This window comes from Poseidonibacter parvus, from assembly GCF_001956695.1.
Classification (GTDB): Bacteria; Campylobacterota; Campylobacteria; order Campylobacterales; family Arcobacteraceae; genus Poseidonibacter; species Poseidonibacter parvus.
On record NZ_CP019070.1, the window covers coordinates 2,710,558 to 2,768,228 of the forward strand.

54 protein-coding genes (2 of these 54 only partly in view) are annotated in these 57,671 nt (G+C 28.5%); 14 read left to right on the plus strand and 40 right to left on the minus strand.

The window, feature by feature from the left end:
• The 3 genes from dnaK to LPB137_RS13205 all read right to left on the minus strand — a co-directional run.
• A protein-coding gene (gene dnaK, locus LPB137_RS13195; protein WP_076088837.1) for a molecular chaperone DnaK crosses the window boundary here: on the minus strand, positions 1–867 show its 5' portion. The gene continues 1,029 nt to the left of window position 1, outside the view; only the first 867 of its 1,896 coding nucleotides appear in the window; its start codon is at positions 865–867; its stop codon lies off the left edge, out of view.
• 88 nt (positions 868–955) lie between these two features.
• On the minus strand, positions 956–1,522 hold the full coding sequence (grpE, locus tag LPB137_RS13200) for a nucleotide exchange factor GrpE (RefSeq protein ID WP_076088839.1): 567 nt from the start codon (positions 1,520–1,522) through the stop codon (positions 956–958).
• A gap of 9 nt (positions 1,523–1,531) precedes the next feature.
• Positions 1,532–2,323 (minus strand): heat-shock protein, encoded by a 792-nt coding sequence (locus LPB137_RS13205; protein WP_076088841.1) that lies wholly within the window; start codon positions 2,321–2,323, stop codon positions 1,532–1,534.
• 342 nt (positions 2,324–2,665) lie between these two features.
• On the opposite strand from LPB137_RS13205, the gene LPB137_RS13210 reads away from it, so the two are divergent.
• Complete coding sequence (locus LPB137_RS13210; protein ID WP_076088843.1) at positions 2,666–3,610, plus strand: TAXI family TRAP transporter solute-binding subunit; 945 nt, start codon at positions 2,666–2,668, stop codon at positions 3,608–3,610.
• 111 nt (positions 3,611–3,721) lie between these two features.
• Positions 3,722–5,845 (plus strand): TRAP transporter permease, encoded by a 2,124-nt coding sequence (locus LPB137_RS13215; protein WP_076088845.1) that lies wholly within the window; start codon positions 3,722–3,724, stop codon positions 5,843–5,845.
• Positions 5,846–5,907: 62 nt separating this feature from the next.
• Here the strand turns inward: LPB137_RS13215 and LPB137_RS13220 are convergent, their stop codons facing one another.
• The 10 genes from LPB137_RS13220 to LPB137_RS13265 form a co-directional block, all read right to left on the minus strand.
• Positions 5,908–6,627 carry a response regulator transcription factor gene (locus LPB137_RS13220; protein WP_076088847.1) on the minus strand — a complete coding sequence of 240 codons (720 nt, stop codon included), beginning with the start codon at positions 6,625–6,627 and terminating at the stop codon, positions 5,908–5,910.
• 48 nt (positions 6,628–6,675) lie between these two features.
• Positions 6,676–9,213, minus strand: a complete 2,538-nt coding sequence (locus LPB137_RS13225) for a PAS domain-containing protein (protein WP_076088849.1) — start codon at positions 9,211–9,213, stop codon at positions 6,676–6,678.
• Position 9,214: 1 nt separating this feature from the next.
• Positions 9,215–9,937, minus strand: coding sequence for a tRNA pseudouridine(38-40) synthase TruA (gene truA, locus LPB137_RS13230; RefSeq protein ID WP_076088851.1), 723 nt, complete (start codon positions 9,935–9,937; stop codon positions 9,215–9,217).
• A 9-nt stretch (positions 9,938–9,946) separates the two neighbouring features.
• A complete protein-coding gene (locus tag LPB137_RS13235) occupies positions 9,947–10,963 on the minus strand; it encodes an LptF/LptG family permease (RefSeq protein ID WP_076088853.1) in 1,017 nt (338 codons plus the stop codon).
• The gene (locus LPB137_RS13240) at positions 10,960–11,757 is read right to left on the minus strand and encodes a prepilin peptidase (RefSeq protein WP_228144674.1); all 798 of its coding nucleotides are present in this window, start codon (positions 11,755–11,757) and stop codon (positions 10,960–10,962) included. The genes LPB137_RS13235 and LPB137_RS13240 overlap by 4 nt, the downstream gene beginning before the upstream one ends.
• Positions 11,717–12,403 carry a di-trans,poly-cis-decaprenylcistransferase gene (locus LPB137_RS13245; RefSeq protein WP_172802487.1) on the minus strand — a complete coding sequence of 229 codons (687 nt, stop codon included), beginning with the start codon at positions 12,401–12,403 and terminating at the stop codon, positions 11,717–11,719. Before LPB137_RS13245 ends, LPB137_RS13240 begins: the two co-directional genes overlap by 41 nt.
• Positions 12,396–13,667, minus strand: a complete 1,272-nt coding sequence (gene coaBC, locus LPB137_RS13250; RefSeq protein WP_076088859.1) for a bifunctional phosphopantothenoylcysteine decarboxylase/phosphopantothenate--cysteine ligase CoaBC — start codon at positions 13,665–13,667, stop codon at positions 12,396–12,398. The genes LPB137_RS13245 and coaBC overlap by 8 nt, the downstream gene beginning before the upstream one ends.
• Before the next feature lie 24 nt (positions 13,668–13,691).
• On the minus strand, positions 13,692–14,990 hold the full coding sequence (gene glmU, locus LPB137_RS13255; protein ID WP_076088861.1) for a bifunctional UDP-N-acetylglucosamine diphosphorylase/glucosamine-1-phosphate N-acetyltransferase GlmU: 1,299 nt from the start codon (positions 14,988–14,990) through the stop codon (positions 13,692–13,694).
• A gap of 2 nt (positions 14,991–14,992) precedes the next feature.
• On the minus strand, positions 14,993–16,942 hold the full coding sequence (locus LPB137_RS13260; protein WP_076088863.1) for an ankyrin repeat domain-containing protein: 1,950 nt from the start codon (positions 16,940–16,942) through the stop codon (positions 14,993–14,995).
• Positions 16,943–17,022: 80 nt separating this feature from the next.
• Positions 17,023–18,633 (minus strand): helicase-related protein, encoded by a 1,611-nt coding sequence (locus LPB137_RS13265; protein ID WP_076088865.1) that lies wholly within the window; start codon positions 18,631–18,633, stop codon positions 17,023–17,025.
• A gap of 55 nt (positions 18,634–18,688) precedes the next feature.
• On the opposite strand from LPB137_RS13265, the gene trmA reads away from it, so the two are divergent.
• The 8 genes from trmA to LPB137_RS13305 all read left to right on the plus strand — a co-directional run bounded on the left by trmA (position 18,689) and on the right by LPB137_RS13305 (position 26,628).
• Complete coding sequence (gene trmA / locus LPB137_RS13270) at positions 18,689–19,825, plus strand: tRNA (uridine(54)-C5)-methyltransferase TrmA (RefSeq protein ID WP_076088867.1); 1,137 nt, start codon at positions 18,689–18,691, stop codon at positions 19,823–19,825.
• 61 nt (positions 19,826–19,886) lie between these two features.
• A complete protein-coding gene (locus tag LPB137_RS13275; RefSeq protein ID WP_076088869.1) occupies positions 19,887–21,209 on the plus strand; it encodes an ATP-binding protein in 1,323 nt (440 codons plus the stop codon).
• Positions 21,210–21,364: 155 nt separating this feature from the next.
• Positions 21,365–22,699, plus strand: coding sequence for a flagellin N-terminal helical domain-containing protein (locus LPB137_RS14685; RefSeq protein WP_076088871.1), 1,335 nt, complete (start codon positions 21,365–21,367; stop codon positions 22,697–22,699).
• 117 nt (positions 22,700–22,816) lie between these two features.
• A complete protein-coding gene (locus tag LPB137_RS13285) occupies positions 22,817–23,017 on the plus strand; it encodes a hypothetical protein (protein ID WP_076088873.1) in 201 nt (66 codons plus the stop codon).
• Positions 23,018–23,128: 111 nt separating this feature from the next.
• Positions 23,129–24,172: a recombinase RecA gene (gene recA, locus LPB137_RS13290; protein WP_076088875.1), complete on the plus strand. Its 1,044-nt coding sequence runs from the start codon at positions 23,129–23,131 to the stop codon at positions 24,170–24,172.
• Positions 24,173–24,333: 161 nt separating this feature from the next.
• A complete protein-coding gene (gene eno / locus LPB137_RS13295; RefSeq protein WP_076088877.1) occupies positions 24,334–25,608 on the plus strand; it encodes a phosphopyruvate hydratase in 1,275 nt (424 codons plus the stop codon).
• Between the two features lie 10 nt (positions 25,609–25,618).
• A complete protein-coding gene (locus LPB137_RS13300; RefSeq protein WP_076088879.1) occupies positions 25,619–25,861 on the plus strand; it encodes a septum formation initiator in 243 nt (80 codons plus the stop codon).
• Complete coding sequence (locus tag LPB137_RS13305; protein ID WP_076088881.1) at positions 25,858–26,628, plus strand: AMIN domain-containing protein; 771 nt, start codon at positions 25,858–25,860, stop codon at positions 26,626–26,628. Before LPB137_RS13300 ends, LPB137_RS13305 begins: the two co-directional genes overlap by 4 nt.
• Here LPB137_RS13305 and LPB137_RS13310 read toward each other — a convergent pair.
• The 23 genes from LPB137_RS13310 to LPB137_RS13420 form a co-directional block, all read right to left on the minus strand.
• Positions 26,599–27,762, minus strand: a complete 1,164-nt coding sequence (locus LPB137_RS13310) for a cation:proton antiporter (protein ID WP_076088883.1) — start codon at positions 27,760–27,762, stop codon at positions 26,599–26,601. The two genes, LPB137_RS13305 and LPB137_RS13310, sit on opposite strands and share 30 nt — an antisense overlap.
• Positions 27,763–27,769: 7 nt before the next feature.
• Positions 27,770–28,651 carry a biotin synthase gene (locus LPB137_RS13315; RefSeq protein WP_076088885.1) on the minus strand — a complete coding sequence of 294 codons (882 nt, stop codon included), beginning with the start codon at positions 28,649–28,651 and terminating at the stop codon, positions 27,770–27,772.
• Positions 28,641–29,153, minus strand: coding sequence for a metallophosphoesterase family protein (locus LPB137_RS13320; protein WP_076088887.1), 513 nt, complete (start codon positions 29,151–29,153; stop codon positions 28,641–28,643). Before LPB137_RS13320 ends, LPB137_RS13315 begins: the two co-directional genes overlap by 11 nt.
• Positions 29,153–31,564: a type I DNA topoisomerase gene (gene topA, locus LPB137_RS13325; RefSeq protein ID WP_076088889.1), complete on the minus strand. Its 2,412-nt coding sequence runs from the start codon at positions 31,562–31,564 to the stop codon at positions 29,153–29,155. The genes LPB137_RS13320 and topA overlap by 1 nt, the downstream gene beginning before the upstream one ends.
• Positions 31,565–31,623: 59 nt before the next feature.
• Positions 31,624–32,403: a UDP-N-acetylmuramate dehydrogenase gene (locus tag LPB137_RS13330; RefSeq protein WP_076088891.1), complete on the minus strand. Its 780-nt coding sequence runs from the start codon at positions 32,401–32,403 to the stop codon at positions 31,624–31,626.
• 6 nt (positions 32,404–32,409) lie between these two features.
• Positions 32,410–33,276 (minus strand): menaquinone biosynthesis family protein, encoded by an 867-nt coding sequence (locus LPB137_RS13335; protein ID WP_076088893.1) that lies wholly within the window; start codon positions 33,274–33,276, stop codon positions 32,410–32,412.
• 66 nt (positions 33,277–33,342) lie between these two features.
• Positions 33,343–33,831 carry a transglycosylase SLT domain-containing protein gene (locus LPB137_RS13340; protein WP_076088895.1) on the minus strand — a complete coding sequence of 163 codons (489 nt, stop codon included), beginning with the start codon at positions 33,829–33,831 and terminating at the stop codon, positions 33,343–33,345.
• Positions 33,832–33,884: 53 nt separating this feature from the next.
• Positions 33,885–35,387 (minus strand): NADH-quinone oxidoreductase subunit NuoN, encoded by a 1,503-nt coding sequence (gene nuoN / locus LPB137_RS13345; protein ID WP_076088897.1) that lies wholly within the window; start codon positions 35,385–35,387, stop codon positions 33,885–33,887.
• Positions 35,384–36,910: an NADH-quinone oxidoreductase subunit M gene (locus tag LPB137_RS13350; protein ID WP_076088899.1), complete on the minus strand. Its 1,527-nt coding sequence runs from the start codon at positions 36,908–36,910 to the stop codon at positions 35,384–35,386. The genes nuoN and LPB137_RS13350 overlap by 4 nt, the downstream gene beginning before the upstream one ends.
• Positions 36,911–38,782: an NADH-quinone oxidoreductase subunit L gene (gene nuoL / locus LPB137_RS13355; protein WP_076088901.1), complete on the minus strand. Its 1,872-nt coding sequence runs from the start codon at positions 38,780–38,782 to the stop codon at positions 36,911–36,913.
• Between the two features lie 2 nt (positions 38,783–38,784).
• Positions 38,785–39,084: an NADH-quinone oxidoreductase subunit NuoK gene (gene nuoK, locus LPB137_RS13360; protein WP_076088903.1), complete on the minus strand. Its 300-nt coding sequence runs from the start codon at positions 39,082–39,084 to the stop codon at positions 38,785–38,787.
• Positions 39,081–39,671, minus strand: coding sequence for an NADH-quinone oxidoreductase subunit J (locus LPB137_RS13365; RefSeq protein WP_076088905.1), 591 nt, complete (start codon positions 39,669–39,671; stop codon positions 39,081–39,083). The genes nuoK and LPB137_RS13365 overlap by 4 nt, the downstream gene beginning before the upstream one ends.
• 9 nt (positions 39,672–39,680) lie before the next feature.
• A complete protein-coding gene (gene nuoI, locus LPB137_RS13370) occupies positions 39,681–40,301 on the minus strand; it encodes an NADH-quinone oxidoreductase subunit NuoI (protein ID WP_076088907.1) in 621 nt (206 codons plus the stop codon).
• Between the two features lie 10 nt (positions 40,302–40,311).
• Positions 40,312–41,304: an NADH-quinone oxidoreductase subunit NuoH gene (gene nuoH / locus LPB137_RS13375; RefSeq protein ID WP_076088909.1), complete on the minus strand. Its 993-nt coding sequence runs from the start codon at positions 41,302–41,304 to the stop codon at positions 40,312–40,314.
• 1 nt (position 41,305) lies between these two features.
• Complete coding sequence (locus LPB137_RS13380; protein ID WP_076088911.1) at positions 41,306–43,780, minus strand: NADH-quinone oxidoreductase subunit G; 2,475 nt, start codon at positions 43,778–43,780, stop codon at positions 41,306–41,308.
• Positions 43,780–44,589, minus strand: a complete 810-nt coding sequence (locus LPB137_RS13385) for a hypothetical protein (RefSeq protein WP_076088913.1) — start codon at positions 44,587–44,589, stop codon at positions 43,780–43,782. Before LPB137_RS13385 ends, LPB137_RS13380 begins: the two co-directional genes overlap by 1 nt.
• Positions 44,589–44,870, minus strand: a complete 282-nt coding sequence (locus LPB137_RS13390; protein ID WP_076088915.1) for an NADH-ubiquinone oxidoreductase subunit E family protein — start codon at positions 44,868–44,870, stop codon at positions 44,589–44,591. The genes LPB137_RS13385 and LPB137_RS13390 overlap by 1 nt, the downstream gene beginning before the upstream one ends.
• Positions 44,871–44,881: 11 nt before the next feature.
• Positions 44,882–46,108 (minus strand): NADH dehydrogenase (quinone) subunit D, encoded by a 1,227-nt coding sequence (gene nuoD, locus LPB137_RS13395; RefSeq protein WP_076088917.1) that lies wholly within the window; start codon positions 46,106–46,108, stop codon positions 44,882–44,884.
• Positions 46,109–46,112: 4 nt separating this feature from the next.
• Positions 46,113–46,916: an NADH-quinone oxidoreductase subunit C gene (locus LPB137_RS13400; protein WP_076088919.1), complete on the minus strand. Its 804-nt coding sequence runs from the start codon at positions 46,914–46,916 to the stop codon at positions 46,113–46,115.
• On the minus strand, positions 46,916–47,425 hold the full coding sequence (locus LPB137_RS13405) for a NuoB/complex I 20 kDa subunit family protein (protein WP_076088921.1): 510 nt from the start codon (positions 47,423–47,425) through the stop codon (positions 46,916–46,918). The genes LPB137_RS13400 and LPB137_RS13405 overlap by 1 nt, the downstream gene beginning before the upstream one ends.
• Positions 47,407–47,796 carry an NAD(P)H-quinone oxidoreductase subunit 3 gene (locus LPB137_RS13410; protein WP_076088923.1) on the minus strand — a complete coding sequence of 130 codons (390 nt, stop codon included), beginning with the start codon at positions 47,794–47,796 and terminating at the stop codon, positions 47,407–47,409. Before LPB137_RS13410 ends, LPB137_RS13405 begins: the two co-directional genes overlap by 19 nt.
• Positions 47,797–48,014: 218 nt before the next feature.
• Positions 48,015–49,748, minus strand: coding sequence for an ATP-binding protein (locus LPB137_RS13415; RefSeq protein WP_076088925.1), 1,734 nt, complete (start codon positions 49,746–49,748; stop codon positions 48,015–48,017).
• 14 nt (positions 49,749–49,762) lie between these two features.
• Positions 49,763–50,116, minus strand: coding sequence for a hypothetical protein (locus LPB137_RS13420; protein ID WP_083657276.1), 354 nt, complete (start codon positions 50,114–50,116; stop codon positions 49,763–49,765).
• A 119-nt stretch (positions 50,117–50,235) separates the two neighbouring features.
• Here LPB137_RS13420 and LPB137_RS13425 point away from each other — a divergent pair, with 119 nt between their 5' ends.
• Positions 50,236–50,853: a tetratricopeptide repeat protein gene (locus LPB137_RS13425; RefSeq protein WP_083657278.1), complete on the plus strand. Its 618-nt coding sequence runs from the start codon at positions 50,236–50,238 to the stop codon at positions 50,851–50,853.
• 1 nt (position 50,854) lies between these two features.
• Positions 50,855–51,475, plus strand: a complete 621-nt coding sequence (locus LPB137_RS13430) for a tetratricopeptide repeat protein (protein WP_076088929.1) — start codon at positions 50,855–50,857, stop codon at positions 51,473–51,475.
• A gap of 24 nt (positions 51,476–51,499) precedes the next feature.
• Here the strand turns inward: LPB137_RS13430 and nfo are convergent, their stop codons facing one another.
• On the minus strand, positions 51,500–52,345 hold the full coding sequence (gene nfo / locus LPB137_RS13435) for a deoxyribonuclease IV (RefSeq protein WP_076088931.1): 846 nt from the start codon (positions 52,343–52,345) through the stop codon (positions 51,500–51,502).
• Between the two features lie 221 nt (positions 52,346–52,566).
• Here nfo and LPB137_RS13440 point away from each other — a divergent pair, with 221 nt between their 5' ends.
• Both LPB137_RS13440 and LPB137_RS13445 read left to right on the plus strand, forming a co-directional pair.
• Positions 52,567–53,766 (plus strand): NAD(P)/FAD-dependent oxidoreductase, encoded by a 1,200-nt coding sequence (locus LPB137_RS13440; RefSeq protein ID WP_076088933.1) that lies wholly within the window; start codon positions 52,567–52,569, stop codon positions 53,764–53,766.
• Between the two features lie 100 nt (positions 53,767–53,866).
• Positions 53,867–55,048 carry a hypothetical protein gene (locus LPB137_RS13445; RefSeq protein WP_076088935.1) on the plus strand — a complete coding sequence of 394 codons (1,182 nt, stop codon included), beginning with the start codon at positions 53,867–53,869 and terminating at the stop codon, positions 55,046–55,048.
• Between the two features lie 26 nt (positions 55,049–55,074).
• Here LPB137_RS13445 and LPB137_RS13450 read toward each other — a convergent pair whose 3' ends face one another.
• The 3 genes in view from LPB137_RS13450 to LPB137_RS13460 are tightly spaced (at most 56 nt apart) and all read right to left on the minus strand, a layout consistent with a single transcriptional unit that may run on beyond the window.
• Positions 55,075–56,043: a tetratricopeptide repeat protein gene (locus LPB137_RS13450; protein WP_076088937.1), complete on the minus strand. Its 969-nt coding sequence runs from the start codon at positions 56,041–56,043 to the stop codon at positions 55,075–55,077.
• The gene (locus LPB137_RS13455; protein WP_076088939.1) at positions 56,043–56,972 is read right to left on the minus strand and encodes a hypothetical protein; all 930 of its coding nucleotides are present in this window, start codon (positions 56,970–56,972) and stop codon (positions 56,043–56,045) included. Before LPB137_RS13455 ends, LPB137_RS13450 begins: the two co-directional genes overlap by 1 nt.
• 56 nt (positions 56,973–57,028) lie before the next feature.
• Positions 57,029–57,671 carry the 3' portion of a helix-turn-helix transcriptional regulator gene (locus LPB137_RS13460; RefSeq protein ID WP_076088941.1) on the minus strand. 308 nt of this gene lie beyond the right edge of the window, so only the last 643 of its 951 coding nucleotides appear in the window; its start codon lies off the right edge, out of view; its stop codon occupies positions 57,029–57,031.

The following is a 57,671-nucleotide window of genomic DNA, read 5'->3' on the forward strand; positions in this document are numbered from 1 at the left end:
GTGAACAGGACCAGCTGAACCCATAGAGATAAATGGTAAGTTAATTTCTGTTGATTCAGCTGAAGATAATTCTTTCTTAGCATTTTCAGCAGCATCTTTTAATCTTTGTAATGCCATTTTGTCATTTTTAACATCGAAACCATTTTCAGATTCAAATTCTTTTGCTAACCAATCAATAATTGCATTATCAAAATCATCTCCACCTAAGAATGCATTACCATCTGTTGATAAAACTTCAAAAGTACCATCACCAATTTCAAGCGCAGTAACATCAAAAGTACCACCACCTAAATCATATACTAATACTTTTTCTTCACCTTTTTTGTCTAAACCATAAGCTAATGATGCAGCTGTTGGCTCATTAATAATTCTTAATACATTAAGTCCAGCAATTGTTCCAGCTTCTTGAGTTGCTTTTCTTTGTGCATCATTAAAATAAGCTGGTACTGTAATAACAGCATCAGTTACAGGAGCACCAAGATATTCTTCTGCATCTGTTTTTAATTTTCCTAAAATTTTTGCAGAAATTTCTTGAGGAGTATATACTTTATCTCCAATTTCAACTGCTGCTGCACCGTTTCTATCAACGATTTTATATCCAACTTTAGATTGTGCTTCTTTAGCATTTTCTTCGTCCATCATTAAACCCATAATTCTTTTTACAGAATAAATAGTTTTTTCAGGATTTGTAATAGCTTGTCTTTTTGCAGGATCACCTACTAAAACTTCACCTTTATCTGTGAATGCTACGATTGAAGGAGTTGTATTTTTCCCTTCTTTATTAGGTATAACTTTCGCTTCACCACCTTCATAAACTGCCATACAAGAGTTTGTAGTTCCTAAGTCAATTCCAATTACTTTACTCATTTTTCTTCCTTATCAAGTTTTATTTTTTAATTTAATTTTTGTCTAATTCATTCTAGTTTTTTGACATTACGGTCAACGCTTATTAAATCTATTTCTTACAAATAGAAACCATTGCTGGTCTCAATAATCTTTCTTTTAATTTATAACCTTTTTGAAGTCTTTGAACAATTTGTCCATCTTCATGATCTGGGCTATCAATTTGCATTACAGCATCGTGGAAGTTTGGATCAAAATCTCCATCTGTTTCTACTGTTGAAATATCATGTTTTTCAAAAGCTGTATAGAAGTTTTTAATTGTTAACTCAACACCTTCTTTTAATTTTGCTAATAATTCATCAGCTGGCATATCTTTTGCTGCTTCTTCTGCTGCTAGTGCCATTTCCAAAGAATCAATTGGTGCTAATAAATCTTTTGCAAATTTTTCACTTGCATAATCAATTGCATTATATTTTTCTTTTTCTAATCTTTTTTTAATATTTTCAAAATCAGCATGTACTCTTAAATACTTATCTTCTGCCTCTTTTAATTTTTCTTCTAATTCAGCTTTAACGCTTTCAACTGTTTCTTCTTTTGCTGGTACTTCATCTGTTATAACTTCCGTTTCAGTCTCTTGTACTTCTTCTGTTTGTAATTCTTCTTTTTTTTCTTCGCTCAAGTTTTTCTCCTAAAAAGTTGTAATTTTTTTATAAAAATATTCATAATTTTTTGGAAGTTGCCCAATTACTAGCATCTTCACATCTTCGTTATTAATTTTGCAATAATGACAAATACCTATATATCCAATAGGTAAGAAACCTTCAAAATATAAACCTTCATCCAATTCATCTAAAATTTGACCTTTTAAAAACTTATTTATAGTCAATTCATCAAAATCATATGTTAAGGCAAGATTTAAAAACTCTTTATAATTAAAGATTTCAAAATCTGAATTTTGTAAAGTTTGGTTAATAGCTTCACAAATGTCATAAGCTCCAACATCTTTAGATATTTTTAAAATATCTTTTAACGTAAGACCTCTCATATCTTGTAAAAATCTATATAATGCATCTGAAAACTTAACAGATATGGCAAATGAAGAAAATTCTAATATCATATATTTATCTTCTACATTTAAAACATCTTTTAAAATATCAGACTTTTCTTTTTTAATAAATACTGATACTTCTACTTCAGAAGCATAATATTGTAATGCTTTTAAATTTATATCTGTAACATCAAAATTAAGTTTTGTTTTCCAATACTCTTTTAAAGCTTCAGTTGTTGGAGTTCTTCCACTACTTATATGCTCTTGAGCTAGATAACCTTCATCACCTAATTTTTTAAAATAACCTCTAATTGTTGCAGGAGAATAAGTGATATCATACATAGATTTTAACTGCGTAGAACCAATTGGTTCTAAGTGTTCTATATATGCTTTAATAATAGACTGTAATAAAAACTCTTTTTTATCAATCATTTTACAACCATTTTAATTTATTAGCACTCATTGTCTTAAACTGCTAAAGAATTATAACCTATTGAGTGTATATTTGTCAAGTAGTTTTATAAATAAATTCATAATTACTAAAAAAATCCCTTATTTAGGCATTTTAAAAAGGTTTTATTTTTGAGATTTATAATATTTACTTCAAAAATAGGAAATCTTTATTTGTATGTTTTAAGCTTATATAAATTATAGATTCGCTAAATTTGTAACTTAATTGTAATTAATGTATTATTTATATGATACTAATAATTAAATTGCATGATATATAGTACTAAGATGCTATAATACATAAATAAATTAAAAGGAAGAAAAATGAAAAAAATCGCAACAATGACTTTATTAGGTGCTTTAACAATTCCAGCATTCGCAGCTGAGTTTGTTACTATAGGAACTGGTGGTGTTACTGGTACTTATTATCCAACAGGTGGTGCTATTTGTAGACTTGTAAACAAGTACAAGAAGGAAACAAAAATCAGATGTTCAGTTGAATCAACTGGTGGTTCTGTTTACAATATTAATACTATTAAAAATGGTGAATTAGATTTTGGTATTGCACAATCTGATGTTGTATATCAAGCTTCTAATGGAACTGGTAAATTTGATGGTAAACAAGTTAAAAAATTAAAATCTGTTATGGCTATCTACCCTGAATTATTAACATTAGTTACAAGAAAAGATGCAAATATTAATGGTATTGCAGATGTTAAAGGTAAAAGAATTAACTTAGGAAACCCAGGTTCAGGTAATGAAGCTACAGCTTTAACTTTATTTGATGCAAGTGGAATTAAAAAAGATGATTTATCATTTGCTGGTGCTTTAAAAGCTTCTGAAATGCCTGATGCATTAAGAGATAATAAAATTGATGGTTACTTCTACATGGTAGGACATCCAACTGCAAATATCAAAGATGCTTCTAATTCTGTTGATGTAAAAATCACTCCTTTAGAAGGTTCAAATATTGACTCATTAATCAAAAAATATCCATATTTTGCAAAAGCTGATGTTCCAGCTGGAATGTACAAAGGTAACCCTGATGCAACTCCTACATTTGGTGTTAAAGCGGTATTAGTTACAAGTGATGATGTAAGTGAAAAAGCTGTTTATACAGTAATCAAAGCTATTTTAGAAAACTTTGATGATTTCAAAAAACTTCACCCAGCATACAGCAACATTACTAAAAAATCTTTATTAGATGGTTTATCTGCTCCATTACATGAAGGTGCTAAAAAATACTTCAAAGAAGCAGGATTATTATAATCCTTACTATTTTCAAGAGCTTCGGCTCTTGAAACAATTTTTATACTTCATTTAAATTTCTTTAAATGAAGTATGACAAATATCAAATTATAAATACTGAAAGGATTTACTATGGCTCTTTATGAAGAGAAAGCTCACAAGCTTAGTGAATTAGAAGAAGAACAAGCCCGAGAAAGTGAAGCTGTTGTAAATGAACTTGAAGGACAAAGAGTCTTTGGAGCACAGCACTATGAATTCTGGTTAATATCAGGAATTTCACTTTTATGGTCATTATTTCAACTATATATAGTTGTAGAACCAATTAACTCTACAATTACAAGATCAATACACTTATCATTTGGTATTTTATTAGCATTCTTAATTTACCCAATGTTTAAAAAAACATATTTTTTACAAAAGATTAGATGGTTTGGATTTACGCTCGCTGCTATTGGAGTAGGAACTGCATCATATATTGCAGTATTTTATGAAGAAATATCACAAAGACCTGGAGATTATATAGCCTTAGATATTATTGTAGCTCTTGTTGGTATTGTTATCTTACTTGAAGCAGGAAGAAGAGTATTAGGTTTTGCACTTAGTATTATTGCTATAGTATTCTTATCTTACGATGTACTTGGACCTTATATGCCTGAACTTATTATTCATAAGGGTGCAAGTTTAAATAAACTTGCAGGTCATATGTTCTTAACAACTGAAGGTATCTTTGGTGTTCCATTAGGTGTATCTGCTGGTTTTGTATTCCTATTTGTTTTATTTGGTTCATTACTTGATAAAGCAGGAGCTGGTGAGTACTTTATCAATCTAGCATTTGCAATGCTTGGTAAATATAGAGGTGGTCCTGCAAAAGCATCTGTTGTTGCATCTGGATTTACTGGAATTATTTCAGGTTCATCAATTGCAAATACAGTAACAACAGGAACTTTTACAATTCCACTTATGAAAAAAGCAGGATTCAGGCCAGAACAAGCAGGTGCAGTTGAAGTTGCATCTTCAACAAATGGACAACTTATGCCTCCTGTTATGGGTGCTGCTGCTTTTATTATTGCAGAGTTTTTAGGAATGGCTTATACAGATGTTATTGTTGCAGCATTTATTCCTGCTTTTGTTTCTTATTTTGCACTGTTTTATATTGTTCATTTAGAAGCACTTAAACTTGGTCTTAAAGGAATGAATGATGAAGATATTCCACCAAAATGGAAGACATTTATTACAGGTATTCACTATTTAATTCCTATATTCTTCTTAATGTATACACTAATGGTATTAAGAGAAAGTGCGGCAAGTGCAGCATTTAATGCAATTATGTTACTTATGCTTTTAATGGTAGTACAACATCCATTTAGAGCCTTCCTTGCAAAAGAGAAAATTACAAGAGATGTAATGCTTAGTGGTTTTGTTGATATTTTAGCAGGAATGATAAGTGGTGCTAAAAATATGGTTCCTATTGCAATTGCAACTGCCTTAGCAGGTATTGTAGTTGGATCTATTACATTAACTGGATTAGGTCAAGTATTACTTGAAGTAATTGAAGAGTTATCTGGTGGAAATATCTTTATTATATTATTCCTTGCAGCATTTGTATCTTTAATTCTAGGAATGGGATTACCAACAACTGCAAACTATATTGTAATGGCTTCATTAACAGCACCTGTAATTTTAATTCTTGCAGCTGATAATGGATACTTTATTCCAGCAATTGCAGCGCATTTATTTGTATTTTACTTTGGTATTTTAGCCGATGATACCCCACCTGTTGGACTTGCAGCTTACGCTGCTGCTGGTATTGCAAAAGCTGATCCTATTAAAACAGGTATTCAAGGATTTAAATACGATATTAGAACAGCGATTTTACCATTTATGTTCTTCTTTAATCCAGAGTTATTACTGATTTCTGGAGTTGATGAGCTAAATCCTGCAAATCCACAAGGATGGATTTGGATTACAAATCCTGTTGAAATATTAGTTATATTTACAACTGCGTTTATAGGAATGGTAGCCTTTTCTTGTTTTACTCAAGGATATTTTGTTGTAAAAACAAATATATTTGAAAGATTTATATTCTTAGCTGTAGTTCCATTTATGTTCTTACCAAAGATTATGGAATCTTACTTTAGCTTACCAAGTCATTACTTATCGTACGCGATAGGTTTAGCTATATTTGGATTAATTTACATTTTCCAAAAAGCAAAACAGAAAGCTGAAAGTACATCACCTTCTGAAGTAACATTATAAAGAAAATAAAAAAAGGGGAAAGAGTTTAACTCTTTCCCCTTTTTACTTCTTATTAATAATTTCTATTTTACAAAAAGTTTTTCGATTATATATCCATAACCTTTATGAGATACAATAAAATCATCATCAATAATTTTATCTTTTAATCTTTTCATTACAGTTCTAAAAGCAGAGTCATTCGTATCTATATCATTCCAAACAGCTTCTTTAAACTTCTCAACAGATATAACCTCTCCAAGTGATTTTATAAGTACTTGTAAGATATCTGATTCCTTTTTTGAAAGTTTTACAATCGTCTCATGATTATAAAGCTTATCACTTGATAAATCATAAGTATAAGTTTTATTTAGTGTTACAAAATTTTCATTTGTAAGAGTTTCTTTTTTATCTTCTAATACTTCTTCTTTTGCTTTTTGTAGCATTTCCATCATATTATCAATATTTAGAGGTTTTAAGAAATATCCTAAAACTCTTAGGTTAATTAATTTTAATAAATCTTCTTCATTTTTATGGGCACTTACAATTATAAATCTTTGATTTGGAATAAGCTCTCTAATTAAATCAATCATTCCCATACCATCAACATTTGGCATATTTAAGTCTGTTAAAACTAAATCAAAAGTTTTATTATTTTCAACATTATCTTTTAAAATTGAAAAACCTTCTTGTCCATCACAAGCTAATACTACTTCATCAAAAATTGTATTTAAATAAAAAGCAAGGGTTTTTCTTGCAACATCTTCATCTTCAACTAAAAGTACTCTTGTTGTCAAATTACTCATTTTCTTCTTCCATTATTATAAATTACTAAGATTATAGCTAAAGTTAAATTAACACTTTAATTTGATTATAAACTCTACCCCATCATCTTTATTAATTGCATCAATTGTTCCATTCATGTTTTTTTCTATAATTGTTTTTGTCATATAAAGTCCAATTCCAGTACCTTGGTTTTCAAACTTTGTAGTAAAATAAGGTTCAAACATTTTATCAAGAATTGTATCATCAACATTACCACAATTATTAAAAATTGAAATTGTTATGTCTTCATCATCTTTACTAATATTGATTAATACCTTTGCATCAAATTTTATTGTTTTTGCTTTTATTAGCTTTGCATCACTTGCATTATTTAAAATATTTACTATTACTTGTTCAAACTCATTTTCATAAGAATTAATCTTTACATCACTTCCAATAATTTCTAAATTTATATTATTTCTTTCAAATAAAGCTTGTATAATTTTTGAGCTTTTCTTGATTGAATCTTTTATATCAAAATATTTTTTATCTTTTGTTGGCTGATAAAAATTTCTGAAATCATCAATTGTTTGTGACATATAATCTATTTGTACTTTTGCACTTTTTATAGAATCATGCATTTCTTCTTTTGAAAACTTATCAAAATTATCTCTAATAAAATATAGTAGTAAATTAATATTATTAAGAGGTTGTCTCCATTGATGTGAAATATTCCCAAGCATTTCACCCATTGATGCTAACTTATTTTGTTGTACAAGTAATCTATCTTTTTTAATATTCTTTTCTACTTCTAGTTCAACTTTTTGTTTTAATTCTTCTTCATTTAATTTCATTTCATTAATATCATTTAAATAGCCATATAAACCAATTACATTGCCATGGTCATCTTTTACTAAGATACTTCTATTGTATACCCATTTAATATTTCCTGAATTCTCAACAACTCTATGAATGTTTGTAAAAGAACTTGCATCATTTTCAATTGCAGTTTTTATAACTTTCTTTAAATTATCAATATCATCTTTATAAACTAACTCAAAATACTTAACATCATTACTTAAAAAATCTGTTGTTTTATATCCGTATGTTTCAATACTTTTTGAAACAAATTTAACTGTTAAATCTTCATCATTAAGCCACCTGAAAATTACAATTCTTCCAAACTCTGTAAGAAGTTCAACATTACGCAACTCTTTTGTAAGCTTCATTCTATTATCAATATCCATTGACATCATTAGCATTCTATTAGACTTGCCTTTTTTAAAAGCTTTTCCTCTAACTAACATCCATTTGTATTGATTTGATTTTGATTTTAATCTATATTCACAAGAAAAATGTTCACTTTTAGATTCTAAATGAGCTTTGTATCTTTTTAATACTTTTTCTTTATCATCTTTATGAATTAAGTTTAACCACTGCTCGAAGTTATTTATATCATCTCTTTTATAGCCAAACATATCAAGCCATTTATTGGAGAAAAATATTTCATTTGTTTCAAGGTTTATATCCCATAAACCATCATTTGAAGCAATAATTGCTAACTCATATCTCTCTTTCCATTTTTTATATAAAGCATTCTTTGTCTCTATTCTTTTGTTGTATCTATTAAAAATAGTATTAATAAATCTACCAAAAATATTTGAAGTTGTAATTAAAAGAAGTGCAACAAAAATAATAGTTAGAAAACTCATAATTATTTTGTATTCGTAGTCACCTTTTATTCTTCTAACCTCATCTTCTAAAAATGTCTCTTTTATAAATATTTCATATTGATATTTAGAAAAGCTATGAGACAAGCTTTTATTTTTTATCTTACTAAAGTCTTTAATTTCACTAGTATTTATTTCTTGAGATTTTCCATAATAGTTGAAAACTGTAGCTTTATTTTTATCATAAAAACAAAAATATGCATTGTTTATATTTTTACTTTTTGCAGCAATTGTTTCTAATATTACTTTTCTAGTTAAAAGATTCATATCATCAACTTTTGAAAAAGCTCCTAAGAAAAGCTCTTTCCCTTTTACATATTTAAAGTAACTTAGTTGAATATTTTCTTTTGTATTATCTATCCAATACATTAGATTATTATCACCCATGTATTTGATATTTTCAAGCATGTGTTTTATGAACTTATCTGTTTTAATTTTAGAGTTTGTAAGTTTCGCTAAGTTCTCAATTAATAGATCACCATGTAAAATATTATAATTATTTGTATCAAATAGTAAAAACTTTATATCACGATTATTTTCAAGTTCATCTATATATCTCTCAAATTTTACTAAATCTAAGTTTTTGTTATCAAATAATGAGGACTTGATATATCCATTTAACTCATAAACACTATTACTTAATTCTATTTCTAAATCATCAAAATTTGCACTTGTATTGTATTTTATATTACTAATATAATTTTTAAGCTCATCTGTCTTATAAAAGTTATCACTTTGAATAAGAAGTTTAACTTTATTGTTTTCTTGGTATGTCAGGAAAAAATATAAGACTATAGAAGAAACAACAGCTAATAAAATTACAAAAATCAAAGGAGTATATACAATTTGTTTTCGTATATCTAATAATGTATAAAATTTCTTTTTTTTAAAAAACATATTAGTAAATCACTTTCGCCAAATATAAACCATTAGCAAGAGCAGGAAGCCTATGAATGTTTTTTTCTTTTGCTAATTGAGCTTTTAAATCTTTTATCTCAAGTTTTCCTTCTGATATTTTCAATAAAAAACCAACCATTAATCTAATTTGAGATCTTAAATAAGAATTTGCCGTAAATTTAAATACATAAATATCTTTGTACTTATAAAATCTTGTATCATATATTTCTCTTACTGTAATTTCTTTATCACTTCCTTGCTTATGAAAGTATTCAAAGTCATGAACACCAATAAACTCTTTTATAGCTTCTTTTATTTTTACTTCATCAATATTTTTTGCTTGTGTTATAAACTTATTATTAAAAGCTGTGATATCTTTTGTAGTTATAAAATATCTATACACTCTTTTTTTTGCATGAAATCTTGAATGAAAATCATCTTTTACTTTTTTAATATTATGTATTCTAATAGATAAGGGAAGTTGTTGATTTAAAGTATCTTTTAATTTTGAAAAATTTGTCCAAAAATCTGGGATTTGGCAGTTAAAAACTTGTCCACTTGCATGAACATCTTTATCTGTTCTTCCACTTAGAATTATTTTAGTTTCAATATTTATTCTTTTAAAACTTTGAAGAAGTTTGTCTTCTATTGTTTGTTTATTAGGTTGCTTTTGAGAGCCTTTATATAAAGACCCATCATAAGAAATAACAAATTTAACATTCATAAAAAATACTTAGTATTCTTTTTTAACAGTTTTTGTATAAAGAAGATAAGTTGCTACTAACCATATTGCAGGAATCAAATATAAGGCATGTAAAAGTAATGAATCCCCAATAGCTTTGATTAGTACATAATATAAAACTATAGAAATTAAAGAGTAAGTAACTGCACGATTTTTTTCATATCTTGGATTAAAATATCCAAAAGTTATAACAAGAAAAAGTGATAAAACAGGAAATAGCGAAGTTAAAACGAAAAAACTTAAATCATCAATATCTTTTCCTTTGGCTATATTACTCTTCCAATATTCATAAGTTGTAGTAAAAATACCTAATTTACTTCCAGTAATTGAATCATTTATATGCATAGATTTAAAATCTATTTGATTAACTTCTGAACCATCTACAAAAAAAGCTTTACCATCATTTAGCCTAAAGCTTAGATTTCCTTTATCATTGTCTAAAATTGCTGTTTTACTTAGAATAAATTGTTCTTTTCCATTTTCAGTTTTAAAGAGTTTTATCTCGTTGTATACTTTATCTTCTTTATTTTTGATATAAATTAACCAATCACCAAATTTCTGCCCAAACTCAGATGCTTTTATATTAAAATTTGCTTCCTTTGTTTTTGCATCTATAAATTGCTTTGTTAAAAACTTTGTTTTAGGAATTAAACCAACTGAAATAACTAAAAGTGCAGTAGATAAAACAAGAGTTAAAGGTAAAAATATCTTTAGTATTTTTACAGGATTTAAACCAAAAGACGTAATAACTGTAAGTTCATATTCACTTGCAAGTTTTGAAAGTGTTATTACAAGGGAAATAAAAAAAGAAATAGGCATTGTATAAAATATAATTTGAGGAATCACATAAGCATATAGCGTGAATAATTCAAAAAAGTTAATTGTAATAATTGATGTTAAAGAAGCAATTTTTACAAGAAATACTATAGATGTAATAAAGTATAATCCTAAAAATATTGGGAAAAATGTAATTGCTAATTGTGAATATAAATATTGTTTTAATTTCAAAAAAGTACCTTTAAAATATTTTCTAAATCAAAGAAATATACACTTAACATTCCTAAAATTAAATAAGGAATAAAAGGAGTTTGAATATCTTTTTTTACGATGTTAGAATAAATTGATGGTATTATAGCAAAAATTGCTGCTAAAAATACAGCTATCATTGCAGCTTTTATTCCTAAAATAACTGCAATTGCTGCAATAATTGGAATATCGCCCTCACCTAATGCTTCAGCAGTTTTTAAATTCTCATCTTTTAAAATTCTTGCTTTTATATTTTGTATATAAAAAGTGATTATAAAATTCAATAAAACAAAAGCTCCAGAAAATAAAAAAGCATTTTTAAATGCTTCAAAAAGAGGAGTTGAAGTAGCAAGAAAAGAAAGAATAAATACTATTAAAAGTAAATAATCTGGAACTGCTTTATATTTAAAATCTATAAAAGACAAAGTAATACAAACGTAAACCAGTAAACTCATATACAAAAACTGCATTGAAAGACCAAGTTTTAAAAATAAAGCTAATGTAAGTATTCCAGAAAGTAATTCAACAATAAAATATTGCCATGAGATTTTTTCTTTACAATATGCACATTTTGCTTTTAGATAAAGAAAAGAAAAAATAGGAATATTATAATACCAAGAAATTGTATGATTACAGCTAGGACAAGAACTTCTAGGAGTTACAACAGATTTATTTAAAGGAAGTCTTAATATAAGAACATTTAAAAAAGATCCTATAACAAGCCCAAATATAAAACTAAACAGCTCCAAATCGTCTATCTCTACTATTAAAATCACTTATTATATCATCAAGCTCATTTTCATTAAAATCAGGCCAATAAGTTGGAGTAAAAAACATTTCAGCGTAAGCATTTTGCCATAGAAGATAATTTGAAAGCCTTACTTCTCCACTTGTTCGAATCATAATATCAACATCAGGCATACCTGCTGTATCAAGATTGGCTTCTATATTTTTTTCATTTACTTCTAGATTTTTTTCATTTATTTTTTTTACTGCTCGAACTATTTCATCTTTTGAACCATAATTTAAAGCTAGTACTTGTGTTAATTTTTTTCCATTTGCAGTTTTTTCTTCTGTTTCTTTTATAGTTTTTTGTAAGGACTTAGAAAACTTAGAAATATCTCCAATAGTTTTTAATTTAATATCATTTTCAAGATATATACTTAATTCTTGTTTTAGATATTTTTCAAGAAGCTTCATTAAAAATTCTACTTCTAATTTTGGTCTTTGCCAATTCTCAGTTGAAAATGCATATAAAGTTAAATACTTTACACCTATCTTTCCACAATGTTCAGTTATTTTTCGTACTACTTCTGCTCCAGCACTATGACCTGCTGTTCGTTTTAAATTTCTCTCTTTTGCCCATCTACCATTTCCATCCATAATCATGGCTATATGTGATGGAACATTATTACTAGGCATATTTTTCAAACTCATTTTCTAATGTAGTCAAAATATCTAAAGAAATATCTAATTTACTACCTTTAAATTCATGTGATTTTTCTTCTAATATTAATTCTATTTCATTATCATTAGAACCAAAACTTTGGGAATCATTTAAAATATTTAAGCAAACTGCATCAAGATTCTTTTTTTCTAACATCGAAAAAGCTGCTTGTTTTGCACTTTTTTTATCCATCTCCGCTTTAAAACCAATAGTAATTAAATCATTTTTATTTAAAGAACTTAGAATATCCATATTCTGTTTTAATTCTAAATTCCATGTTTCACCTATTGTGTCTTTTTTTAACTTTCCATTTTGAGGAAATGATGGAATATAATCACTAACAGCTGCAATCATAAATAAAAATGCTCGCTTTTGAATTAACTCAGGTCTTGAATCATCCATTAAAGTAGCTTTACTTAGAGTTCCTTTTTTTGCAACTCTTATTGCATCAACTAAATATTTACTCATTTCTTCTGAACTTTGAACAGGAATTAAATGAACACCTTTTGGAATATCCTCATATCCTCTAGTACTTACTAAACAAACATCAGCACCTTTAAAATATAAAGCTTTAGCCATCGAAGCTGCCATTTTACCTGATGAAAAGTTTGAAATATATCTAACTTCATCAATTTTTTCTACAGTTCCACCACCACTTAATACTACTTTTCTATTTACCCAATATTCCTCTTTTAAAAGTTCTCTTGCAGTTGCATTAAAAATATCAAGAGGTTCTGCCATTGCACCATCGCCTACATCTTTACAGACAAGCTCTTTCGTTTGCGAAGAAATGATTTCAAAATTACAAAGTTTTAGCATTTTTAAACTAGCTTGAGTAATTGGATTTCTTAGCATCATAGTATTTGCAGCAGGTGCTAGAAGTTTAACTCTAGGATAAGCAAGTGCAGTTTGAAGTAATAAATTATCAGCTAAACCATTTGATAATTTATTGATTGTATTAGCAGAACTTGGTGCGATTACAAAAATATCTGACCATTTACCTATATCAATATGATTATAGTCTTGGTTTTTATCCCAGTTTTCACTTGTTTCATCTAATACTTTACTTTGTGATATTGCTTCAAAAGTTAAAGGACTAATAAATTTCTTAGCACCTTCTGTCATAATAACTCGTACTTTTGCACCTGCTTTTATATATAATCGTATAAGATCTAAACTCTTATATATTGCAATTGAGCCTGTAACACCAACAAGTATTTTTTTATCTTTTAATAGCATATCAAATCTTTAGTTTTAAAATTTTTATTTCTTTTTAGAAGAAAAGTGCTTATCATAATATCCAGAAACAACTCTTTTTTTCGCACGACTTGTATATAACTCGCCTTCTTTTACATCTGAAGTTACTGTACTTCCTGCTCCAATCATAGTATTATCTTCAATAGTTACAGGTGCAATAAATTGTGTATCAGAACCTACAAATACATTTTTACCTATTATTGTTTTGTATTTATTAATCCCATCATAATTACAAGTAATTGTTCCACAACCTATATTTGTACCTTCATCAATTTCACAATCTCCAAGGTAAGTTAAATGTCCAGCTTTTACACCTGTTAATAAGGCTTTTTTAGTCTCTACAAAGTTTCCTAAGTGTGTTTCATTTAGCTCTGATCCTGGTCGTACTCTTGCCATTGGTCCTATATCTGAATCTTTAAGTACTGAGTCTTCAACTATAGAGTTTGTTTTTATATGTGAGTTTATAATCTTTGCATTTCCAAGTAAAGTAACTCCATTTTCTAAAATAGATTCACCTTCAATTTCAACACCTTCTTCTATATAAATAGTATCAGGTAATCTCATAATAACACCCTGCTTTAAAAACTCATTTTTAATTCTATTTTGATGTATTACTTCAGCATCAGCTAGCTCAACTTTAGAATTAACTCCTTTAAAATTTTCCTCACTAACAGCAAGTGGTTTTAAAACCTTACCTTGCTTAATTGCTATTTCAATTAAATCAGTTATATAATACTCAGATTGAGCATTGTCATTTGAAAGTTTTGGAAGGTTATCTAGTAAAAACTTCGTATTAAACTGATAAATCCCTGCATTTGCAGTAGTAACTGCTAACTCAGATTCATTTGCATCTTTTTGTTCAACAATTTTTTTAACAGCTCCATTTTCAACAATAACTCTACCATATCCATCTGCAGATTCTAATTCAAGTACTGACATAACAATAGTTGCATCAATATCAAATTTTTTAAGCTCTTCACTTTGGATTAAAGGCATATCACCATTTAAAACTAAAACTTCTTCATATTTTGGTGTAATACCCATAACAGCGCCACCAGTTCCAGGATAATTTTCATGGTCTTGAATAACATAATTAATATTTGAAAAATGCTTTTGCATTTCTTCTTTAACACGTTGTGCTTGATGAAATAGTACAACTGTAATATCATCACTTAATTTTAAAGCTTCTTTGATTGAATAATATAACATTGCTTTACCAGAGATTTTATGTAAAACCTTTGGTGTTGTTGATTTCATTCTTGTACCTGCACCTGCTGCTAATATAATTATTGACTTGTTATTCATTTTTATCCTTGTATTGCTTCTGCTATTTCTTTTTTTGTATTTTCTATTATTTCTTTAAATGCATTTTGCATTTTATCATCAATAATATTATTTATTAGTAAGTTATCAAGATTATTTTGTTTTTCTTTTAAAAACAATCCAACTTTTTTGTTTTTTTTGTTTTTATTATACATTAAAACACCCGACTTTATGAGTGTTACAACTAAATCAATATGTCCAAATATTGCTGCATAATTTAAAAGTGTAAACCCAGAGTTATCAGCTTGATTGATATCAGCACCAGCTGCAATTAGCCATCTTGCAATTTTATGATTACCATTCCATTGTGTATGATGAAGAGCTGTTCTTCCTTGTTTATCTTTTAAACTTAAATCTGCTTTTTTTGTAAGTAGTTTTTCAACAACAGTTAAATCATCTGCTATTACACTTTTGTGAAAAACTGTGTAACCTTTTTTATCTTGAATATCTACATTTACTCTAAATTTTAATAAAAAAACTAAACGTTCTAAAAATAGCTCTCTTTGCTTAGTATCCTCAATTTTAAGACCTTCATCTACTAAAATAGATAAAGGTGTATTCCCTTCATTATCAATAATATTTGGATTTATTCCATAGTTAAAAAGTAATCTAATCGTATCAAAATCGTTATATGTAATTACATCAAAAAGAATATTTCTTCCATCTGATCTTGTTCTATCTAAATCTGGTCTAAAAGTAAGCATTTTTTTAAAAAGTAAATCATAGTTTTCTTCTTCGTAGATATTTGGGTACTTCTCAAAGTCTTGTTCTTTAAAACCTTTATGAATTAACATAATTTCAACTAAGTCATCAATAATAGTTTTTTCTTCACCATCTCTTGATTCTATATCAGCTCCGTGCTCAACTAAAAATTTAATCATTTTATAGTTTGAGTTGCCTTTCATTACTTCATTAAAAAGTAATATTTTTCCATTTATATTTTTGTTATTGATATCAGCACCACAATTAATCAAAAACTCAACATGCTCATACTTTTTCTTTTCAACTTCTTTACTTAAACTTGTAATTCCATATTCATCCATTTTATTTATATCTAGACCATTTTCAATTAAAATACGAGCTAAATCTAAATAATTAGTATCTTTTTTTATTAGAGAATAATTTCCTTCAAGTTGAAGTATTTTTTTTGGCTTAAGTAATTGCAAGTCTAAAATATAAAGTAGTTCATCTAAGATATTTTCACCATTAATATCTACTTGATTAATATTTATTTTTTTATCAATCATTAATTTTAATGTTTCTATATTTTCTGTACCTAAAAGCACAGTATTATATAAAACATTTCTTCCGTGACTATCTAAGATATCTAGATTTACTCCAAATAATATTAAAGTTTGCGCGATTTTAGGATTATCTTTTAAAACTGCATTAAATAGTGCTGTTTCATTATTTTCATCTTTAACGTCAATATTTTGCATATTATTAACAAGCTCTTTTACAATTAAGACACTTCCACCTTCAACTGCATCAAATAATACTGTTCTTCCATAAGAATCAATATCATCATAATTTGGATGATAAGACATCAAAATTGAAAATATTTTAAAGTTTCCTTCTAAAGCCACATCTTGCAAAATTGTTCTATTACTAGAATTTTTATGGTTTATATCAAAACCATTTTCAAGAAGAAATCTAATCATAACACCATCAGATTTACTTACAGCTTCGCCTAAGACTGTTCTTCCGTATTTATCTTCTATATATAAATCTATTTTATTTTTGATTAATATTTTTATTGCATCAAGTTTCTTTTTAGCACAAAGTGAAAAAAGTACAGTTCTACCATTTTCATCAAGGGTATTTATATCAATACCCTTGTCTATACTTTTTTGGATTTTATTTAAATTTATATTATCGCTAAATAGTTCTTTCTGAAATGATTCATAAGTACTATTTTTAAATAGATTAAACATAAATATTTTCCCTTGTTTCAGATTAGTTTGCAGTATTGGTTATATTTTAGCTAATTTTTTATTAAAATATTTTGCGTGAATTAATCACGCTTTCTTCTTCTTGGTTTAAACTCACTTCTAGCTCGTCTTGGTCTTAATTTTTTATCAAACTCTTTTTCATCATTTCTTCTTGGACGTTCGTTATTATCTCTTCTTTTAAAGTTTCCACGTCTTGGATCATCTACTTGAATAATTTTACCTTTTAGCGAATTTTCAATAAAAGAGTTAAAGGTATTTCTTAAAATATAAGCCTTATCATGGTCAGGGAAAATTTCTGGAAGCTTGTAAGATAACCATAAATAAAGTGATATTTTTTTAACTTCATCTTCAACTAAAAGCAAATCTTTTTGAGTTATTGCTTTTTTAGGCAGAGTAATAGAAGGTTTATAATTACAAACTTTTTGCTTTACAACAGCTGCTATATATGCTTCATAAGCTTGCAAAATAATTGGTGATTTTGTAGTAATTGGCGCTTGTGCTAGTAAATACTTATCTTCTAGTTTTAAATTAAATCTTGTATCTACAATTTTCGAAGCTGTTATCATTGAGGAAATATTAGCAGCTACAAAAGGTCCACTAAAATACATATTATCAGCAAAGTATTTTAATACTTTTGTAAGTGAATTTGTTTTTATATGAGAAGCTAGACTTTCAAGCTGGGAAGCATTTATCTTAACTCTAAAAGGTGGTTTTATAGTTCGCACTGGTTGTTTGAATTCTTCGCTTATATGCTTTAAAATATCTCTTCTTGTTGCACCTAAAAATCCTGCTTCAAAGTGTCCATATCTTCCTGCACGACCAGCTATCTGAACTATTTCATTTACATTTATTTTTCTTCTTGATACTCCATCAAACTTTGTATCAGTTGTAAAAAGTATTGTTTGAATGGGAAGATTTAAACCCATTGCAATTGCATCTGTTGCTATTAAAATCTGGCTTTTCTTTTCTCTAAATTTTCGCGCTTCATCACGTCTAACTTCAGGTGAAAGGTTTCCATATATTACAGAAACTGTATAATTCTTTTTTAGTCTATGACGAAGTTTTAAAACATCAGCACGAGAAAAAGCAATAAGAGCAGTTCCTTCTTTTAAATTATCTAAAGAAGTGTATTTTTCATTTACTTTAAGTTCAGTTTTTCTTTTGTGTCTTACTACTTCAAGCTCTTCGCCTAAATAAGTAGCTATTTTTTTAATAGCTTCAAGAGCATTTACACTTCCTGTCATAATCACTTTTTTAGCAGGACAACCAATAATTGCATTAACCCAAGCCCAACCTCTGTCAATATCTCCTAACATTTGAACTTCATCAATAACAGCTACATCAACATCTAAGTCATAATCAATCATTTCAATTGTTGAACATACATGAGCTGCATCTTCATTTAACATCTGTTCTTCACCTGTTATAAGTGAAGCATCTATGTTTTCTTTTTTTAAGTCTTCATAACCTTCAAGGGCTAAAAGTCTTAAAGGTGCTAGATAAAGTCCAGAGTTTGCAACTTTTAATTTTTGCATTGCATTATATGTTTTACCTGAGTTTGTAGGTCCTACATAAAACTCTAGCTTTCTGTTTAAACTTCTTGCTAGCGGATATAATTCTTTTAAATCACAGTTTAATAAGCTGTGTAGTTGTTCTTGCCAATTTTCTTTCATGTGCGTATTATAATCAATTGAATATAATATCGCATTAAATAACTAAGGATAGTTGATGAATTGCGAATATTTTGGCAAATGTGGCTCGTGTACAATACATGATATTGGATATGAAGGCCAATTGGATTTTAAAATACAAAGAGAAAAAGAACGTTTCTCAAATTTTACAGACTTAAAAGATATTGATTTTGACATTATTAAAAGTGATGAGCAAAACTTCAGAAATAGAGCTGAATTTAAAATCTGGAAAAACTTTGATGAAAACGATAATGCAACACTATCTTATGCAATGACAAGTGTTGAAAAGAATGTATTAGAAATAAACTCATGCCAAATAGTAAGCCTTGATATTGCAAACTTAATGCCAAAATTATTAGAAGAGATACAAAAAAATAAAATACTTTCATTTAAACTATTTGCAATAGAGTTTTTAAACTCAACAACAGGCGATATGTTAGTAACTTTAATCTATCATAGAAAACTTGAAGAGGATTGGAATACTCTAGCATTAGAATTATCAAATAAGTTTAATATCAAAATAATCGGTCGTTCACGAAAACAAAAAGTAATTCTAGAAAATGATTATATAGATGAAAAACTAAACATCAATAATACAAACTATAACTTCAGATATATAGAAGGTGGATTTACACAACCAAACTCAAAAGTAAATATAGGAATGATTGAATGGGTTTTAAATAATATCAAAGACTCAAGAGAAGATCTTTGTGAACTTTACTGTGGTGGTGGAAACTTCACAATCCCACTTTCAAGTAAGTTTAGAAAAGTTCTAGCAACTGAAATATCAAAAACATCAATCAAATCAGCAAAAACAAATTGTGAGTTAAATAACAATACTAAAATTGAGTTTATAAGAATGAGCGCAGAAGAGTTTGTAGAAGCTTTAGAAGAAAAAAGAGTATTCTCAAGACTTAAAGATGTAGATTTAAAAGCTTATGATTTTGATTCTATTTTTGTAGATCCTCCTAGAGCTGGACTTGATGATACGACAAGAGCATTGGTTAAAAACTTTGATCAAATCATATATGTTTCATGTAATCCAGAAACTTTACATAGAGATTTAGAAGAGTTAACAAAAACACATAAAATCATAAACTTCGCACTATTTGATCAGTTTGCTTATACACATCATATTGAAACTGGTGTGATATTAAAAAGAAGTATTAATTAATAAGAATTTTTAGCTTAATTCCATTATAATAATACAGGTTATCATAATGGAGGTTATCATAATGAAATTTTATAATAGAGAAAACGAATTAGATTTACTGATAAAAGCAGATAAACTTAAATCAAAAAAATCAATAATGACCTTACTTATAGGAAGAAGAAGAGTTGGTAAAACTACTCTTGCTTTACAAAACTATTCAAAAGAACAAACTCTTTATTTTTTTATATCTAAGAAAAGTGAACAACTTCTTTGTGAAGAATTTATAGATGAAATAGAAGATAAACTTGAAACAAAAATTTTTGGGAAAATTACAAAATTTGAAACTTTATTCGAATATATAATCGAACTAGGTAAAACTAAGTCTTTTAACTTAGTAATTGATGAATTTCAAGAATTCTTAAAAATCAATCCTTCTATATATTCTTCTATTCAAAAACTATGGGATTTAAATAAAGATAAAACAAATATTCATTTTATAGCTTGTGGTTCGATTTACTCTTTGATGAAAAAAATATTTGAAGACAAAAAAGAAGCACTTTTTGGAAGATGTGATTTTAAAATTGATTTAAAACCTTTTAAAATACCAGTTTTAAAAGAAATACTTCAAGACAATAAAAGTTACTCAAAAGAAAACCTATTAGATTTTTATGTCTTAACAGGTGGTATGGCAAAGTATATTGAACTTTTTATTCTTAATGACAGTTTTACTTTAGAAAAAATGATTGAGACTATAATCAATCCTAATTCCATATTTTTAGAAGAAGGTAAGAATAGACTAATCGAAGAATTTGGTAAAGATTATGGCACATATTTTTCAATTCTTTCTCTTATTGCTTCTTCAAAAACTTCAAGAAGTGAAATAGAATCAATACTCGAAAGAAATATTTCAGGTCATCTTACACGACTTGAAAATGACTATAATGTTATCAAGTCCATCAAACCCATCAATGCAAAGGTAAACTCTAAAACACAAAAATATGAAATTGTAGATAATTTCCTTAGCTTTTGGTTTAGATTTATTTATAAAAACCAATCTCTAATAGAAGCAGAAAACTTTACTAAACTAAAAGAGATAATAAATAGGGATATAAGTACTTTTAAAGGTAAGTTTTTAGAAAAACTATTTATCGAACTTTTAAAGAAAGAAGAGAAATATACAACTATTGGTTCATACTGGGAAAGGAATCATCAAAATGAAATTGATATAGTTGCAATAAACAGTCTTGAAAAAAAAATGCTAATTTGTGAAGTAAAACTTCAAAAAAAAAGATTAAACTATAATGAGCTTTTATTAAAATCTCAAAAACTAATTCAAGAATATAAAGATTATGATATTAAATATAAATTATTAAGTATTGGAAATATAGACGACTATTTAATCTAACTTTAAGAATTGGTGTGTCATAATTCTTCATATACAAATTAGGTATCAATTGATTCCGAAGAAGAAAATTCTGTTTTCTTCTATGCTTGGTAAAACAAGAAGGTTGATAAGTGTGATTTATTTCACAATGACGTCATAACTAAAAAGGATTTATTATGATTATTAATACTAACGTTTCATCAATTACTGCTCAAGAAGCAGCTACAAATACAGGTAAAAACATTTCAAGTTCATTAGAAAAACTTTCTACTGGTCTTAAAATTAACAAAGCGTCTGATGATGCTTCTGGTTTAGCAATTGCTGATAAACTTAGAACACAAGCTACTTCAATTGATCAAGGTGTTGCAAATGGTAATTCAGCTGTAACTTTACTTCAAATTGCTGATAAATCAATGTCTGAGCAATCAACAATTCTTGATACTATTAAAGCTAAATTAATTCAAGCTAATACTGATACTACTTCTGATGATGGTAGAGAATCAATTAGAAAAGATATCAATAAACTACTTGAGCAACTAGATAATATTGCTGAACAGACAAACTATAATGGTAATGTTTTACTTCAAGATACAGCGACAAGTACAAATGCTTCATCTGAATTAGGTTTCCAAATTGGTGAGTCTAAAAATGATATCATTTCAAATACTGCAATTCAATCTAATACTTATGGTCTTGGTGGAGGAGCAGATAAATTAATTGATGCTGATTCAGGTGATGACTTAAAAAATAATACTGTTGGTCAAGCAGCAACTATGGAATTCAAAGGTGATGGTACAAATGCAGTAACTTTAAATGGAGAAGATTCTGCTTCAACTCCTGCTGCTACAACTATAGATGTTTCATTAAGTGGTCAAATTGGCTCAATATCTAGTGATGCAACATTAAATATTACAGATGTAGATGATGCAACTGCAGATGCATTAGACGCAATGGTTAACAATAGTGTTACTGGATTAACTGGGGATAGAGATGCTGGATATGCATTTGTTACTGGTACTGCTTTAGATTTTGGTGATTTAGATGTTGCAAAAATGACTATAACTACTGCAACTGCAGAAGACATCAGCATTACATCTGACCAAACTGTTAAAGTAACAAATAATGATGATACTGATGGAAATACATTAGATATTGAATCAGCTGGTACAGTAACTGGAGGAGATTTATTAAATTCTTTAGCAGCTTTAGGTACAGGTGAATTAACTAAAGATATGGCTGATAAATTCCAAGGTGTAGTTGATAATGCTATTACTGATCTGAATGGATATAGAGGTGACATCGGGTCAACTCAAAACCAAGTTGAATCAGCGGTTAGAAACTTAATGACTCAGTCTACAAACGTACAAGCAGCTGAATCTATTATTAGAGATGTTGATTATGCTTCAGAATCTGCAAACTTCAACAAACAAAACATTATTTCGCAAGCGGGTTCATATGCAATCAGTCAAGCAAATTCTGTTCAACAAAATGTTTTAAAATTATTACAATAATAGTTTTTCAAAACTTTTTACTAAAACTCTAGTCTTCGGACTTGAGTTTTTTTTTGCCTAAAAATTATTTTAAGAGAATATATGTAATAATATTCATGAAAAATAAAAAGGTAAAGTATGCAAAATAATACAATTCCAAAAGATATAATAAAAATCCAGCAAAAACTAGCTACTTTTGAAAAAGACTCAAGAAACTACAAAAAATACACAAAAATACTAGCAAAACATATAAAATCATTTTCAATGAAAAAAAGAGTAAATTCACATATTAAAACTATTGAAACAGTAGAAAAGATATCAGAAGAACAAGAAAAGTAAAAATTTAAAAATAAAAAATCTTACAATATGTAATATTACTACATACTTTAAAAAAAATCTGCTAAAATTCTCACATAAATAAAAGAATAGAAATAAACATTAGGAAATAAAATGGACGATAATCAAAAAAAATCACTAGACTTAGCAATAAAACAAATAGATAAAGCATTCGGAAAAGGTACTTTAATTAGACTTGGGGATAAAGAAGTAATACCAACAGAAGCAATTAGTACTGGTTCTTTAGGTCTTGATTTAGCTTTAGGTGTTGGTGGTCTTCCACAAGGTAGAGTTATTGAGATTTATGGACCAGAATCTTCTGGTAAAACTACTTTAACACTTCATGCAATTGCTGAATGTCAAAAAGCTGGTGGTGTTTGTGCATTTATTGATGCAGAACATGCACTTGATACTGCATATGCTAAAAATCTTGGTGTTGATATTGATAATTTACTTGTATCTCAACCTGATTTTGGTGAGCAAGCTTTAGAGATATTAGAAACTGTTATAAGATCTGGGGCTGTTGATTTAGTTGTAATTGATTCAGTTGCAGCTTTAACTCCAAAAGTTGAGATTGATGGAGATATGGATGATCAACAAGTTGGTGTTCAAGCTAGACTTATGTCTAAGGCTTTAAGAAAAATTACTGGTTTATTAAATAAAATGCAATGTACTGTAATCTTTATTAACCAAATTAGAATGAAAATCGGTATGACAGGATACGGATCTCCTGAAACAACTACTGGTGGAAATGCACTTAAATTCTACTCTTCTGTAAGACTTGATATTAGAAGAATTGCAACACTTAAACAAGGTGATAATTCAATTGGAAATAGAGTTAAAGTAAAAGTTGTAAAAAATAAAGTAGCAGCTCCATTTAAACTAGCAGAATTTGACATCATGTTTGGTGAGGGTATTTCTAAAATGGGTGAGCTTGTTGATTATGGTGTTAAACTTGATATTGTTGATAAAGCCGGAGCTTGGTTCTCTTATGGTGATTCAAAAATTGGTCAAGGTAAAGAAAATTCTAAAGTATTCCTAAGAGATAATCCAGAAATTGCAAAAGAGATTGAAAACAAGATCTTAGCAGCTATGGGTGTAAATGATGAGATTCTTGAAGGAACTATTAAAGATCCAAAAGACAGCGAAGAAGACTAAAAAACTCTAGAAACAAAACTTTACAAAATCAAAGAGAAATTTCTCTTTGATTTCTATCTTACACATCTTATTAATAACTAATAAAAATTATTTTTAACAAAGCAAACCAAAATCAAAATTTAGATATAATCATTCAAATTACAAGAATATAGGAGAACTACGTGGTATTTATTGACAATGTATACGCAGACGAAGTATTAGATTCAAGAGGAAACCCAACAGTTAGAGCTACTGTTGTTTTAAGTGATGGTACAAAACAAAGTGCTATCGTACCAAGTGGTGCAAGTACAGGTAAAAGAGAAGCATTAGAACTAAGAGATGGTGATGATAGATTTTTAGGTAAAGGCGTTTTAAAAGCAGTTGAAAATGTAAACACTCTTATTGCTGATGAATTAATGGGATTAAGTCCATTTAACCAAGCTGAAGTTGATGCAACTATGAAAGATATTGATGGAACACACAACTATGCAAAACTTGGAGCAAACGCTGTTTTAGGTGTATCTATGGCAGTTGCACGTGCTGCAGCAGCTTCTTTAAATATTCCATTATACAGATATTTAGGTGGTGCAAATGCAATGACTATGCCTGTTCCTATGTTTAATATCATAAACGGTGGAGAGCATGCTAACAACTCTGTTGATTTCCAAGAATATATGATTATGCCTGTTGGTTTTGAAAACTTCAACGAAGGTTTAAGAGCAACTGCAGAAATTTATCAGCACTTAAAAAAAGTAATTGATGAAATGGGTGAAAGTACAGCTGTTGGTGATGAGGGTGGATTTGCTCCAAACTTAAAATCAAACGAAGAGCCTTTAGAAGTAATTGTAAAAGCAATTGAAAAAGCTGGGTATGTTCCAGGTGAACAAATTGCATTAGCACTTGATGTTGCTGCTTCTGAACTTATTAATGATAAAGGCCTTTACGTATTAAAATCAGAAAACAGAGAAATAACATCTGAAGAGCTTGTAAATTACTATGCTGATTTATGTGCTAAATATCCAATCGTTTCAATTGAAGATGGATTAAGTGAAGATGATTGGGATGGATGGAAAGTATTAACAGAAGTTCTAGGAGACAAAGTACAATTAGTTGGTGATGATTTATTTGTTACAAATGCTTCAATTTTAAATGAAGGTATTAACAAAAACATTGCAAACTCAATTTTAATTAAACCAAATCAAATTGGATCTGTTTCTGAAACTATGTTAACAATTAGATTAGCTCAAAGAAACAATTATAATTGTGTAATGTCACATAGATCTGGTGAGAGTGAAGATGCATTTATTGCTGATTTTGCTGTTGCATTAAATTGTGGTCAAATCAAAACTGGTTCAACTGCTAGAAGTGATAGAATCGCTAAATATAATAGATTATTAGAAATCGGTGCAGAAATTGGTTATGCAGAATATTTAGGGAAAACACCTTTTTCTAAATAATTAAGTATTTATGAAAAACTTTTTACGTAGTTACAAGAAATTTATAGCAATTGCAATAGCCTCTATTGCTCTTACTATATTTCTTTCTTATCACGTAGCAAATACGCTTTTTGGAAAAAGTTCTTTAGAAGTTTACAACTCTTTAAAAAACAAGAAAACTTATTTAGAAAAAGAGATTGTAAGACTTCAAGAAGATAATGCATATTTACAAAAAGAATATTTTGAATTAAAAAATCTGGAGCCTGAAGAATGAAAACTTTATTTTTATTTACATTAACACTAGTTTTAGCATTAAATTTAAATGCTAGAGAGAATCCATTTGAAGCAACAAATGCTTATGAAGAAGAAGCAGCAAGAATTATTGAGCAAAATGAAATTGATCAAAATTCAATTAATGAAGAAGCTTACATAAAAGAAATGCAAGAAAAAATGTCAAAAGTTTCTGACAAACCAAAAGAAGATGCAAATAAGAATAAAGTTAAAGAAGCTGTAAAGAAATTAAAACCAGCTTTAAAAGTTGAAAAAACTTATACGAAAAAAGAAGTGAAAAAGTTAATCAAAAAAGCACAAGTTCAATCAGAAAGTAAAGTAAAAAAACTTGTAGAAAAAGAGCTTGAAAAAACAAAAGTAGTTGAACCAAAACAAGTAGTTTATGTAAAACCTAGAACAGATATTATTGATGATGAAGAAGTAATTAAAGCAAAAATGAAAACAAAAATGCTTTTAGATTTTATTAAAGTAGAATATAATGATTCTCAAATTACTATTCATACAAAAGATGCTGTATCAAAAAAATTCACTCTTGAAAAAGAGAATAAAATCATTATAGATTATAAAGCTAAAAAGAATTTTTATACAAAAAGAGATACATTAGAGTCAACAAACTTTAAAAAAATTGCTGTAGGTAATCATAAAAAAGAGAACTTCTATAGAGTTGTAATTCTTTTAGAAAATAAACCATCAACTTATAATGTTGATTATAAAGATGGTTTAATTACTATTTTCTCTTCTACTAATTAAATTAGCAAAAAACTTTATTAGAATCATTACTATTAATACTTCTAATATTGCTGCTAAAATAAACGCATAGTAATATTCTTGATCAATCGTATGATTGTTATAAGCAAGAGTTGTTACTGCTATTAAAAGTGTGATAGGCATTGAGTGTGTAAGTCCTATCATATAAAACTTATTCCATCCCATTTCTTGTATAAATAACATTGAAGCCACAAATCTAATAAAAATCATAGCAGCTACTATTAATAAAGCTTTTTGAAGTAAGCCATCTTGAACTAAAGCACTTAGCTCAAAAGATGCTCCTACAGATATAAAGAAAATAGGAACAAGCCAACCAAAGCCAAAGCTTTCTAGTTTATGCGGCAACTGCTTGTTATGTTTTTCAAAGAATGTTGTAATAAACATTCCTGCAATAAATGCTCCAAATGCAACTTTTAAATTAAGCAACATCATAACTGCAATCATTAAGAAAAATATAGACATTGAAATTCTTATATCTTGCTCTTGATGATCTTTTTCTGGCATTAAATAAGCTTTAATCTCAGGAAACCACCAAATAAGATTATGAAATACTTTATAGATAATAATCATTGAAATTAAAAACATTACAAATAAGAACATAGTTCTATAAAACTGCTCTCCCATTCCAAACTCTAATCCAGCTGATACTGTAGTTAATGCAAAGATTGATACAATCTCACCAATTAGACCTACTAAGATAGAAAGCCGAATCCACTCAACATCGCCATACTCTTTTTTTAAAGCAGCTAATAATCCAATAGAAATTAAAGGCAAAATAACAATAAATATATATCCAACATCTAAATAAAAGGTAATTAATGCGGATAATGAAAATAAAATGACATTATAAATAAGGGATTTTTTCAATATTGTAGGAGAGATATTTATAATCTTTTTTAAATCTATTTCAAGACCTGCTAAAAACATCAGATATAAAAAACCTAGTTTTGAAGCAAGGTCTAAAATGGCATGATCCATAATAAATGCAAAGTAACCTGCAAGTGCCCCTAGCATTATTTCAACAGTGATAGATGGAAGTCTAAGTGTTCTAGCAACTAGTGGAGAAATAAAGATAATTAATGATATTGATATAATTATTAATATTTCTTCACTCATTTAATACCTACTTCTCTTCTGCCATTTTTACTACATGCTTAGCAATTTTAAAGCCTTGAGCTTCCAATGCAGCAACATCATCTTTTGGAGTTTTACCAGCAGTTGTTAAATAATCACCAATAACAAAGGCATTAGCACCTCTATTGAAGATTTCATACTGTTCATCACCAAACATTAACTCTCTTCCACCTGCAACCATAATTTTATGAGCATTTGGAATCATTTCTCTTGCTAATGTAATTAAATCAAAAGCTTCTTCTCTTGAGATTGTGTTTTCAACAATTGGTAAAGCTTCATTTGGATGGAAAAAATTTAAAGGCACATTCATAGGATCTAATGATGCGATTGATTTGATCATAGAAATTCTATCTTCTTGCGTTTCACCCATTCCAAAGATTCCACCACAAACAAGTTGAAGCCCAGCTTCTTTAACATTTAAACATGTTTGATATCTATCATCCCAAGGATGCGTAGTACAAATTGATGGATAAAAATCTCTTGAAGTTTCTAAGTTGTGGTTATAATTATCAACACCTGCAGCTTTTAATTCTTTTAATTGCTCAACAGAAGCTGTTCCATTACATGCAATTAATCTTAATCCTAAGTTTTCAGCTTTTACAGCCTTTGCAGCTTGTGCAATAAACTTTGTTTTCTTATCCGTTAATCCAAGTCCCGCTGTTACTAAACAAAAACCAACAGCTCCATTTTCTCTAGCAATTCTTGCTTCTTTTACAATTTGCTCAATTTCTTTTAATTTATATCTTTGAATATCTGCTTTGTATCTAACACTTTGTGTACAGAATTTACAGTCTTCATTACAAGTACCACTTTCTGCGTTACATATTGCACATAAAAAAATTTCATCAGTTTTTTCGAATTTATCGCTCATATTTATACTCTTCTTTCTCATAATTGTTTTTATTTATATCTTTAAAATAGTGTGAGATTATATACTCATTTTCATTAATTTCAAGTAGTGCACACTCAATATGAGGCTTTTCTCTAGCACATACTTCTCCTGGATTTATAAATAGTGTATTATTTTTATACTCACATTCAAATATATGAGTATGTCCAAAAATTACTATATTTGAATCAGGACTTAAGTGATATGGCATATGCATTAATTTAAATGTAATATCTTTTATTTTGAAATAATATGGTTCTTGCTTAATAACATATTTATTAGAAACAGCAACTAAATTCATATCATTATTTCCAAAAACGCTTACATAAGGTAATTTTGATTCAACTAAAAGTTCAAGATTTTTTTCAATACATAAATCACCTGCATGAATTAAATACTGACAACCTTTTTCTTTTAGTAAATCAATTACTTCTTTAGTATAGTCACTTTTGAAGTGACTATCAGAGAGAATTCCTATTTTCATTATTTTTTAGCGGCTGGCTTTTTTGTAGCAGTTTTCTTAGCAGGTGCTTTTTTAGTAGTAGTTTTCTTTGCTGGCGCTTTTTTTGCTGTTGTCTTTTTAGCAGCTGGTTTCTTTGCTGCTGTTTTTTTAACAGGCTCTTTTTTACTACCTTTTGATTTTGGGTCTTTTGCAATAATTTCTTCACATTGCTCTAGAGTTAAATCTTCTGCTTCCATACCTTTTGGAATTTTAAAGTTTTTTCTACCTTGCTTAATATAAGGTCCATATCTTCCAATTAGTACATGTATTTTTTCTTTTTCAAATACTTTTATTGTAGCTTTTGCTTTTGCTTCTGTTATTTCTTGAATTACTTCTAATGCACGTGGCAACTCAATTGTATAAGGATCATCTTCTTTTAATGAGAAGTATGCACTTTTAACTTGTAAATATGGTCCAAATCTCCCAATATTTGCTTTAATATCTTCGCCATCTTTATTTTGTCCTACAACTCTTGGAAGTGTGAATAGAAATAACGCTTCTTCCATAGTAATAGTATCCATATTTAAATGCTTTGGAATTGCAACAAATTGTGGTTTTTCTTCATCATCTTTAGTTCCAATTTGAACAAAAGGACCAAATCTTCCAACTCTTGCACTCATAGGTTTTCCAGATTTTGGGTCAGTTCCTATTTCTCTAATTTGTAAATAATCTTCTTTATTTACAGTTTCTTCTTTTTCTTCGATAGTCTTTTTAAAGCCACCATAAAACTCTTGCATTACTTGTTCCCAAGCAATTTTACCTTCAGCAATATCATCGAATTCTTCTTCAATTTTTGCTGTAAACCCGAGATTTATTACATCTGAGAAATGGTCTGCTAAAAAGCTATTAACAATTTCACCAGTTGGTGTTGGGGCTAATTTTTTATCTTCAGTTTTTACAACATATTCTCTTTGTTGAATTGTTGAAATAGTTGGAGCATAAGTAGAAGGTCGTCCAATTCCTTCACTTTCTAACTTTTTAACTAAAGAAGCTTCTGTATATCTTGCAGGTGGTTTAGTAAATAATTGCTCTAAATCTAATTTTTCTAAGTTTAAAACAGTTCCAACTTTAATAGTTGGTAAAATCTTTTCAGTACTATCAAGTGCACCTTCTGGATTATCACTTCCTTCTGTATAAGCTTTCATAAACCCTGGGAAGATAATTCTTTGACCCTTAGTTTGGAATTCAAACTCTTTATCTTTTCCAGCTTGAATTTTATATGTTGTATTTGCAATTTGCGCAGGAGCCATTTGAGTAGCAAGTGTTCTTTTCCAAATAAGACTATAAAGTTTGTATTGTGAATTATCAACAAATGCTTTTATATCGCTTGGTTTTAAACTTAAATCAACAGGTCTGATTGCTTCGTGAGCTTCTTGTGCTCCTTTTGCTTTTGACTTATATGCTCTTGGCTTAGATAATGAATACTCTTTTCCATATTCAGATTCAATTACTTGTTTTGCAGCACTAGTTGCAACTTTAGAAAGATTAAGTGAATCTGTTCTCATATAAGTGATTAAACCACCTGTATGACCTGGAATATTTCCTACATTTCCTTCATAAAGTTGTTGAGCAATAATCATTGTTTGCTTAACTGAATATCCAAGTTTTCTAGAAGCTTCTTGTTGTAATGTAGAAGTTGTAAATGGAGCTGCTGGATTTCTTTTTGAATCTTTTTCTTCAATATCATTTAATAAAAAATTTCCAAGTTTTATAGAAGCTTCAATCTCTTTAGCTTGTGCTTCATTCGTAACTTTTGTATTTTTGCCATTTATTTTTGCTAGTTCTGATTTTAATTCAGGATCAGAAAATTCAGATTTAATTTTCCAGTACTCTTCTGGTTTAAACTCTTTAATTTCATTTTCTCTATCAACAATAATTTTAACAGCAACAGACTGAACACGCCCTGCAGATAAACCATATCTTACTTTTCTCCATAATAATGGTGAAAGTTCATATCCAACAGCACGATCAAGAATTCTTCTTGCTTGTTGCGCATCTACTAAATGCTGATCAACTTCTCTTGGGTTTTCTAAGGCTTTTAAAATTGCATCTTTAGTAATCTCATGAAATACAATTCTTTTAATAGGGTTATTTTCGATTTTTAAAGCAGGAATTAAATGCCAAGCAATTGCTTCCCCTTCCCTATCCTCATCGGCCGCTAGGTAGATTGTAGTATCTTTATTAATATGTTTTTTTAAATCAGTGATGACTTTCTTTTTATCAGTAGAAATTAAATATTTAGGTTTGAAGTTATCTGCTGGATCAAATCCAAGTTTTGACTTTGGTAAATCTCTTACATGTCCCATTGATGCCATTACAACGTAATCGCTTCCTAAAAATTTTGATATTGTTTTTGCTTTCGCAGGTGACTCTACTATTACTAAATTCTTCACTAAAAAAAACCTTATATTATTTTGAATTTTTGCATTCTAACATAAATTAATTAATATTACTAATAAATTATGATTTCAACTTTTATATCTATATTAAATTGCTGTTTTATTTTACTCTTTGCTAGATTGATTAAATATAGGGCATCTTCATATGTACCTTTACCATTATTAACCAAAAAGTTTGCATGCTGTGATGAAAAAGACATATCACCTTTTGCAAGCCCTTTTAAACCAATTTCTTCTATTAATCTTCCAGCAAAATCATTATCTGGGTTTACAAAACATGAACCTGCACTTGGCATATGTGGTTGATTGTCTCTCATTTTATTAAATTGTTTTAACATATCTTTTGAAAAGCCATGTGTTATATTAAACACTACTTCATAAACTATTGTATCTATTTTTGTATGTCTATATGAATAGTCTATATCTTCTTTTTTGATATAACCATCTTTTGTTTTTATTGAATGAACATAATTAAAAACTTCCCAAGATTTTAAACCTGCATTCATTTTAACCAAACCACCCATATTTCCTGGAAGTTTTGCTAGAAACTCTAAATCTGCAATATCATTATTTCTTGTATATGTTAGAAGTTTACCTGATGTTGTTGCACATCCAACATAAAGTAAATCGCCCTCTTGTCTTATATAATCAAACTCTTCACCTAATATTGCGAATTTCGGATGATTAGGACCTACAAGTGTATTATTACATCGTCCCATAATTTGATAATCTTTATAGTCATCAATTTTATTTATCACTAAAACTTCAGCCTTGGGACCAATTTTAAGTGATGAGTATCTAGAAAAATCAATTTCTTTAAAGTAGTTTTCCATTACTATTTATTTTGCTCTTAATTCTTCATATTCACTTGGTATTAAAAACTCTTGTGATTTCACTAAGTTTTCATAAAAACCGTGCTTATGCCCAAGTTCAAAAAGTTTGTCTAATGCTTTATATTGAATATCACTTAATTCTACTGAGTTATCATTTGCATAAAGGTCTAAGTATGTATCTAAAGTCTTAGCATCAACTCGAATAAGACCTTCATCTATTAACATTGGAGCTAGTACTTTTCTATTTTTATTTGCAACATCAACTGCTTTTATTAAAGTGTTTTCATAATCAATTGCACTATGAAGAGGAATTGAACGTCTAATACACATTCCACCTAAAGGTAATGGTAAATCTCCTCCACTTAACTCAACCCAAACATCCCATAATTCTTTTTCTACTTCAAGTTGCTCACTGAAGTTTAAAATTGATTCATGAATTAAAACACCTGCATCAACTGTTCCATCAATTACAGCTTGTTCAATTTCTAAGAAGTTCATATATGTTATTCTAGCTTCTGGATACGCGATTTTAAATAGTAAACCATTAGTAGTAAATTCACCGCTAAGAGCTACTTTAAAATTCTTTTTAAGTCTAGTACCTTTTTTCTTAATTAATTTTGGTCCATAACCTTCGCCAAAAGAAACTGCAGTTTTAAGTAATGCATAATCATCTTTTACAAAAGGATATAAAGCAAAAGAAATTGCACAAATGTCATATTCACCTTTTAAAGTAGCTTGATTTAATGTTTCAATATCATCTGCAATATTTGTAAAATTTGCATCTTTAGGTCTTACCCAACCAAACTTGATTGCATAGTACATAAATATATCATCAGCATCCGGAGAGTGTGCAACACTTATAGTTTTCAATATCGTGTCCTTAAAATTTATTACTGTGATTGTATCAGGTTGTGGTTTATGCTTTGGTTATGTGAGAGTTTATAGTTTATATTCAAGTTTAAGTTTTTTAATAAGTTCAAATACTTTTTCTGAATATTTAATTCCTGTTTTACTATTATAATTCCAACCAGTATTATAACTTGACCATGTTTTAAACCAATTGTCTTTATGTACTTTCTTCCAGTATTTTAATTCTATAATTGCATTTGCTGTAGCAAAACCTACATCGTTTATTAGTTTTTGAGCATAAATACTTCTATTATATGAATTGTCTTTTACTTTTTGACGGCTTAAAACGGTTTTGATATTTGCTTGAAAGAGTCCATAATCTTCACTTTTTGAGTTTATTACATATTTCCCTAGAGAGGATTCTTTTATTGCTATTGCCATTAGTGAATACTTCATCATTTTATCATCTGTAAGAGATTTTAATTTTTTTAAAATCACAATATCATTTTGTGTGAGATTTAAAGAGTTTGAAAAAAGAAAAGAAAAAGAGAGTATAAAATTAATAAATATTTTTTTCATAAATTAATTTTACAATAATTCTAAGCATTTTAGTAAATGCTTAGAATATTTATTTAAAATCCTGCGTTTGTAACGTAGTAATTTATCATTTCTAATAATGGTTCAATTGTTAATACTGAGATAATTGCTAAAAATACACAAATACCAATAACAGATTTCATAGGTGTTGTAGCATTTTGCATAAATTTATCATTTGCACCTTCAATTGGGTCTTTTAAGAACATATAAGAAATTGGTCTTAAATAGTAATAAGCAGCAATTGCAGAGTTAAGTACAATAATAACAGCTAGTGCAATTTGTCCTGCATTTACTGAACTAGCTACTAAATACATTTTTCCCCAGAATAATGCAAATGGAGGAAGTCCTGTAAGTGCAAAAAGGAACATTGCAAGAATAGAAGCTGCAAATGGTGAAATTTGTACTAATCCAGAATATTTCTCAAAAGTATATGGTGATTCATAATCTTTTGATTCTTTACCTCTATTTAACCATAACATACCAAAAGCACCAAAGTTAGTAATTGTAAATAAAATCCAATATAAAAATAATGCTGTTGTAGCTTGTGTAGTTCCTATATAAACAGCAGCCATTGCCATACCTGCATTTGAAATAGAAGAGTATGCTAGCATTCTTTTTATATCTGTTTGATGCAGTGCTATTAAGTTTGGAACTGTAATTGTTAAGACAATTGTAGTGTAAAGCATAGTTTTAATAATAATATCATCACTTGCAATAAACACTTCAAAGAATCTAATAGCAACTACAAAACCTGCCATTTTTGGAACAACTGATAAGAATCCTGCCATTGCAGAAGTTGAACCTCTATAAACATCAGGAACCCATACGTGATATGGGAATAATGATAATTTAAATCCTAAGGCTGCAAACATAAATACAAATCCAGTTAAAACAAATACATAGTTTGCATAGTTTTCACTTGATAAGAAGTTTTCTTGAACAATAATTGCAGAAATTTGTGATAAATCTAAACTTCCTGTAAGTGCATAAAAAATCATCGAACCAAAGGCAAAGAATCCTGCTGCTAATGCACCCATTGTAAAGTACTTAACAGATGCTTCAATTGATGTCATTTTATTATGCATTGCAATCATTACATATAAAGATAATGATGCTGTTTCTAATCCTAAGAAAATTAAAATTAAAGAATCAGAACTTACCATAAATTGGAATCCAGCAACTGCAAATAAATAAAGTGCAAAGAATTCTGCGTATCTAAATTCTTGGAATCTTAAATTTGATAATGAAAGAAAAATAAATAGTATTGCACCACCAATGATAATACATTGAGATAATATTGCAATTCCATCAAGCATGATTAAATCAAACATTCCATCAGGACTTCCATTGAAAGCAAGAAGCGTAAATAGATCAAATACTAAAAATAGTACTACTAAAATTACATATAAAGATTTATGTTTTTCTTTATTAAAAAGGTCAGTTAATAAAATACTAATAGCACCAATAATTGCTATTAGCATTGGTGCTAATGTTCCTAGGTTTAAAGAAGCTATGTTAATTGAAATAGGTTCCATTATTTAACCTCCCCTATTGTATTTAGTTCACGTAATCTATCTTTTGTTTTTTGTTCAACAGATTTAACATCCATTATTTTAATTACTTTTTGAACTGAAACATCAAGTGGTTCTAAGATAACTTTTGGATAAACACCTAAAGATATAATTAAAAATACTAAAGAACCTAAAGCTAAAAGTTCACGTCCATGAATATCTTTCATATCTTTGTTTTCTTTTTTAAGTAATTCTCCAAAGAATGTTCTTTTGTACATAGATAACATATAAACCGCACTTAAAACAATTGTTAAAGATGCAATAAATGTTAAGAATGGAGATACTTTAAAGAATCCAAGTAGGGATAAAAACTCACCAATAAATCCAACTGTTAAAGGTAATCCAATAGAAGCCATTAAAACAACTGCATAAACTAATGCAAACATTGGCATATTCTTAGCTAATCCACCAAACTCTTTTATCATCTTAGTTTTTCTTCTATCGTATAAAACTCCAACACTCATGAATAGTGCCCCTGATACAACACCATGCCCAATCATTAAGAATACTGCTCCACTTATACCTTCAGCATTTAAAGCAAATACTCCAAGAATAATTACACCCATGTGAGAAATTGAAGAGTAAGCAATCATTTGTTTCATATCTTCTTGCGCATATGCAACCATTGCTGTATAGATAATGGCAATGATTCCAAGTGTTGCCATAAATGGCATAAAATAAACACTTGCATCTGGAAATAATGGAAGTGAGAATCTAATAAATCCATAAGTTTCCATTTTTAATAATACCGCTGCTAATACGATAGATCCAATAGTTGGTGCTTGACTGTGTGCAAGTGGTAACCAAGTATGGAAAGGAAACATAGGTACTTTTACAGCAAATCCAAAGAAGAAAGCAATAAATAGCCATAATTGAACATCAAATGGTAAAACAACACTATACCAATCAAGTAAATTAAAGCTCCATACTCCAGTTGTTTCGTGATAAATATATCCAAAATATAACATACCAATAAGCATGATTAATGAACCTATAAATGTATATAAGAAGAATTTAATAGCCGCTTTAAATCTTTTTTCAGCTCCCCAAAATCCAATAATATAAAACATAGGAATTAGTGTTAATTCCCAAAAAATATAGAACATAATTAAATCCAGCGATACAAAAACTCCAACCATAGTCATTTCAAGGTAAAGAATTGTAATAATTAAATTTTTAACTGCTCTTTTTTCTGTAAGTCCAATTACTGCAATCATTGTCATAAATGTAATCATAATAATTAAGAATAATGAAACACCATCAACTCCAACAACATAATTAATTCCGTAAGAGCTAATCAGTGGTAATGTTTGAACAAATTGCATTTGTGCAACACTTGAATCAAATTCATTCCATAATAATAAAGCTAATACAAACTCAACAATTGTAACAACAACACCAAACTGACGCATAGAATCTTTATGAATCATAAATCCTACAGTAGCTGCGGCTGCTGGGAAAAATATCAGCATAGATAAAATATTTTCCATTTATTTAGCCCCTCCAAATAATGATAATACTAAGGCAAGAACTAATCCTAAAATAAGTCCTAAAACCATTAGTCTAAGCGATGATGATAAGTTTCCTGATTGAATAACTCTTGCTTTTTCACCCAATTTATAAATTGAGCTTGCAATTCTTTCAATTGTATTATCAATTATTTTTGTTTCAATAACATCAAATACCCAAACAGAAAGTTTGTAATATGGTTTAGTAACAAAGTTTTCATAAAACTGTGGAACATAATATTGGTTTGATAAAAGTTTATAAATACCTTTTTCTTCCCATTCTTTTGAGAAGCCACCATTTTTATATTTAACTACAGCATACACAATTCCACCAATTGCAATAGCACTTGTTACTAAGATTAAAATCCAAGCAGTAGAGTGAGCCATATTATTAGCTTCCCATGTTGGTAAAGTTTTTGTTACAAAATCAATAAATCCATGCTCAAACCATCCAGCAATTACTGCTAAAATAGCTAATGGAATCATTGCTGCTATTACAAATCCTTTTGCTTCATGAGGATGATATTCTTCGCTTGAATAATTTTGCTCTCCATGGAACACTTTCATTACAAGTCTAAATGAATAAAAAGCAGTTAACCCCGCTGTTATCCATAAAACAATCCATAAACCATAAGATTCGGCATTAAAAGCAGCTTCCAAAATCTTATCTTTTGAGAAGAAACCAGCTAATGGGAAAATACCAGCAAGAGCTAATGAAGCAATTGCCATAATAATTGAAGTAGATTTCATCTTAGAGTGTAAACCACCCATTTTTCTAATATCAAGTTCATCATTCATAGCATGCATAACATTACCAGCACCTAAGAACAATACTGATTTAAAGAAGGCATGAGTTGCTAAATGGAATAATGCAACCCAATAAGCTCCTAGACCAGCAGCAACAAACATATATCCTAATTGTGATAATGTTGAATAAGCAATAATTCTTTTCATATCATTATGAACAAGTGCCATTGATGCTGCAAATATTGCAACAAATGCACCAAGACAAGCAATACCATATCCAACTTCAGGAACTAGTGCATATAATTCATTTGATCTTACAACTAAGTAAACACCAGCTGTTACCATAGTAGCAGCATGAATTAAGGCAGATACAGGTGTAGGACCTTCCATTGCATCTGCAAGCCATGTATGAAGTGGGAACTGAGCTGATTTACCCATTGCTCCTACAAATAATAACACACCAATCCAAGCAATCGTGCTATATTCTAAAGTTCCAATAGTATCAAATACAACAGAATATTGTAAAGAACCTAAGTTCCAGTAAATCAAGAACATACCAAGTAAAAGACCTAAGTCTCCTACTCTATTCATAATAAACGCTTCATTTGCAGCCCAAGATGCAGATTCTTTTTTATACCAAAAACCAATCAATAGCCATGAACAAACTCCAACACCTTCCCATCCAATAAATAAAACAGCAAAGTTGTCACTCATTACAAGTACAAGCATTGAGAACACAAAAGCAGAAAGGTACGAGAAATACCTATTAAATCCATCGTCATGTTCCATATAACCAATTGAATGAATATGAACCATTGTTGAAACAACAGTTACAACAGACATCATTACTACACTTACATGATCAACTACAAAACCAAAAGGAATATTTAAATTACCTGCTTGTATCCAGTCAAACAAAGTTACATTAATAACAGTATCTGTTGAGTAAACAAACGAAAGTAAGTTTAAAGATGCAAACATTGAAACTGCTAACATAAAAGATGTAAACCATCCTGTAAAGGCAATTTTTCCTCTCATTGAGAATAATGCAGCTACTAGTGATCCAACTAATGGGGCAAAAAGTGCTATATATACGTATTTTTCCATCCTTACCCCTTCATTCTTGCAATTTCATCTAAGTTAATAGAACCAGTTCTCTTATACCAAAGAATTAAAAGACCTAAACCAATAGCAACTTCACTTGCAGCAACTGCAATAATAAAGAATGCAAACATTTGCCCTGCTAAATCTCCATGGAATTTAGAAATTGCTGCAAGTCCAACGTTTACTGCGTTTAACATAATTTCAGTTGAGAAAAAAAGCATTAAAACATTCTTTCTTCTTATTACTCCAACTAAACCTATACAAAATAACAGTGTTGATAGTATTAAATAAGCATTAAGTGTCATTTAACATCCTTTTTTGAAGCTTCTAATTCTTCTTGTTCTTTTATATATGCATCGATTTTATCTTCAGTCATATCCGAATATGAAACTTCCATTTTCTTTCCTGCTAATACAATTCCACCTATCATTGCAATAAGTAACATAATTGCGGCAACTTCAAAAGGAACCAAGTATTTAGTAAATAATACTAAACCAACATCTACTGTATTTCCATAACTTGGATTAACAGGGATATTTGCTTCAATATTCTCACCTAAAACTGGAGATATAAAAATAACTACAACAATTAAAGCTACCATTCCTGATAAAAGAAAAACTAATCTTGGATTTTTAACTTTTTCTTTTACTTCTGATAATGAATCAAAAAACATCATCCCAAATGCGTATAAAGACATAACAGCACCTGTATAAACAACAATTTGTACAGCTCCTAAAAAGTCAGCATTTAATAAAAAGAAAAATGCAGATATAAAAATCATTCCTGCTGCTAATGAACTTAGCGCGTATAATGCATTGTTTGTTAACACTGTAATACTAAACATAGTTATAGTTAAAACTGAAAACAGACAAAAAGCTACTATTTCAAACATCTATACTCCTTAGTACGACAATGGTGTTTTTTTAATTTTTTCATCAGCATCTGGTGATACTGAACCAAAACCAGCAAACTCAGTTTGTTGATTTAATTGATCAAATGGTGTTAAAATATCTTCTTTTAGTGAGAAGTGTGCTCTTTGCTCTGATGAGTTTTCATATCTTCCACCATGAACAATTGCTAACTCTGGACAAACTTCTGCACAGTAACCACAGAAAATACATCTACCCATATTAATTGTATATTCTAAAACTTCTTTTCTTGAGTTTTCATCAACTCTAGTTTCCATTCTAATACAATTTGCAATACAAATTTTTTCACATAAACCACAACCAATACATCTCTCTTCACCTGATTCTAAAAGTACAAGTAATTTATGTACTGCTCTATATCTTGGACCTATTGGTAGTTTTTCTTTTGGATACTGAACTGTTGCCATTTCTTTATTAAATAAAGCACCTGTCATCATTTTGAAAGTAATTTTTAAACCTGTAAAAAGTTCACCTTTTACAGATCTTGTTACTACTTGTTTAAATGCATCCCAAGATGTTTTAGGATAATTATCTTCTTGAACTACAACATAATCTTCTGATATATTTCTATTTTTAAATTCTTCAAATCCCATAATTATCTCCCTAAATCATTATCACAATAGCAGTTACTAAAATATTTAGTAAAGCTAATGGCATTAATATTTTCCAACATAACCACATTAATTGATCTGGTCTAATATGTGGCCATGATGCTCTTGTCCAAAGGAAAAGGAAAATTAAGAACATAACTTTTAATACAATAGCTAAACCACCTGGAATAAACCATAATGGCTCAAATCCACCTAAGAAAATTAGTGCAGTTAAGAAAGCAATTGTAAATAATGCTGCATACTCACCAATAAAGAACATACCCCATCTCATACCAGAATACTCAGTTGCATAACCTGCAACTAATTCGGCTTCATGCTCAAGTAAATCAAATGGTGTTCTATTTGTTTCAGCAAATCCTGCAATAACAAATAAAATAAACGCTAATGGTTGAGACCAAACAATCCAGTTTGATATTCCACCTGCTTGATAGTTATTAATATCAATTAAAGATAAACTTCCAACCATCATTAAAGGCGCTAAAAGTGAAAGACCTGACACTACTTCATAAGATAAAAGTTGTATTGCAGTTCTTGCACCTCCAAGTAGTGCCCATTTATTTGCAGAACTCATACCACCTAATAATGGTCCATAAAGTCCAACACCACCAACAGATAGTACAAATAAAACCCCAACATTAATATCACTTATAATTGGTCTTACTGTATATCCAAACATCTCAAATTCTGGGAAGAATGGAATAGCACTCATTGAAATAAATGCTGTTGCTGCTGTGATGATTGGTGCAATCATAAAGATAGGTTTATTTGCATTTGCTGGAATAAAATCTTCTTTTGTAAAAAGTTTAATACCATCAGCTGCAATTTGTAAAAGACCATAAGGACCAACGTTTGTTGGACCTAATCTTCTTTGCATAAATGCTAATATTTTTCTTTCAATATATGTTGTAAATCCTGCAAGGGCAGAAAATACTGTTAAAACTACTATTACTTTGATAATTGTTTCTATTATAATACTTGTTTCCATATTACACCTTTTCTATAACAGCTGTGTTATATCTGAATGTATCAAATAATGCTTTTGAGCTTGAGTTTTTATCAAACGTTGATACATAAGCAATTTCACCTGTAATTTGAATATCTGTATACGCGTTTAATTCTAAAGTTTGATTATTAGCAGTAACTTTTACTTTATCACCAACTTGTAATTCTAAACTTTCAAATTGTGCTTTTGAGAAGAAAATCCCTGCTTGTAAATCATCTTTAAATTCATGTGACATTGCTGTAAATTCATTAAATTGATTAATTGGGTTTGCTTTGTATATTACAACTTCATTATCTTTTGTTTCAAGTTTTTTAAGAGATATTTCTTTTACTTCATCGTTTGACTCTAATGTACAGGCAGTTAAATCATAACCTCTATATTCAACTCTGTCATTCCCAAACATGTTTGGTAAGTCATCAAATTCTACTTCTTTATAACCTTTTGATACTGGAAGTTGTGATGTATATTCAATTGTATATTCAACATCAACATCTAAAATCATATTTGCAATATTATTTAAAGCATAACCTTTAAAAGCTACTGCTGCATTTGTAGGAATGATTTTTTTATCAATATTTGTAAAAGTACCTTCTTGCTGATTAAGTGCTGGAATATCTAAATCTCCATCACCTAATGCTGATAATTGGAAATCTGCTGCTTCGTTATATCCAACTGTAAAGCCTTCTTCTTGCTTAGATAATGTACAGATTTGTGATACACCTAAAGTATTTGTAGAAGTTGGAATAATAACTACTTCAAATTCTGTATACTTAGTAATTAAACCACAAAGTTTTGCTAAGTTTACTGCATTTGGATGTGTGATTAAATCTTCACCAACCATTAAAGAGTAAGTATCTTTTTTAGCTAGCATTGTATCAATTAACTCAACAAATGTTTCATCTTTTCCAAAATCTTCTAAAAGTGAAATATATTCAAACTCAACTTCTTTAGATACTTTTTTAGGAACCATTTTAGAAACTTCTTTTTCTTCACCTGTTTCTTCATTCTTTACAATTTCAACAACTTTTTCTTTAATTGTTTCAGTAACAGTTTTAGTTCTAGTTTCAGTCAAAGAAGCTAAATAGTTTTTTGTAGCTTCTGGTAAATCTTTACCAAATTTATAAAGAATAAAATATAAAATTGATTCTTGAGCTAATGCATCATGGTAAATAAACTCAGTAGTTTTACCTTTTTTACCAATTTTCTCCATTACTGGATCTGCAATTGGATGGAAGTATAAAGCTGCACCTTTGTTCATAATAACTGAGTTATTAAGAGCATATCTTGCATTTGGTAAATCAGATTTTAAATATGAACCAACAGAAATTACAAAATTTGAATCATGAACAGCTGTTAGTGTTGAAGAGTATAAAGAAGTTCCTGCAGTACTAGAATAGTTAGTTAAAAACTCTTGATATAATCTTGCATCTTCATTTACTAGTTTTGCTCCAGTTTTATCTGCAATTTTTTGTAAAAGTAAAGCTTCTTCATTTGTAATAAATGAATTAAATTTAATATTTTTTGCTTTTTGGAAAGCTTCAATTGCATTTATAAATGCAGTTGTATCTTTTGTTTGTACTTTATTATCAAAATCATAAGCAAATCTTCCTGCACCATTTAATGTAGAATAATGAGGTTCATTTGTAACTCTATAAATTCTTTTTGTTTCGTGATTATCAATTGAATCTTGTTTGATTTCATAATAAATATAAGCACAGTCACTTGAATGAGAGTTTGCTGCTGGAATTTTTTTAAGTTCCCAAGAGTTTGAAGTATACTGGAAATCATGTGAAACTAAAGCACCCACAGGACAGGCTGCGATACACTCACCACAGTCAGTACAGGCATCAGCATCATAACCAATAAGTGACTTATTAAGTTTATTCCACATTGCGTATGCATCTTTTGGCATCTCTGATTTAAATGTTTTTTCAATTGCATCAGAAGGTCTTTTTACAGTACTAAGTGCATTTGATCCAACCATATCTTTACATACAGTTACACATCTTTCACATACAATACAAAGTCCAGGGTCGTAATTCATAACTCCCCAATGAGCAGTTGGTCTATGAACGTCTCTTATACTATAACTTTGAGAATCAACTTTCATATATAAAGAGTAGTTTTGTAACTCACACTCACCACTTTGGTCACAAACACCACATTGTAATGGATGATTAACATCATAAACTTCCATTATTGCACGTCTTTCTTTTGCAATATTCTCAGTTTCTGTTACAACTTCCATATCAGCTTTTACTTTTGTATTACATCCGTATACTTGTTTTCCATCAGCTTCAACTAAACATAATCTACAAGCTAGTGTTGGAGAACATCTTGTTAAATAACATACAGCAGGAACAAATACATCATTTGCACGTGCTACATTTAAGATTGATTCACCATCTTTAGCTTCAATTTGTTTACCATCAATTGTTAATGTAATCATATCACTCATTATTCATCAACCTTTTGTATTTTTACTTGTTTGTATCTATAATCTTTAAATATTTCTTCATCACAATCTGTTATTTTAGCAATTGCAATTGTTCCTTGTAGTTTTTCATCAATTTTAATAGTTTTTAACACTTTTGAGTTTTTGTAATTTAAATATACTTTATCGTTATTTGCAACTTTTGCAATTCTTGCAAAAGATTGGCTTGCAATTAAATCTTGTGTTGATTCATCTTCAATAAGCCTATAAACAATAGTTCCATCAAAAGATTTTAAATCTTCAACTTCTTCTAAATCTAAATTATTACATGAATTTATTTTTTCTTCAAATTTTTCGTCTAATACAATTATATTAAAGTCAGTAAATTTTTTAATTACGCAAATTAACTTTATAATATTTTCTACTCTTGGATGTTCAATTAAATCATCACCTATAATTAATGTTTTTACTTTTGCGTTTAAAGAATTTTCATAAGCTTCTTCAAACTCTTCTTCTCCTGCTGAACTTTCAGCTGAGATATAACCTAGGTCTAAATCATTAATATATTTTTGGATTTGCTCATTTGATTGCTTTACAAAAGTATCAAGTAATAAGGCTAAAATTCCTTCTTCGCTACCTACTTCATATTTTATAAATTGCGTATAATAAAGTTTTAAATCAATATTATCAATAGGATGCATATAAATAAACTGTGCGTTTGTTTTTGCAATTGATTCAATTATTGAATTTCTTACTTCTTCTTTATTATTTGAAAGCATAGTCCCAAGACAAAGAATAAAATCACTTTTAGAAATTAGTTCTTTCTTACTCATTACTTTCCTTCCTCTTTTGCAGTTTCATCTTCTTCAACAGCTCTTGGTTCTGGTTTTACTTTTTTAATAACTAGTGTCCAATCAACTTCTGTAAATTTAATTGAGTTCATTAATGTATAACCATTCTCATATACAACATCAGCAGATTTTTGAACATTTTCAAAATCTCCAATTTCAAATATAATAATTGCAGTTTCACCATCACTTATTTGCTTATCAAGTAGCTCAAGCATTCTGTCATAAAAATCATTTTTTAAATGTCTTAAATCAAATCTTTTCATTGTGCTTTCCCTTACCTATCAATCTCACCGAAAACTATGTTTAAGTTTCCGATTAATGTAACAACATCAGCTAATTGTAATCCTACAAGTATCTCTTCTAAAAGTGCAGTATGTTGAAAACTTGGTGTTCTTATTTTCATTCTATATGCATAAGGTGTTCCATCACTTACAACAAAATATCCAAGCTCACCTTTTGGTGATTCAGTTGCAACATATACTTCACCTTTTGGTGGTCTCATACCTTGAGTTACAAGTACAAAGTGTTGCATTAAAGAATAGTTTTGAGTCATAATTTGCTCTTTTGGAGCTGAAATATAGTTTGGTGCATGAGCCATAAGTTGAGATTCACTGTCTTTATACATCGGAACTAATTGTTTTAATATTTTTGAAGATTCATACATCTCTTGTATACAAATTTTATATCTTCCATAAGAATCACATGTATGTGCAATAGGAACATCAAAATCTAATTCATCATAAATACCGTAAGGCATTTCTTTTCTTAAATCCCATTTGATCCCACTTCCTCTTAATGCAATTCCTGAACATCCCCAAGATTTTGCCATCTTTTGAGTAATAATACCTACATTTTCTAGTCTCATTTTCCAGATTCTATTTTCTGTTAAAAGACCTTCATATTTTTTAATTTCTGTTTCTAAAATTTCTAAAAATGACATACAGTCATCAATCCAGTTTGATGGTAAGTCTAAAGGAACTCCACCAATTCTAACAGCACTATGAGTTAATCTTGCACCACAATAGTCTTCAATTAAGTCCATTGCGTATTCTCTTTCCCTAAAACAGTATAAGAACATAGACATAGCACCAACATCAAGTGCATGTGTTGCTAACCAGAAAAGATGTGAAGTAATTCTATTTAATTCTAAAAGCATTGTTCTAATAATTTCAGCTCTACGTGGAGCCTCTATTCCTAGAAGTTTTTCAATTGCAAGTGCATATCCGTAGTTATTTGAAGTTGCAGCTATATAATCCATTCTATCTGTTGTTGGTAAGAATTCATTATAAATCATATTCTCAGCCATTTTTTCCATACCTCTGTGAAGGTATCCAATCATTGGTCTTGATTTTACTACTTCTTCACCTTGAAGCTCTAAAATTAGTCTAAGTTGACCGTGGGCAGATGGATGCTGTGGTCCAAAGTTTACCATCATAGTATTATCTTCACGCTCGAAGTTAATATTTTCAAAGAAAGGTTTTAATCTATTAGGTTGTTGCATTTTTCTACCTTCTTCTTTTTAAAACAACTGATTCTTCAGGTTTTAAAGTTTTCATAATTTTTGATGTATCATCTTCTTGATATTGAATTGAAGTTTCAGGTTCAAACTCAGTAATATCAGTTTGGAAAGGAACTTCATGACCAAGTCTTGCAAATCGTTCAGTATCATATCTATCAATTGCAGCTGGATCTCTTTGCTCTGGTCCAATTATATCTCTAGCTTCTTTTCCAAAAATTTTATCAACTTCATACCATGAAGCTGCCTCATCACCTTGAAGTGGATAAGTTTTTCTTAAAGGATGGTCATACCAATCATCTGGCATGATTAATCTTTTCATATTAGGGTGATTTAAAACTTTTACACCTAACATATCATACATTTCTCTTTCACTCCAATTAGCAGAATCAAAAATAGAAGTAATAGATTCAACCGCATCGTTTTTGTCTAAGAAACATTTGATTCTTAATCTTTTATGTTTTGAAAGTGAAAGCATTTCATAAAACAATTCATAACCACTTCTTGCACTTAAGTAATCAATTGCCGACATTTCAATTAGCATATCGTATTCTAATTCTTCACTTAGAAAAGTCATAACTTCAACAATATCATTTTTATCAATATGAATTACTAAATGAGTATGTTCTATAAAAGCATCTAATACATTAAATTTTGAACAAAATTTTTCATAATCTTTTGAAAAGATTTCATCATCATCAATATCAGTTCTTGGAACACTAGGAGATACAAAAAATCTATCTGAAAAAGGAGCTTTTCTTTGAACATCGTCTTTTGGCGTATATTTTCTCATTACACCAACCTTTTTTTCTTATGAGCTCTAAAAATTGACTCTTTTCTAATTTTTCTTTGAAGTGTCATAAGTGCATATTGCAAAGTTTCAGGTCGTGGAGCACAACCTGGAAGATAAATATCAACAGGAATAATTCTATCTGCACCTTGAACTGTTGCGTAAGTATTAAACATTCCACCAGTGTTTGCACATGACCCCATTGAAATAACCCATTTAGGATCTGGCATTTGGTCATATAACCTTCTCATAAACTCTGCGTGTTTTTTTGTAAGAGTTCCTGCAATAATTAATACATCAGATTGTCTTGGACTTGCTCTAAAAATTGTACCAAATCTATCGAAGTCATATCTAGATGCACCAGTTGCCATCATCTCGATAGCACAACATGCTAATCCATAAGTCATTGGCCATAATGAGTTAGAACGACCAAAATTAACTAACTTATCTATAGTAGTTAATTTAATTGGTGCGCCACCATCTTGTAAATAATTTACTTTATGCTGTGCCATTCAAGGGCTCCTTTTTTCCATGCATATAAAAATCCAATTGATAAGAGTGTGATAAATAGTAACATTTCTACAAATCCAAACCATCCTAATAACTTAAAGTTAACTGCCCAAGGAAACATGAAAATTATTTCCACATCAAATAGAATAAATAGTAAGGCTACTAAATAAAATTGTGTTGATATTGTATTTGGTTGTTTTGTAACTTCTGGTCCACATTCGTATAATGTAGTCTTTAATTTTTCAGTATCTAGTCTAGCAATTTTTCTACTAACATACCTTGAAAGCCATACTGTAGCGCCGAATGCTGTGAATGTTACTACAAACATCACAAATGCACCGAAATAAGGATGGGCAAAATCCATATGTGTCATTTCATATATCCTTTAAAAACTAAAATAGTTTCTTTTATAATGCTTTTATTTTATCGAATTAGTGATAAATAGCCACTTACTGTAATTTAGACAAATGATAAACTAAGCTTTTAAAAGTAAGCTTAGTTTTTAAGTTTTTTCTTAGGATAGATTTTGAGATGGTACAAAAAGAAACACTCTAATATTATTTAGAGTGTGTAAATGTTTTATTGTTTTTTTTAAAAGAAACCTACTTTATTTTCACTATCAAACTGACCTTTTTTCTCTTTACTTATTTGTTCTTTGAAATCTTCAACAGTAAAAATAGGTTCAGAACTAACTGCAATTTTATATGCAGTATTTTTAATAACAAGCTCGATTTGACCACCTGTTAGCTCATAAGAAGTCAATTCTTCTAAATCAAAATCTTTACTTAGTGGAAGATTTGAAGGAAGTAGTTTTTTCCAAAGAGCTAATCTTTGTTTTTTATTAGGTTTCATAAACTCAATTTTATAGTTAAATCTTCTTGAAAAGGCTTTATCTAAGTTTTCAAGTAAGTTTGTTGTTGCAATTAATATTCCATCGAACTTTTCAATTTGTTCTAAGAAGATATTTTGAATTTGGTTATGCATTTTATCACTACCACTTCCAGCACCAGAAGTTCTAGAACTTAAAAATTGGTCAGCTTCATCTAAAAGTAAAACTGGGTCTGATTTTGTTTGATCTCTTAGTTCATAATATTTATCAAAAATACTTCTTACATTTTTTTCACTCTCACCTACATACATAGAAAGAATTTTTGAACAATCAAAGCTAAGTACATCTTTTTTCAAAGATTTCGCCATTGATAAGGCAGTTAATGTTTTACCAGTTCCAGCAACTCCATAAAAGATAATCTTCGCTTCAATACCTTTCTTTTTATCTTTTATTCCCCACTGTTTTAATCTATTCATTACATCTTTATCAACTTGTTTTAAAAGTGCATTTAAAGTCTCTTTTGTTTTATCATTTAAAACTACATCTTCTAAAGTTTTTGTTGTACTAATTAACTCAAAAGTATCTTGCTCTTTGATAATAGAATCAAGCTTAATTTTTGGACCTCTTGAGTTTTTCTTTGTAGGATGTGAAATTTTATATAAAACTTCATCTGGAATATAAAAGTTTCTATTTATTCCTCCAAATGCTGTTAAAACCTCATCATAATCTACAAGTGAGTTTGATACTAAGTTTGAACTTTCTTCAAGTAAAGACCTATATTTTATTTTTTCATAATCATCACTTGAAATTAATTCAATTAAAGCATTCATATCTCTAATTGAACCATCACCACCTGAGTATTCTTCTTTTAAAAGTGCCAAGAATAGTGTTTGTTCTTGTTCTTTTAAATCATTCTCTTTAAAAAAGTCTTCAAGCATTATTGAATTGTTTGTAACTTTTATTCTTTCTTTAATTCTATTTTCAAGTAATACTAACTTTGATTTTAATCTATTAGAACTTGGGCTATTTACATGAAAGTTTTTTTTCACAACATTTAATTGCTGAGCTAAATCTATTTTGAAAAACTGATCTTGTAAATACTCTAGATGGTCTGAATAGTTTTTTATTTCAGGAAGGATAAAATCATTTGAACCATTTTCTAATAATTTTAAATATGAACTTGATAAAGATACACTTGAATTTAACAGCTCTAATTTTGATATTTCATTTAATTTAATTTGGTCAAATGAGATTTGAACTAACCATCCAAACTCTAAAAGGGACTTGATTAAATCAAGCTTTTCTAAATGCATAAACTTTTCTACATCGTAAAACTTTGATAAAACATCAATAACTACTAAGCTATCTCTACCTTGAACGTACTCTTTTGTAATAAACTGTAATAATATTGCTTCTTCTTTTGTACACTTTAACTGTGTAAAAAAGTTTGTTTTTTCTATATCTTTTGACTTAATAAAATCAATTAATTCTTTCATTATCTACTCTAATCCTATTTGTTTAATTTTTGTTTTAAATTTCTATAAAATGTATTTAACTCTTCTTCTTTTGAAAAAGAGACTTTTTCTTTTTTATTTATAATTATACTTTTTTTGTCTATAGAGATATCTTTTATTTCTTTATAAACAAGCTCTTTTTTTTGTGTTTTTATATCAAGATTAAAACTATTAGCTATTTGCAATAACTTGTCCTGGCAAAGTGCTTTATATGAACCTTTTGTATAAATAAAACTTTCACATTTTTCTTTTTTAATATAATCTTCTATTTTCTGTAAGTTATAATTGTCATACATATTTAATGAAATAACTACAAAAGCAATAAATCCAAAAAGTGCTATAAAAATCATTTTATCCCCTATATATATTAAATAATACATTAATATATCTTAATTAATTAGTCAAGCTTTAGGAAAAAAAGGTAAAATGTTTTTATAAATTAAACAAGCAAAACATAAAAAGGGAAATAATGATAATAAAAAGTGTTAAATTTTTATTGCTTACAAGTATTAGTTCTTTACTATTAGTAGGATGTGCTAACCACGATGCTGCATTAAAAACAATGCCAAATGAAATTGCACAAGCAAATGAGTGTATAAGTACAAACAAAGAGTTTGAATCAGATTGTTATGATTTAATTTCATACAAAAACTCAATTGCAATGCTTCGATCAGGAGTAAATGCTTATTCAAAAGGAAACTATAAAGAAGCTTTTCATAGATATACAGTTGCACAACAAAAAGGTAACTTTTATGCTAATTCACTTTTAGCTGACCTTTACAATAAAGGAAATGGAGTTAATAAAAACCAAGAAAAAGCGCTTGAACTTTTAGAAGATGTATCTTCAGTTGATGGAATTGCTGCTTATAAACTTTCTTTTTATTATGTAAACAAAAAAGATTATGATGAAGCTTTAGAGCTTTTAGAATTTGCTGCAAATAATAATGTAAAAAAAGCACAATATGAGCTATCAAAGATTTATAGAGATGGCACTATTACAAAAGACAATCCTCAAAAAGCAAAGTTTTGGTATGAACGATACGAAGACAAAAGTGATAGTCTAATTAGAAAAATTTATGGGATATAAAATGACAAAATCAATAATTACAGCTTCTTTTTTAGCTTTTTTCTTAAGTGCTTGTTCTTTTTCAAAACCTGCATTTAATCTTGATACTGAAAAAGTTCAAGTTCAAGAGTGTCAAAATATAAAAGAAATAAAAAACAAAATACAATGTTATGAAGATATTAGTTCAAGTAACTCTATGGCTGCTTTGAAACTTGGTATTTATAATGCTGAGAGAAAAAACTTTGAAGAAGCTTCTAAACTTTTAGAGTCTTCAAAAGAAATGGGAAATTATTATGCAAATCTTCCTTTAGCTTTTTTATATTTTCAAGGAACTGGTGTTGAAAAAGATGTAAGTAAATCTTTAGAACTTTTAAAAGCATCTGCTTCAAAAGATCCAAATGCAGCTTTTCAATTATCAAAGTTTTATGCTAAAGGTATAACAATACAAAAAGATACGAAAAAAGCTTTAGAGTATTTAAATTTTGCAGCAAATAAAAACATGTTTGTAGCACAAAGAGAACTTGCTATTATTTATTCAAAAGGTCTATTTGATATTAAAAAAGATGAAGTAAAAGCAAAATATTGGACAGAAAAAGCAAACGCTAACAAGTCAGATAAAACATTTGATATATATAAACTGTAAAGTTTATATATATCTTTAGTAGATTTATTTTTCTACTAAATCATAAAGCGCTTGAATTTCTTGCGCCCAAATATCTTCATTAATTGTTTCTAAAACAAGTGGAATATCGTCCATTCTATCATCATTCATAATAAATTTAAAAGCATCCCAACCAATTTTACCCTCACCTAGAGAATCATGTCTATCAACTCTACTTCCTAGTTCTGGTTTTGAATCATTAATATGCATTCCCATTAAATATTCACGTCCAACAATAGAATCAAATTCATTCCAAGTTTTATCATAAGCTTCTTGTGTTCTAATATCATAACCTGCTGTAAACATATGACAAGTATCAATACAAACACCAATTCTGCTTTTATCTTCTATTTTATCAATAATATGTGCTAAATGCTCAAACTTGTATCCAAGGTTTGAGCCTTGACCTGCAGTGTTCTCAATTACAAGTTTTACATCGTTTGTTGCATCTATTGCTCTATTTAAAGATACAGCAATATTATCTAAACATTCGTCTTCAGTAATTTTTCTAAGGTGTGAACCTGGATGGAAATTTAATCTATCAAGTTTTAAAATTTCACAACGATTTATTTCATGTAAAAATCCATTTAAAGACTTTTCTCTATTTTCAACAACTGGATGACCTAAATTAATAAGATATGAATCGTGAGGTAAAATATGCTTTGTTTGTACACCTGATTTTTCTAATTCTTCAAACCATTTATCTAAAACTTTTGGTTCAAAATCCTTAGCAGCCCATTGTCTTTGGTTTTTAACAAATAAAGCAAAGGCTTTTGCTCCAATTGCTTTTGCATTTATTGGTGCATTAAAAACTCCACCACTTGCACTTACATGTGCTCCTACATATTTCATATTAATTCCTATATATTTAAATTTCGTAATCTTACAGTTTTTTCTCTTAGTTTTAAAATAGCTATATACTAGCTATAAATTTTAAGTATCATTATTATAACAGTACATTATTTTGTTACGTAATTACTAGACTTTTTAGATATTTACTAAGAAAAGTTAGGATTACTTTTGACAATAAGAAATTATCGATAGAATAAAACATATAAAAAGGAAGCGGATTTATGGAAAAAGTTGTAATAATTGGTGGTGGATATTCAGGAATATATGCACTACAAGAACTAGCAAAAAATAAGAATATACAAATTACATTAATAGATAAACACACATTTCACAACTTACAACCAGAAGTTTATGATTTAATTGCAAATAAATCAAATATTGCAGATGTAACTATTGATTTAACTACATTATGTATGGGAATAAACCATGATTATGTAGAGTATAAAAACTTAAAAGTGCGGAAAATAGACAAAGAAGCACAAAAAATATACACTGAAGAAAAAGAGATTGTAGAATACGATTATTTAGTAATGGCAGCAGGAACAAGAACATTCTTTCCCCCTCAAATACCAGGATTAAATAATGCTCATGATATTAAAAAACTTCATTGGGCAATGTTCTTTAAACAAAGTTTTGAAAATCAGTTATTTAAAAAAATTAGTGATGAAGCAAAACAATGTGAAGATACACATATTGTAGTTGTTGGTGCTGGTTTATCAGGAGTTGAAATTGCAGCTGAGATGGCTTATAACTCAAAAATGTTTTTTAAACGTGGAAACTTTTCTTGTGATAATTTAAAAATCTCTCTTGTAAGTAGCTCTGATACTATTCTTCCAGGATTAAGCTCAAAACTAGTTAGTATGTCGCATAAGAGATTAAAATCTTTAGGTATTAATGTAATTACAAATACAAAGCTGACTAAATGTAATGAAGATAATCTTGAACTATCAAATGGTACAAAAATCAACCATTCTTTTATTATTTTCACAGGAGGAATTGAAGCTTCTACAATTACATCAGATTTAGATGTAGAAAAAAATGGAAGAGGACAAATTTTAGTAAATGAATACCTTCAAGCAAAAGGTCATGATAATATTTTTGCTGTTGGTGATATTGCAGAAATTCATAATAAAAAGGGTGAATTAATGCCTCCTAATGTTACAGTAGCAAGAATTAGTGGTACTTGTGCTGGTAAAAATATATTAAACAGAATAAAAAAGAAAAAACTTGTAGCTTGTGATCCAAAACTAGAGGGTATTTTAATTGCTCTTGGTGGTAAATTTGCAGCAGGAAACTTATATGATATGGTTCATGTTGAAGGAAGAATTGCTTATGAAATTAAAAAATATGTATTCTCTTCATATAGAAAACCACTTCTTAAAATCATCAAAGCAGGTTATAAAAAGCTAAAAAAACTATAAAAAACTCTTAGTTCTTATTTAAAATATAATGGCAAATTAATTTATTTAATAAACAATTAATTTGTTATTTATTATTATATAGCACTCAAAAAGGAACTCAATGAAATTTTTTCTATCATTTTTTTTATTATTAGGCAATATCTATGCAATTGAAAAATATGAAACAATCAAAACTAGTTGTATTCAAACATCAGAACACTCAGGAAAATCTCAAAAACAATTAAAAGATATATTAATTAAACAAGCAAAAAGAGAGGCTATTGGAGAATTATATGGAAGTCTTATTTTATCTAAAACTGATGTAAAAGATGGGAAGTTAGTCTCAGATGAAATTAAACAAAAAGCTGTTGGTTCAGTAAGAATAAAAGGTAATCCAAAATTTTATAATGGTGTAAATTTTGGAGAAATTTGTTCAGATATTAATGCATATATTACAAAAAAAGATTTAGAGAAATATTCCTTAAAACAAATGACTTTACAAAACTTCTGTTTTAATGACACAACAGTTGCAACAAAAGATATCAAACAAAAAGCAAAAGAAAAAGCATATAGAGAGATTTTAACTAAATATAAACCTTCACTAAAAAACATCTCATTATCTCAAGCACAAGAATTAATTCACGACTTTTCAATATCAAATGATAAATTTGATTTTAATACAGGATCTTACTGTTTCAAAGCAGTTGGTTCTTTATATCCTTATGAAGTTGAATTGTACAAACCACAAACTAATAAGAATATACAGCAAAAGGTCATTGTACAAAAAGAACCTATTCAAAAACCAAGTTATATTATAGAAAAGAAGCAAAGTAAAACTTCCGATAAGATTTATTTTTCTAATGATTATTTAGAAGGAAAAGTTTTGTATGAAATTATTGGAGATAAAGTACATATTGATATATTAATTGACAATGTTTATAGAAACTTAAAAGGTGGAGTATCTGTATCTTTTCCTCAACTTATGAATAGTAGAAAGATTATAGATGCATCAAGTAATAAACTATCTAAATTAGATATCTATGAAAAAAACCGTAAACTTTGGAATACTGAATTAAGAAAAGTTATAAGATCTTCATATTTATTAGTTGAAAGCTGGCAAAGTTCTTGGAAAAAGTATAAAACTCAATCAATTTCAATGATAGTTGATATTGAAAGAATGGATAGATTGATTTTAAATGTACGTTCAGTTCTAGTAAATAAAAAACAACAATCCTTACTTCCTGCTTTTGGAGAAAAGGATCAGCAAGGTTTCCCTATAAAACAGATTATTATTAAAAGGTAGATATTTAAATATCCACTTTTTTAATATTATCTATAAAAATATCTAATTTTTTCTTTGCACTCATCACTTAATAATTCTGAAATTAAAGACTCTTCACTTATATTTAATTCCTTGAATTCTTTAATTAATTCATATAATTTATCAAGTTTATTTTCACTACTTAGTGTTTCTAAATATTGAGATAATTCTATTTCAACCTTTTCTGAACTATCTTTTAAGTGTGAAGAATACATCCATATTTGAAGAAATACAGTTATACATACAAAGATAGCAAAGTTTTCTAAAATATATATCCATAATTGTGATGTTCCCATATGACTTAAGGGTATTGAAGATAAAAGATGAACTCCAGATAAAAGCTCAAACAATAAAAAGAAAATAAGTAAAGAACAAGAAATAAGGAAAACTATTAATAAATGTAAAAAAGAACAAAATGAAGGTGCACTTCTAAAACAAATATAATTCTTTGTTGCAAAGGCCCATCTATCTATATTACTAGAAGTTAGTTCATCTTTAAATTTAAATTGTTTAGCAATATTTCTTTCATCAATACTTCTACATTTTGAATATTTTCTAGCAATTATTTCACCACCTAAAAAGGCTAAAAAAATTGATAAAAAATCTATTCCTTTATCATTTAAATATGCAAAAATATCTTCTAAAGTCTTATTTTCTAGTGCTGATTCTTGCTTTGCAATTATTTCTTTAAATGCAGAAGCTTGTTCATTTTTAGGATTGATTTCAAGTGTTTTAATAAAGTTTATTTTTGCTTCATCAAAGTCTTTTAACTCATAAGCAACAGTTGCACTAAACATCCATAAAGATTCACTCTTAGGGTACTTTGCTTTTGCTTTTGCTAAAAAAATCTTTGCTTTTTTATATTCACCTGCATCCACTAGATTCTGTGCAAAAACTTCTGCTCTTATATCTGATGATAAATGCTTATCAGAGGCAAATAAACCAAGAGAAAGAAAAAGTATTAATAGTATTTTCATCAATCACCTAACACCAAAATAATCTTTGCATTTTTTAATACATTTTTATCTATAGAGTTTATTTTTTCTATTTGAGCTTTATTTAGTACTATATTTGATAGCTTACTCTTATAAATAGAGCTAGGCTTTATTTCAATTGGATTATCAAAAACTCTTTTATTTTTTTTCGCATCATCAATTCCAAACATATAGCCAACAGAAGTATTTCTTTTTGTTAGTGTTTGTTTTGAAACTAAGTTTGAAGGATAAATCTCTTTTCCTTTTTCATCAACAAGTTTAACTATAAGTGCTTTTTGGAAATTAGTAATTTCGCTAATATCTAGTAATACTCCTGTGAAGTTTTTACTACTATTCATTTGTTCTATAATTTTTTCTAAGTGTTTTTTTGCGTCACTATTATCTCTTAAATCTTCCATTAATTTAAGAATTGTTTCTTTTTCATCTGTTGTATATGTTGAAGCAATTGCTTGAGGTAGAATATTGAAATCATTCCATAATTGCTCAACTTTTTCATTCCATGAAAGAAGTGTTGGATCACTTAATAATGCTTTTAGTAAATCTTTCCCTAGTTCTAATTTTGTTGTAACAACTGAAGACTTTGTATTTCTATCATACTTTGAAGAAATCACTTGAACTCCACGAACAATACCTTCCACTCTACTTTTTATGATTTCACTACTATCTAAACCACTTTTTATAGTAATTTCTGAAGTAATATTTACACCTTTAATAACTTCAAGCATATTTCTTTGTGAGATAACTTTTGCTGATAAATTTGCAGCATATTTACCTTGATTTTGTGCAGATTCACCCTCACAAAGTATAAATCCTTGCGTCCAATTGATTTGACAGCTTCCTCTTTGATCTATAACTTCCCTTGCAAACAAAGATACAGATAAAAAAAGAAAAAACAAAATTTTACTTTTCATAGATTCTCCCTAAAAATAACTTTTATATAGTACTATTTATTAGCTAAACATTTATTTTATTTCTTATATAAAGAAAGATAATTTTCCAACTCTTTAATAAACTTATCTCTATAACTTAAAGGAGAGATGATTTCAATATTAGGTAACCATGCTTTTATAGTATTATCAATATCTTCTTCTGTTGTAACTGTAAACATTACAACAAGGGAACCATCTTTTTCTTCACTTATAATTTCTTGTGAAGGAAGAATCTTTTTTAATTTAAAGTTATATGCTACATTTTCATGAACTTTTATTTTAACTTCCATTGTATTACCATCTTCAAACCATGCAGTATGAACATTGTCAAGTATTTCGTCAATTGGTTTATCTACTACAAATTTTTCTTTTAATATCTTCATATTTTTAATTTGATGAATAAAAACTGTTTTAATTTTCTTATCTTTTATATCTCTACCAAATAAGTACCAAATTCCATCAAAACTTATCACCTTATAAGGCTCTAAAGATAAAACCTTATTAGGTAAGTGTATTTCTATAGTATTTTTATACTCAATTGATATTTCTATATCATTTAATAATTTTGAATTGATATCAATATTTTCAAAAGAATTAGCTTTTATATGATAAGCAGGTGAGTATCTAGGTGTTAGAAGCTTTGAAAATATACTATGCGTAGTTTTTTCAAAATTTTTATTA

Bases quoted from the DNA above. Each gene is read 5' to 3' on its own strand.
- LPB137_RS13445 (WP_076088935.1), top strand. From the start codon at position 53,867: ATGAAATTTTTTCTATCATTTTTTTTATTATTAGGCAATATCTATGCA.
- LPB137_RS13220 (WP_076088847.1), bottom strand. From the start codon at position 6,627: ATGAGTAATTTGACAACAAGAGTACTTTTAGTTGAAGATGAAGATGTT.
- nfo (WP_076088931.1), bottom strand. From the start codon at position 52,345: ATGAAATATGTAGGAGCACATGTAAGTGCAAGTGGTGGAGTTTTTAAT.
- LPB137_RS13380 (WP_076088911.1), bottom strand. From the start codon at position 43,780: ATGAGTGATATGATTACATTAACAATTGATGGTAAACAAATTGAAGCT.
- LPB137_RS13425 (WP_083657278.1), top strand. From the start codon at position 50,236: ATGATAATAAAAAGTGTTAAATTTTTATTGCTTACAAGTATTAGTTCT.
- LPB137_RS13305 (WP_076088881.1), top strand. From the start codon at position 25,858: ATGAAAACTTTATTTTTATTTACATTAACACTAGTTTTAGCATTAAAT.
- LPB137_RS13455 (WP_076088939.1), bottom strand. From the start codon at position 56,972: ATGAAAAGTAAAATTTTGTTTTTTCTTTTTTTATCTGTATCTTTGTTT.
- LPB137_RS13365 (WP_076088905.1), bottom strand. From the start codon at position 39,671: ATGTTTGAAATAGTAGCTTTTTGTCTGTTTTCAGTTTTAACTATAACT.
- nuoH (WP_076088909.1), bottom strand. From the start codon at position 41,304: ATGGAAACAAGTATTATAATAGAAACAATTATCAAAGTAATAGTAGTT.
- LPB137_RS13405 (WP_076088921.1), bottom strand. From the start codon at position 47,425: ATGGCACAGCATAAAGTAAATTATTTACAAGATGGTGGCGCACCAATT.
- glmU (WP_076088861.1), bottom strand. From the start codon at position 14,990: ATGAATAACAAGTCAATAATTATATTAGCAGCAGGTGCAGGTACAAGA.
- LPB137_RS13410 (WP_076088923.1), bottom strand. From the start codon at position 47,796: ATGACACATATGGATTTTGCCCATCCTTATTTCGGTGCATTTGTGATG.
- nuoK (WP_076088903.1), bottom strand. From the start codon at position 39,084: ATGACACTTAATGCTTATTTAATACTATCAACACTGTTATTTTGTATA.
- LPB137_RS13340 (WP_076088895.1), bottom strand. From the start codon at position 33,831: ATGAAAAAAATATTTATTAATTTTATACTCTCTTTTTCTTTTCTTTTT.
- nuoI (WP_076088907.1), bottom strand. From the start codon at position 40,301: ATGGGATTTGAAGAATTTAAAAATAGAAATATATCAGAAGATTATGTT.
- LPB137_RS13260 (WP_076088863.1), bottom strand. From the start codon at position 16,942: ATGTTTAATCTATTTAAAAATAGTACTTATGAATCATTTCAGAAAGAA.
- nuoL (WP_076088901.1), bottom strand. From the start codon at position 38,782: ATGGAAAAATACGTATATATAGCACTTTTTGCCCCATTAGTTGGATCA.
- LPB137_RS14685 (WP_076088871.1), top strand. From the start codon at position 21,365: ATGATTATTAATACTAACGTTTCATCAATTACTGCTCAAGAAGCAGCT.
- LPB137_RS13225 (WP_076088849.1), bottom strand. From the start codon at position 9,213: ATGTTTTTTAAAAAAAAGAAATTTTATACATTATTAGATATACGAAAA.
- LPB137_RS13275 (WP_076088869.1), top strand. From the start codon at position 19,887: ATGAAATTTTATAATAGAGAAAACGAATTAGATTTACTGATAAAAGCA.
- LPB137_RS13330 (WP_076088891.1), bottom strand. From the start codon at position 32,403: ATGGAAAACTACTTTAAAGAAATTGATTTTTCTAGATACTCATCACTT.
- trmA (WP_076088867.1), top strand. From the start codon at position 18,689: ATGAATTGCGAATATTTTGGCAAATGTGGCTCGTGTACAATACATGAT.
- truA (WP_076088851.1), bottom strand. From the start codon at position 9,937: ATGAATGTTAAATTTGTTATTTCTTATGATGGGTCTTTATATAAAGGC.
- LPB137_RS13205 (WP_076088841.1), bottom strand. From the start codon at position 2,323: ATGATTGATAAAAAAGAGTTTTTATTACAGTCTATTATTAAAGCATAT.
- LPB137_RS13390 (WP_076088915.1), bottom strand. From the start codon at position 44,870: ATGAAAAGATTTGATTTAAGACATTTAAAAAATGATTTTTATGACAGA.
- LPB137_RS13415 (WP_076088925.1), bottom strand. From the start codon at position 49,748: ATGAAAGAATTAATTGATTTTATTAAGTCAAAAGATATAGAAAAAACA.
- LPB137_RS13300 (WP_076088879.1), top strand. From the start codon at position 25,619: ATGAAAAACTTTTTACGTAGTTACAAGAAATTTATAGCAATTGCAATA.
- LPB137_RS13245 (WP_172802487.1), bottom strand. From the start codon at position 12,403: ATGCCTAGTAATAATGTTCCATCACATATAGCCATGATTATGGATGGA.
- LPB137_RS13420 (WP_083657276.1), bottom strand. From the start codon at position 50,116: ATGATTTTTATAGCACTTTTTGGATTTATTGCTTTTGTAGTTATTTCA.
- nuoD (WP_076088917.1), bottom strand. From the start codon at position 46,108: ATGCAACAACCTAATAGATTAAAACCTTTCTTTGAAAATATTAACTTC.
- LPB137_RS13310 (WP_076088883.1), bottom strand. From the start codon at position 27,762: ATGAGTGAAGAAATATTAATAATTATATCAATATCATTAATTATCTTT.
- LPB137_RS13215 (WP_076088845.1), top strand. From the start codon at position 3,722: ATGGCTCTTTATGAAGAGAAAGCTCACAAGCTTAGTGAATTAGAAGAA.
- LPB137_RS13265 (WP_076088865.1), bottom strand. From the start codon at position 18,633: ATGAAAGAAAATTGGCAAGAACAACTACACAGCTTATTAAACTGTGAT.
- recA (WP_076088875.1), top strand. From the start codon at position 23,129: ATGGACGATAATCAAAAAAAATCACTAGACTTAGCAATAAAACAAATA.
- LPB137_RS13285 (WP_076088873.1), top strand. From the start codon at position 22,817: ATGCAAAATAATACAATTCCAAAAGATATAATAAAAATCCAGCAAAAA.
- LPB137_RS13385 (WP_076088913.1), bottom strand. From the start codon at position 44,589: ATGAGTAAGAAAGAACTAATTTCTAAAAGTGATTTTATTCTTTGTCTT.
- LPB137_RS13440 (WP_076088933.1), top strand. From the start codon at position 52,567: ATGGAAAAAGTTGTAATAATTGGTGGTGGATATTCAGGAATATATGCA.
- LPB137_RS13315 (WP_076088885.1), bottom strand. From the start codon at position 28,651: ATGAGCGATAAATTCGAAAAAACTGATGAAATTTTTTTATGTGCAATA.
- LPB137_RS13430 (WP_076088929.1), top strand. From the start codon at position 50,855: ATGACAAAATCAATAATTACAGCTTCTTTTTTAGCTTTTTTCTTAAGT.
- LPB137_RS13450 (WP_076088937.1), bottom strand. From the start codon at position 56,043: ATGAAAATACTATTAATACTTTTTCTTTCTCTTGGTTTATTTGCCTCT.
- coaBC (WP_076088859.1), bottom strand. From the start codon at position 13,667: ATGCTATTAAAAGATAAAAAAATACTTGTTGGTGTTACAGGCTCAATT.
- LPB137_RS13350 (WP_076088899.1), bottom strand. From the start codon at position 36,910: ATGGAAAATATTTTATCTATGCTGATATTTTTCCCAGCAGCCGCAGCT.
- LPB137_RS13210 (WP_076088843.1), top strand. From the start codon at position 2,666: ATGAAAAAAATCGCAACAATGACTTTATTAGGTGCTTTAACAATTCCA.
- LPB137_RS13400 (WP_076088919.1), bottom strand. From the start codon at position 46,916: ATGAGAAAATATACGCCAAAAGACGATGTTCAAAGAAAAGCTCCTTTT.
- LPB137_RS13320 (WP_076088887.1), bottom strand. From the start codon at position 29,153: ATGAAAATAGGAATTCTCTCTGATAGTCACTTCAAAAGTGACTATACT.